Annotated in this window: 56 protein-coding genes, 1 tRNA gene and 1 pseudogene (1 of these 58 running past the window's edge); 39 read left to right on the top strand and 19 right to left on the bottom strand. The window is 65.6% G+C overall.

All coding sequences use genetic code 11. The annotated features are described in order from the left end of the window. The 5 genes in view from FHP89_RS20705 to FHP89_RS20685 are tightly spaced (at most 20 nt apart) and all read left to right on the top strand, a layout consistent with a single transcriptional unit that may run on beyond the window. Positions 1–881, top strand: the 3' portion of a protein-coding gene (locus FHP89_RS20705) for a M16 family metallopeptidase (protein WP_144177844.1). It extends 451 nt beyond the left edge of the window; 881 of the gene's 1,332 nt are visible here — the last part of the coding sequence; its start codon lies beyond the left edge, outside the window; it ends in the stop codon at positions 879–881. A gap of 20 nt (positions 882–901) precedes the next feature. Then, positions 902–2,233 (top strand): M16 family metallopeptidase, encoded by a 1,332-nt coding sequence (locus FHP89_RS20700; RefSeq protein ID WP_260851697.1) that lies wholly within the window; start codon positions 902–904, stop codon positions 2,231–2,233. After that, positions 2,230–2,769, top strand: a complete 540-nt coding sequence (rsmD, locus tag FHP89_RS20695; protein ID WP_144177814.1) for a 16S rRNA (guanine(966)-N(2))-methyltransferase RsmD — start codon at positions 2,230–2,232, stop codon at positions 2,767–2,769. The genes FHP89_RS20700 and rsmD overlap by 4 nt, the downstream gene beginning before the upstream one ends. Further along, positions 2,766–3,257 (top strand): pantetheine-phosphate adenylyltransferase, encoded by a 492-nt coding sequence (gene coaD, locus FHP89_RS20690; RefSeq protein WP_144177812.1) that lies wholly within the window; start codon positions 2,766–2,768, stop codon positions 3,255–3,257. Before rsmD ends, coaD begins: the two co-directional genes overlap by 4 nt. Positions 3,258–3,272: 15 nt before the next feature. Further along, on the top strand, positions 3,273–3,524 hold the full coding sequence (locus tag FHP89_RS20685) for a YfhL family 4Fe-4S dicluster ferredoxin (RefSeq protein ID WP_144177810.1): 252 nt from the start codon (positions 3,273–3,275) through the stop codon (positions 3,522–3,524). Positions 3,525–3,598: 74 nt separating this feature from the next. On the opposite strand, the gene FHP89_RS20680 is transcribed toward FHP89_RS20685, so the two are convergent. Continuing rightward, positions 3,599–5,554 (bottom strand): dynamin family protein, encoded by a 1,956-nt coding sequence (locus FHP89_RS20680; RefSeq protein ID WP_144177808.1) that lies wholly within the window; start codon positions 5,552–5,554, stop codon positions 3,599–3,601. A gap of 140 nt (positions 5,555–5,694) precedes the next feature. Continuing rightward, positions 5,695–6,507, bottom strand: a complete 813-nt coding sequence (gene mutM, locus FHP89_RS20675; protein WP_144177806.1) for a bifunctional DNA-formamidopyrimidine glycosylase/DNA-(apurinic or apyrimidinic site) lyase — start codon at positions 6,505–6,507, stop codon at positions 5,695–5,697. Positions 6,508–6,674: 167 nt separating this feature from the next. On the opposite strand from mutM, the gene FHP89_RS20670 reads away from it, so the two are divergent. The 8 genes from FHP89_RS20670 (at position 6,675) to ychF (ending at position 13,386) form a co-directional block, all read left to right on the top strand. Next, positions 6,675–8,420, top strand: a complete 1,746-nt coding sequence (locus FHP89_RS20670) for a tetratricopeptide repeat protein (RefSeq protein WP_144177804.1) — start codon at positions 6,675–6,677, stop codon at positions 8,418–8,420. Between the two features lie 86 nt (positions 8,421–8,506). Then, positions 8,507–8,983 carry an outer membrane lipoprotein LolB gene (locus FHP89_RS20665; RefSeq protein ID WP_186300300.1) on the top strand — a complete coding sequence of 159 codons (477 nt, stop codon included), beginning with the start codon at positions 8,507–8,509 and terminating at the stop codon, positions 8,981–8,983. After that, positions 8,980–9,819, top strand: coding sequence for a 4-(cytidine 5'-diphospho)-2-C-methyl-D-erythritol kinase (gene ispE, locus FHP89_RS20660; RefSeq protein WP_144177790.1), 840 nt, complete (start codon positions 8,980–8,982; stop codon positions 9,817–9,819). The genes FHP89_RS20665 and ispE overlap by 4 nt, the downstream gene beginning before the upstream one ends. Before the next feature lie 19 nt (positions 9,820–9,838). Next, positions 9,839–9,915: transfer RNA gene (locus FHP89_RS20655), tRNA-Gln, on the top strand. Between the two features lie 83 nt (positions 9,916–9,998). Then, on the top strand, positions 9,999–10,949 hold the full coding sequence (locus FHP89_RS20650; protein ID WP_144177788.1) for a ribose-phosphate pyrophosphokinase: 951 nt from the start codon (positions 9,999–10,001) through the stop codon (positions 10,947–10,949). A 78-nt stretch (positions 10,950–11,027) separates the two neighbouring features. After that, positions 11,028–11,666 (top strand): 50S ribosomal protein L25/general stress protein Ctc, encoded by a 639-nt coding sequence (locus FHP89_RS20645; protein ID WP_144177786.1) that lies wholly within the window; start codon positions 11,028–11,030, stop codon positions 11,664–11,666. A 32-nt stretch (positions 11,667–11,698) separates the two neighbouring features. Beyond that, positions 11,699–12,298, top strand: a complete 600-nt coding sequence (gene pth, locus FHP89_RS20640) for an aminoacyl-tRNA hydrolase (RefSeq protein ID WP_144177784.1) — start codon at positions 11,699–11,701, stop codon at positions 12,296–12,298. Then, a complete protein-coding gene (gene ychF, locus FHP89_RS20635; RefSeq protein WP_144177783.1) occupies positions 12,295–13,386 on the top strand; it encodes a redox-regulated ATPase YchF in 1,092 nt (363 codons plus the stop codon). The genes pth and ychF overlap by 4 nt, the downstream gene beginning before the upstream one ends. A 97-nt stretch (positions 13,387–13,483) precedes the next feature. Here the strand turns inward: ychF and FHP89_RS20630 are convergent, their stop codons facing one another. Further along, positions 13,484–15,436, bottom strand: a complete 1,953-nt coding sequence (locus FHP89_RS20630) for a sensor domain-containing diguanylate cyclase (protein WP_144177781.1) — start codon at positions 15,434–15,436, stop codon at positions 13,484–13,486. A 130-nt stretch (positions 15,437–15,566) separates the two neighbouring features. On the opposite strand from FHP89_RS20630, the gene gluQRS reads away from it, so the two are divergent. After that, positions 15,567–16,490: a tRNA glutamyl-Q(34) synthetase GluQRS gene (gene gluQRS, locus FHP89_RS20625; protein ID WP_144177779.1), complete on the top strand. Its 924-nt coding sequence runs from the start codon at positions 15,567–15,569 to the stop codon at positions 16,488–16,490. Next, a complete protein-coding gene (locus FHP89_RS20620; RefSeq protein ID WP_391526010.1) occupies positions 16,465–16,971 on the top strand; it encodes a CoA-binding protein in 507 nt (168 codons plus the stop codon). The genes gluQRS and FHP89_RS20620 overlap by 26 nt, the downstream gene beginning before the upstream one ends. An 8-nt stretch (positions 16,972–16,979) precedes the next feature. Here FHP89_RS20620 and clsB read toward each other — a convergent pair whose 3' ends face one another. Together clsB and FHP89_RS20610 are read right to left on the bottom strand one after the other, a co-directional pair. Further along, positions 16,980–18,170 carry a cardiolipin synthase ClsB gene (gene clsB, locus FHP89_RS20615; protein WP_144177763.1) on the bottom strand — a complete coding sequence of 397 codons (1,191 nt, stop codon included), beginning with the start codon at positions 18,168–18,170 and terminating at the stop codon, positions 16,980–16,982. Continuing rightward, a complete protein-coding gene (locus FHP89_RS20610) occupies positions 18,167–18,916 on the bottom strand; it encodes an endonuclease/exonuclease/phosphatase family protein (protein WP_144177755.1) in 750 nt (249 codons plus the stop codon). Before FHP89_RS20610 ends, clsB begins: the two co-directional genes overlap by 4 nt. 97 nt (positions 18,917–19,013) lie before the next feature. Between FHP89_RS20610 and FHP89_RS20605 the strand changes: the two genes are divergently transcribed. From FHP89_RS20605 to FHP89_RS20595, 3 genes are all read left to right on the top strand, one after another. Continuing rightward, positions 19,014–20,114, top strand: a complete 1,101-nt coding sequence (locus tag FHP89_RS20605; protein ID WP_144177753.1) for a RuBisCO large subunit C-terminal-like domain-containing protein — start codon at positions 19,014–19,016, stop codon at positions 20,112–20,114. Beyond that, complete coding sequence (locus FHP89_RS20600) at positions 20,107–20,556, top strand: cupin domain-containing protein (RefSeq protein WP_144177751.1); 450 nt, start codon at positions 20,107–20,109, stop codon at positions 20,554–20,556. The genes FHP89_RS20605 and FHP89_RS20600 overlap by 8 nt, the downstream gene beginning before the upstream one ends. Before the next feature lie 140 nt (positions 20,557–20,696). Next, on the top strand, positions 20,697–22,373 hold the full coding sequence (locus FHP89_RS20595) for a methyl-accepting chemotaxis protein (protein ID WP_186300299.1): 1,677 nt from the start codon (positions 20,697–20,699) through the stop codon (positions 22,371–22,373). Positions 22,374–22,441: 68 nt separating this feature from the next. Here the strand turns inward: FHP89_RS20595 and nadA are convergent, their stop codons facing one another. Then, positions 22,442–23,542 (bottom strand): quinolinate synthase NadA, encoded by a 1,101-nt coding sequence (nadA, locus tag FHP89_RS20590; protein ID WP_144177747.1) that lies wholly within the window; start codon positions 23,540–23,542, stop codon positions 22,442–22,444. Between the two features lie 54 nt (positions 23,543–23,596). Continuing rightward, positions 23,597–24,049, bottom strand: coding sequence for a rhodanese-like domain-containing protein (locus FHP89_RS20585; RefSeq protein ID WP_144177745.1), 453 nt, complete (start codon positions 24,047–24,049; stop codon positions 23,597–23,599). A 49-nt stretch (positions 24,050–24,098) separates the two neighbouring features. On the opposite strand from FHP89_RS20585, the gene FHP89_RS20580 reads away from it, so the two are divergent. The 13 genes from FHP89_RS20580 to FHP89_RS20520 all read left to right on the top strand — a co-directional run bounded on the left by FHP89_RS20580 (position 24,099) and on the right by FHP89_RS20520 (position 35,932). Then, a complete protein-coding gene (locus tag FHP89_RS20580) occupies positions 24,099–25,277 on the top strand; it encodes a cation diffusion facilitator family transporter (protein WP_186300298.1) in 1,179 nt (392 codons plus the stop codon). Between the two features lie 186 nt (positions 25,278–25,463). After that, positions 25,464–26,873 (top strand): type I glutamate--ammonia ligase, encoded by a 1,410-nt coding sequence (gene glnA / locus FHP89_RS20575; RefSeq protein ID WP_144177743.1) that lies wholly within the window; start codon positions 25,464–25,466, stop codon positions 26,871–26,873. A gap of 135 nt (positions 26,874–27,008) precedes the next feature. Next, positions 27,009–27,488, top strand: a complete 480-nt coding sequence (locus FHP89_RS20570) for a DUF4124 domain-containing protein (RefSeq protein WP_313792185.1) — start codon at positions 27,009–27,011, stop codon at positions 27,486–27,488. A gap of 45 nt (positions 27,489–27,533) precedes the next feature. Then, positions 27,534–28,598, top strand: coding sequence for a nitrogen regulation protein NR(II) (glnL, locus tag FHP89_RS20565; RefSeq protein WP_144177739.1), 1,065 nt, complete (start codon positions 27,534–27,536; stop codon positions 28,596–28,598). A gap of 43 nt (positions 28,599–28,641) precedes the next feature. Then, entirely contained in the window at positions 28,642–30,072 is a 1,431-nt protein-coding gene (ntrC, locus tag FHP89_RS20560) for a nitrogen regulation protein NR(I) (protein ID WP_144177737.1), read from the top strand. An 82-nt stretch (positions 30,073–30,154) separates the two neighbouring features. Further along, positions 30,155–30,976 (top strand): biotin--[acetyl-CoA-carboxylase] ligase, encoded by an 822-nt coding sequence (locus tag FHP89_RS20555; RefSeq protein WP_144177734.1) that lies wholly within the window; start codon positions 30,155–30,157, stop codon positions 30,974–30,976. Continuing rightward, positions 30,973–31,701, top strand: a complete 729-nt coding sequence (locus FHP89_RS20550) for a type III pantothenate kinase (protein ID WP_144177732.1) — start codon at positions 30,973–30,975, stop codon at positions 31,699–31,701. The genes FHP89_RS20555 and FHP89_RS20550 overlap by 4 nt, the downstream gene beginning before the upstream one ends. An 87-nt stretch (positions 31,702–31,788) precedes the next feature. After that, positions 31,789–33,156, top strand: coding sequence for a TrpB-like pyridoxal phosphate-dependent enzyme (locus FHP89_RS20545; protein WP_144177730.1), 1,368 nt, complete (start codon positions 31,789–31,791; stop codon positions 33,154–33,156). 10 nt (positions 33,157–33,166) lie between these two features. After that, entirely contained in the window at positions 33,167–33,910 is a 744-nt protein-coding gene (locus FHP89_RS20540; protein WP_186300297.1) for an SPOR domain-containing protein, read from the top strand. After that, on the top strand, positions 33,907–34,518 hold the full coding sequence (gene coaE, locus FHP89_RS20535; protein WP_186300296.1) for a dephospho-CoA kinase: 612 nt from the start codon (positions 33,907–33,909) through the stop codon (positions 34,516–34,518). The genes FHP89_RS20540 and coaE overlap by 4 nt, the downstream gene beginning before the upstream one ends. 70 nt (positions 34,519–34,588) lie before the next feature. Next, positions 34,589–35,344 carry a cell division protein ZapD gene (gene zapD / locus FHP89_RS20530; RefSeq protein ID WP_144177713.1) on the top strand — a complete coding sequence of 252 codons (756 nt, stop codon included), beginning with the start codon at positions 34,589–34,591 and terminating at the stop codon, positions 35,342–35,344. Between the two features lie 5 nt (positions 35,345–35,349). Continuing rightward, the gene (locus FHP89_RS20525) at positions 35,350–35,553 is read left to right on the top strand and encodes a DNA gyrase inhibitor YacG (RefSeq protein WP_144177708.1); all 204 of its coding nucleotides are present in this window, start codon (positions 35,350–35,352) and stop codon (positions 35,551–35,553) included. Positions 35,554–35,683: 130 nt separating this feature from the next. Continuing rightward, the gene (locus tag FHP89_RS20520) at positions 35,684–35,932 is read left to right on the top strand and encodes a DUF2789 domain-containing protein (protein WP_144177706.1); all 249 of its coding nucleotides are present in this window, start codon (positions 35,684–35,686) and stop codon (positions 35,930–35,932) included. A gap of 48 nt (positions 35,933–35,980) precedes the next feature. Here the strand turns inward: FHP89_RS20520 and FHP89_RS20515 are convergent, their stop codons facing one another. The 3 genes from FHP89_RS20515 to FHP89_RS20505 all read right to left on the bottom strand — a co-directional run bounded on the left by FHP89_RS20515 (position 35,981) and on the right by FHP89_RS20505 (position 38,400). Continuing rightward, positions 35,981–36,274: a GYD domain-containing protein gene (locus FHP89_RS20515; protein WP_144177704.1), complete on the bottom strand. Its 294-nt coding sequence runs from the start codon at positions 36,272–36,274 to the stop codon at positions 35,981–35,983. A gap of 289 nt (positions 36,275–36,563) precedes the next feature. After that, complete coding sequence (locus FHP89_RS20510; RefSeq protein ID WP_144177702.1) at positions 36,564–37,517, bottom strand: Nudix family hydrolase; 954 nt, start codon at positions 37,515–37,517, stop codon at positions 36,564–36,566. 7 nt (positions 37,518–37,524) lie between these two features. Further along, positions 37,525–38,400 carry an ATP-binding protein gene (locus tag FHP89_RS20505; protein WP_144177700.1) on the bottom strand — a complete coding sequence of 292 codons (876 nt, stop codon included), beginning with the start codon at positions 38,398–38,400 and terminating at the stop codon, positions 37,525–37,527. Positions 38,401–38,687: 287 nt separating this feature from the next. On the opposite strand from FHP89_RS20505, the gene mltA reads away from it, so the two are divergent. The 3 genes from mltA (at position 38,688) to FHP89_RS20490 (ending at position 42,247) form a co-directional block, all read left to right on the top strand. Then, complete coding sequence (gene mltA, locus FHP89_RS20500) at positions 38,688–39,848, top strand: murein transglycosylase A (RefSeq protein WP_260851696.1); 1,161 nt, start codon at positions 38,688–38,690, stop codon at positions 39,846–39,848. A gap of 179 nt (positions 39,849–40,027) precedes the next feature. Then, the gene (locus FHP89_RS20495; protein WP_144177696.1) at positions 40,028–41,230 is read left to right on the top strand and encodes an ammonium transporter; all 1,203 of its coding nucleotides are present in this window, start codon (positions 40,028–40,030) and stop codon (positions 41,228–41,230) included. A gap of 204 nt (positions 41,231–41,434) precedes the next feature. Next, positions 41,435–42,247, top strand: a complete 813-nt coding sequence (locus FHP89_RS20490; protein WP_144177694.1) for an alpha/beta hydrolase family protein — start codon at positions 41,435–41,437, stop codon at positions 42,245–42,247. Here FHP89_RS20490 and FHP89_RS20485 read toward each other — a convergent pair. Next, positions 42,211–42,645: a 2,4'-dihydroxyacetophenone dioxygenase family protein gene (locus FHP89_RS20485; protein ID WP_144177692.1), complete on the bottom strand. Its 435-nt coding sequence runs from the start codon at positions 42,643–42,645 to the stop codon at positions 42,211–42,213. The two genes, FHP89_RS20490 and FHP89_RS20485, sit on opposite strands and share 37 nt — an antisense overlap. A 163-nt stretch (positions 42,646–42,808) precedes the next feature. Here FHP89_RS20485 and FHP89_RS20480 point away from each other — a divergent pair, with 163 nt between their 5' ends. From FHP89_RS20480 to FHP89_RS20465, 4 genes are read left to right on the top strand one after another with little or no spacing between them, the layout of a single operon-like run. Next, complete coding sequence (locus FHP89_RS20480; protein WP_144177690.1) at positions 42,809–43,750, top strand: chromate resistance protein ChrB domain-containing protein; 942 nt, start codon at positions 42,809–42,811, stop codon at positions 43,748–43,750. A gap of 5 nt (positions 43,751–43,755) precedes the next feature. Further along, positions 43,756–45,108, top strand: coding sequence for a chromate efflux transporter (gene chrA, locus FHP89_RS20475; RefSeq protein ID WP_144177840.1), 1,353 nt, complete (start codon positions 43,756–43,758; stop codon positions 45,106–45,108). Positions 45,109–45,117: 9 nt separating this feature from the next. Next, positions 45,118–45,444 carry a rhodanese-like domain-containing protein gene (locus tag FHP89_RS20470; RefSeq protein ID WP_144177688.1) on the top strand — a complete coding sequence of 109 codons (327 nt, stop codon included), beginning with the start codon at positions 45,118–45,120 and terminating at the stop codon, positions 45,442–45,444. Between the two features lie 53 nt (positions 45,445–45,497). Then, positions 45,498–46,697, top strand: a complete 1,200-nt coding sequence (locus tag FHP89_RS20465) for a winged helix-turn-helix domain-containing protein (RefSeq protein WP_144177686.1) — start codon at positions 45,498–45,500, stop codon at positions 46,695–46,697. Between the two features lie 197 nt (positions 46,698–46,894). Here FHP89_RS20465 and FHP89_RS20460 read toward each other — a convergent pair whose 3' ends face one another. The 5 genes from FHP89_RS20460 to FHP89_RS20440 all read right to left on the bottom strand — a co-directional run bounded on the left by FHP89_RS20460 (position 46,895) and on the right by FHP89_RS20440 (position 51,733). Continuing rightward, positions 46,895–47,365 carry a GNAT family N-acetyltransferase gene (locus tag FHP89_RS20460; protein WP_144177684.1) on the bottom strand — a complete coding sequence of 157 codons (471 nt, stop codon included), beginning with the start codon at positions 47,363–47,365 and terminating at the stop codon, positions 46,895–46,897. A 66-nt stretch (positions 47,366–47,431) separates the two neighbouring features. Then, positions 47,432–48,016, bottom strand: a complete 585-nt coding sequence (locus FHP89_RS20455; protein WP_144177681.1) for a nucleotidyltransferase family protein — start codon at positions 48,014–48,016, stop codon at positions 47,432–47,434. Then, positions 48,013–49,035, bottom strand: coding sequence for an XdhC family protein (locus FHP89_RS20450; RefSeq protein ID WP_144177679.1), 1,023 nt, complete (start codon positions 49,033–49,035; stop codon positions 48,013–48,015). The genes FHP89_RS20455 and FHP89_RS20450 overlap by 4 nt, the downstream gene beginning before the upstream one ends. Positions 49,036–49,040: 5 nt before the next feature. Beyond that, entirely contained in the window at positions 49,041–51,263 is a 2,223-nt protein-coding gene (locus tag FHP89_RS20445) for a xanthine dehydrogenase family protein molybdopterin-binding subunit (protein ID WP_144177677.1), read from the bottom strand. Between the two features lie 11 nt (positions 51,264–51,274). Further along, positions 51,275–51,733 (bottom strand): (2Fe-2S)-binding protein, encoded by a 459-nt coding sequence (locus FHP89_RS20440; RefSeq protein ID WP_144177675.1) that lies wholly within the window; start codon positions 51,731–51,733, stop codon positions 51,275–51,277. Positions 51,734–51,840: 107 nt separating this feature from the next. Between FHP89_RS20440 and FHP89_RS20435 the strand changes: the two genes are divergently transcribed. Next, on the top strand, positions 51,841–52,740 hold the full coding sequence (locus tag FHP89_RS20435; RefSeq protein ID WP_186300295.1) for a LysR family transcriptional regulator: 900 nt from the start codon (positions 51,841–51,843) through the stop codon (positions 52,738–52,740). Here the strand turns inward: FHP89_RS20435 and FHP89_RS20430 are convergent. The 3 genes and pseudogenes from FHP89_RS20430 to FHP89_RS21280 all read right to left on the bottom strand — a co-directional run. Continuing rightward, positions 52,730–53,770 (bottom strand): patatin-like phospholipase family protein, encoded by a 1,041-nt coding sequence (locus FHP89_RS20430; protein ID WP_144177671.1) that lies wholly within the window; start codon positions 53,768–53,770, stop codon positions 52,730–52,732. The genes FHP89_RS20435 and FHP89_RS20430 overlap by 11 nt on opposite strands. 238 nt (positions 53,771–54,008) lie before the next feature. Continuing rightward, entirely contained in the window at positions 54,009–54,545 is a 537-nt protein-coding gene (locus FHP89_RS20425; protein ID WP_144177669.1) for an REP-associated tyrosine transposase, read from the bottom strand. A 96-nt stretch (positions 54,546–54,641) separates the two neighbouring features. Beyond that, positions 54,642–54,779 (bottom strand): annotated as a pseudogene (locus tag FHP89_RS21280) (IS3-like element ISKpn18 family transposase); the annotation flags it as partial.

The following is a 54,779-nucleotide window of genomic DNA, read 5'->3' as shown; positions in this document are numbered from 1 at the left end:
ATGAGGAATTGATGGCCACGGCGTTTCACGCGCACCCGTATCAGCGGCCGGTGATCGGCTGGATGACTGACCTCGACCGGATGACGCCGGAGGATGCGCGTCGCTGGTATCGCGACTGGTATGCCCCCAACAACGCGACCCTGGTCGTGGTCGGCGATGTCGATCACGAGGTCGTCTTCCGTCAGGCGGCCAGTACCTATGGTCAGGTGCCGGCGGCGCAGTTGCCCTCGCGTCCGGTGGTCGAAGAGCCGCCGCAGCGCGGTGTTCGGCGAAGTGTGGTGCGCGCGCCGGCCGAGTTGCCCTATGTGGCGATCGCCTGGCCGACGCCGACATTGCGTGATCCGGCCAAGGATGCCGACGTGTACGCCCTGCAGGTGCTCGCTGCGGTGCTCGATGGCTACGATGGGGCGCGTCTGTCTCGCACGTTGGTGCGCGACAAACAGGTCGCTCAAACGGCCGGCGCGGGCTACGACGGCATTGCGCGCGGCCCCTCCCTGTTCTATCTGGACGGTGCGCCGGCGCCGGGCAAGACGCTGGCCGAGGTCGAAGCGGCGCTGATCGGCGAGCTGACGCGGATTCAGACCGAAGGCGTGGCCGAGCACGAGCTGGCTCGCGTCAAGACGCAGGCGGTAGCGAGCCGGGTGTATCAGCGCGACTCCTTGATGGGGCAGGCGATGGAGATTGGCGGCCTGGCGGCGGTCGGCTTGTCATGGAAGGACGAGGCGACCTTGCTTGAAGGCATTCGCAAGGTCAGCGCCGAGGATGTGAAGTCGGTCGCCCAAAAGTATTTCCCGAAAGATCAGATGACGGTGGTGGCGCTCGAGCCCTTGCCGATTGCGGCGGAGATGGCGCGACGCCCCTCCGTCAAGACGCGTCATTGAGGGCCCTGAACATGCGCGCGATGACTCGTATTTTATTTTCCGCCTGCCTGGCGCTCTCCACGAGCGTGGCCTTTGCCGGCGTCGATATTCAGCAATGGGTGGCGTCGACCGGCGCTCGGGTGGCGTTTGTCGAAACCCATGCGCTGCCGATTGTCGACATCCAGGTCGACTTTGCCGCCGGCAGCGCTTACGCCCCGGCCGACAAGAGCGGTCTGGCCGGACTCGCTGCCAGCCTGCTTGACGCGGGCACCCGGCAGCGCGATGAGAATGCGTTGGCCGATCGCTTCGCGGATCTGGGTGCGCGCTTTGGCGCAGGCGCCGAGACCGATCGCGCCAGCGTGACACTGCGGACCTTGTCAAACGCGACCGAGCGCGTGGCCGCGATCGATCTGCTGGCCGAGGTGATCCAGCAGCCGGCCTACCCGCAGGCCGTGTTTGAGCGTGAGCGGGCACGGGCCATTGCCGGGCTGAAAGAGGCGCAGACGCAGCCGGGCTATCTGGTGGAGCGTGCGTTTGGCGTGGCGGTGTATGGCGACCACCCCTATGGTCGCGCCACCAGCGAAGCCAGTCTGAACGGCCTGACCCGAGACGATGTGGTGGCGTTTCATCGCCAGCACTACACGGCCGCTGCGGCGCATGTGAGCATTGTGGGCGATCTGAGCCGCGCCGAGGCCGAGGCGATTGCGGTGCGGCTGACCGAGGGGCTCGCCAAGGGCGAAGCGCCGGCGGCCTTGCCGGCGCCCCCGCTGCGCGAGCGCGCGGTGGTTCGGGTGGCGCATCCGGCCGCACAGTCCCATGTGTTGATCGGCATGCCGGGCTTGACCCGGGACGACCCGGATTACTACGCGCTGGTCGCTGGCAACTATGTGCTCGGTGGCGGCGGATTTGTGTCCCGACTGATGAAAGAGGTCCGTGAAAAACGCGGGTATGCCTACAGCGTGTACAGCTATTTCGAGCCGCAGCGCGTGGCCGGGCCGTTTCGGATCGGTCTGCAAACCCGCGGTCAGCAGGCCGACGATGCGATTGCCGTGGTGCGCGATACCCTGCAGCAGTTCATCGCCGAGGGCCCGACCCAAGAAGAGCTGGACGCGGCCAAAGGCAATATCGTCAATGGTTTTGGCCTGCGTCTGGATTCCAACGCCAAGCTGCTCGGCTATGTCGGCGTGATCGGTTTTTACGGTTTGCCGGCCGATTGGCTGGTGCAGTACCCGCGTGCGGTGTCGGAGCTGACCGTCGAGCAAGTGCGCGATGCCTTCCAGCGGCGTGTGCTGCCTGAGCATCTGGTGACCGTGATCGTTGGCGGCGAGGGCGATACCACCGCGGCGGCATCCGGCGCTGCACCTGCCCGGTGAGCCGCCTGCGCATTGTCGGTGGGCAGTGGCGCTCGCGTCAGCTGTCGGTTGCGCAGGTACCTGGCCTGCGGCCGACACCCGACCGCGTGCGCGAAACCGTGTTCAACTGGCTGGGCCAGGATCTGACCGGCTGGCGCTGCCTCGATCTGTTTGCCGGCACCGGTGCCATGGGGCTGGAAGCGGCATCCCGCGGGGCCGCGCAGGTGGATCTGGTAGAGCTTGATCCGCGCGCTTTTGCGGTATTGCAGCAGCATGTGAAGGCGCTGAACGCAACGCAAGTAGGTGTGTTTCGCGGCGATGCGGTAAAATTTGCGGCGTCCGTACGTCAAGCCTACGATCTGGTGTTTCTGGATCCGCCCTATCACAAGGGTTGGCTGACGCGCGTCGAGCCGATGATTTCCCATCTGCTGCGACCGGATGGCTGGATTTATGTCGAGGCAGAGACGCCGGTTGAGTCGCTGGCCGATTGCGATGTCGAACGATCAGGAAAGGTCGGGCAAGTGTGCTACCAGTTGATGCGGAGACGAGCGGAATGATAGATGGGACGGTGATCTACCCGGGGACCTTCGATCCGCTCACGCGCGGGCATGAAGATCTGGTTCGACGTGCGTCGCTGTTGTTTCGCAAGGTGGTGGTGGCAGTGGCCGCCAGCGCGGGAAAGGGGCCGATCTTTTCGCTCGAAGAGCGGGTCGGGCTCGCTCAAGACGTGCTGGGTCGCTACGACAATGTCGAGGTCGTTGGTTTTGATGGTTTGTTGATGGATTTCGTGCGGGCACGTGACGCACGCGTTATTCTTCGCGGCCTGCGGGCGGTCTCGGACTTCGAGTACGAATTTCAGATGGCGGGCATGAACCGCAAGCTCTTTCCGGATGTCGAAACCGTGTTCATGACACCGGATGAAGAGCACATGTTTATTTCCGCCACCATGGTGCGCGAGATTGCGCGCCTTGGGGGCGATGTCAGTCAGTTTGTTCAACCAAGCGTCTTGGAACAGCTTCGGTTGAAGCTTGAACGGAAGCCATAAGGAGAGGATTGAGTCATGGCCCTGATTATTACCGACGAATGCATCAACTGCGACGTGTGTGAGCCGGAGTGCCCGAACAACGCGATTTACCAAGGGGACGAGATCTATGAGATCGACCCCGATAAGTGCACCGAGTGCGTGGGCCACTTCGATGAGCCGCAGTGCCAGCAGGTGTGTCCGGTCGACTGTATCCCGCTGGATCCGGACCGTCCGGAGACCCACGATCAGCTGATGGAAAAATTCGTCAAGCTCACCAGCAAGAGCTGATCGGGCCGGCGCGTCCGGTCAAAAAAAAAGCGAGGCGCGCCGCCTCGCTTTTTTCCGTTCACGCCGCGCTGTGGTCAAGCCGCTTTGGCGTTGGTGTCTTGCGCTGGTGCGCCGCCGCCCAGCGCCTTTCGCACGTCAGAGGCGACGGCATCCAGGTCGGTGCGCAGCTTGATAAGCACGTCTTCGTGTTGCTGCAGTTCGACAATGCGGTCTTCGAGCGTGTCGGTGGCCTGGTGAATGCGCTTGACGCTCTCGAGGCGGCGCTTGAGCTGCAACTGGTATTCGCGCACCTGGGTTTCGAGCGGCGACATGACGGCGCGCAGCCAGTGTTCGACATCGCGGTTGGCCAGCTCAAAGGTGCGCCTCGCCTGAACGGCGATGGTTTCGAAAAACTTCTGCGTCAGCGTGTGTTTTTCGGTGGTGAGCAGCGTCAGCGGCGTGTTGAGTTGATGGTTGAAGGCTTGTTCGAGTCGGTCGATTTCCCGCTCGTAGCGCGAGGTCGAGAAGGCCGACGGCGGCGCGAGCTTGAGCCCGTGCTCGACCGAGAAGCGCTTGTACATCGCGTTGAGCATGCCGGAGATTTCTTCGACTTCATCTGAGGACTTGCGCAGGTTGCTGCGCAGATGCTTGAAGAAGTCGACCATCGCGTCGCGTAGTCCGCGCGAGAAGCTCGAATCGAGCATGGCTTCGCGGGTCCGGCGGGTTTCGTCGCGCAAGGCGTCGAGGCCCAGGTGGCCGAGCAGGTTGTTGGTGAGGTTGGTGAACACGCTACGCACGGCGTAGTACTTTTTCAGGCCGTCTTCGAACTCGGCTTTTTCGGAGCGGATCTTGCGCATCATGTATTCGATGACGCTCTGGTTCTTGCCGCGCAGTTCGGTCAGTTCGTTGAGTTGTTCGCGCACGCCGGTCAGCCGTGAGGCCATCAGGCTGTCGGCGTGCGAGACCAGGTCGTCGGTTTCGGCGAGCGTGGCGTTGCGGACGATTTGCTGCTTGGCCGGCAGGAGTTGGTCGGTCAGCGCGTCTTCGAGTTTTGCGACCTGACTGCGCTCAAGCAGCGCCTTGTCGCCCTGGATGCGCGCCAGCAGCGCTTTTTGCGCCGACATGGGGAAGATGTGTTCGGGCTTGAGTGACAGGTTGCGCGCCACGGCCTGGACCTGACGGTCGAGCTCGGCCTTGATGCGCGCTTCGTCACGCAGGCCGTCCCACAGGCTGTCGATCTTGTTGAGGACGACCAGTCGGCCGTCGCGACGTTGCCCTGCGTTGACATACTCGCGCCAGACGGACAAGTCGCTCTGGGTGACGCCCGTATCGGCGGCCAGGATGAACAGTACGGCGTGCGCATTGGGCAATAACGACAGCGTGAGTTCGGGTTCGGCGCCGATCGCATTCAGGCCCGGGGTATCGAGAATGACCAGGCCCTGCTCGAGCAGCGGGTGACGGAAGTGGATGATGGCGTGGCGCCAGGACGGAATTTCGACCTGCCCGGTGTCGTCCGGCTGCAAGCCGGCCTCGCCTTGTGGGTCGATGGCAAAGCCCAGGGCCTCGGCGTCTTCGGGGCTGACCAGACGGGTTTCTCCAACGCGCGCCATGGCCGCCTGGAGGGCGTGAGCGGAACTGGTGTCGAGCGGGTACTGCGTCCACATGTCGGGGAAGCGCTTGAGTTCGCCGACCGTGGTGTGCTCACGGCGGGACTCGATGGGGAGCAGGCGGATCTGCGGCGTGTCGCCTTCTGACCACTGCAACTCGGTCGGGCACATGGTGGTGCGCCCGGCGCTGGAGGGCAGGACCCGGTCGCCGTAGTCGGAAAAAAACAGGGCGTTGATCAGCTCGGACTTGCCGCGCGAGAACTCCGCCACAAAGGCGACGGTAAGTTTGTCTTCGCCCAGGCGGTCGAGCACGTATTGCAGCCGCAGGTCACCCTGCGCGTCGCCGATTTCGTTCTGGCTGAGCCAGTGGCGAAGTTGTCCGACCGTGCGCGCGGCGTCCGTGCGCCACCGGCTGTATTGAGAAAACTGATCGATAAGTGCCATGTGGGGCCCTGTCTGTCTCGCCGGAATCGGCACATTGGCCGAGCCTATTGCAAGCTATTAGCATAGCGCCCGGCCAAGCGCAGGCCAAACCCGAATTGAGCGTGGTGTGTGGGTGGTCGCCGGCGTGCGACGAACGGTCGTCAGCGCCGCTGGCAGTGGGCGCAGAAGAAGGTCGAGCGCTGTGCCTGGGTGATTTTGATGATCGGCTTTCCACAGCGGCGGCAGGGCTCGCCGTCGCGGCTGTAGACAAAATATTGCTGCTGAAAGTAGCCGGGCTTGCCGTCGCCACCGACGAAGTCGCGCAGGCTGCTGCCGCCGGCGGCGATGGCTGCGGTGAGCGTGTCGCGAACACACTGCGCAAGTCGGGCGCAGCGCGTCGGCCCGAGGCGCGCGGCGGGGGTGAGCGGATGGATGCCGGCGCGAAACAGGCTCTCGGCGGCGTAGATGTTGCCGATGCCGACCACGTTGTGATTGTCCATCAGCCAGGTTTTGATGGGTGTTGTGCGTTTGCGCGTTGCGTGATGCAGCCAGGTGCCGTCAAAGATGTCGTCCAGCGGTTCGATGCCCAGGTGGCGCAACGGGTTGTCGGCGGCGGTGTCGTCCAGCCACAGCAGCATGCCGAACCGCCGCGGATCGCGGTAGCGCAGGCACAGATGGCCAAAATCCAGGTCGATATGGTCGTGCTTTTCCGGCGCCGCGCTGGGCGCGACCAGCCGCAGGCTGCCAGACATGCCGAGGTGCGCGAGGAGCACGCCCGTGTCGAAGCCGAACAGGAGGTACTTCGCGCGCCGCGTGATGTCGCGTAGCGTTTGCCCGGTCAGCTGGCCGGCGAGCGTCGGCGGGACGGGGCGGCGCAGCGTCGGGCATCGCACCGTGACGCGGCGAACGGCATGGCCGACCAGATGCGGCGCCAGGCCGCGTCGGGTGGTTTCGACTTCGGGGAGTTCCGGCATGGTCGTGTCCTGATTGCGATATCGCATTGTAGGCGCTCGCCGCGGCTTGCCCAGACGCCCGAAGCTGCTAACATCCCGCGAACCAGCCGTAAAAAATGCGCTCCAACCCGGAGTGCGCAGCCTTTTAGGCGGCAATGCGCTTCATTCATTGATTTTCAGGATCCACCATGTCTTTGACCTCGACGCTTCGTCGGCCCCTGCTTCGCCTCGCCATGCTCATGGCGGCCGGCTTTGCGCCCAGTGTGGTGTCGGCGCAGGCCGCTGCGACCGAGCCGCTGCCTGAGCCCGTGGCCGCGGACGTGTTGCCGCAGGTGGGGATGCCTGGCCAAGTCCTGTTGCCCCAGGTCTTGTATGGCGTCCTGCTGGCCGAGATCGCGGGCGCCCGCGGCCGCGTCGATGTGGCAGTTCCGGTCTATCTGGAACTGGTGCAGCTCACGCGAGATGTGCGTGTGGCGCAGCGCGCGACCGAGGTGGCGCTCTATGCGCGCCGTCTCGACGCGGCGCAGCAGGCCGCCGCCGTGTGGGTAGAGCTTGACCCCGATTCGACCGATGCCAAGCGGGTGCTGGCCGGCACCATGGGGGGCGGCAACGTCTCGAATGAACAAATTGCCATGCGCCTGGCCGAGGCGCTGGCCACTTCCGGCGCGCGCTTGCCGGGCGACTTGCTCAGCCTGAATCGTGTGCTGTCTCGCATGCCGGACAAGACCGCGGTGCGTCAGATTGTCGAGCGCGTCACCGAGCCCTACCTGGATTACGCCGAAGCCCATTTCGCCCGTGCGCACTCGGCCTTTGCCGCGCGCGATGAGGCGGCCAGCCTGGCGGCGCTCGATGAGGCGATTCGCCTGCGGCCAGCGTGGGATCAGCCGCTGTTGCTCAAGGCGCAGATCCAGCATGGCACCGACCCGGCGCTCGCGGCCAAAACCTTGGCGGCCTATCTCGAACAGAACCCCGACAGCCTCACCGCACGTCGCGCCTACGGGCGGGCGCTGGTCAGCGTCAAAGACTATGTGCAGGCGCGGCAGGCTTTTGAGGCGGTTCTGGTGCAGGAGCCTGACGATCAGTCATCGCGCTATGCGGCGGCCATGATTGCCCTCGAAGTGCAGGATCTGGCCGCGGCCGAGCAGCATCTCGAGCACTTGCAAAGCGACGGCTACCCGGACAAAGACGCCATCCAGATGGCGCTGGGGCAGATACTCGAAGCGCGCGGCGATCAGGCCGGCGCGCTGGCCCATTATGACGCGGTGGCGCAGTCGCCGCGGCGGGAGCGCGCGCAACTTCAGATTGCACGCATGTTGTCGCAGGGCGGCGCCGTGGACGAGGCGCGGGCGCGGCTGCAGGCGCTCGGCAGCAACCCCGACGAGCGATTGAACTACCTTTTGCTTGAAGCGCAAATGCTGCGCGACGCTGGCCAGCTGGATACCGCGCTGCAGGTGACCGATGACGCTCTGCAAGCCGCCCCTGACAATGCCGACCTGCTCTATGAGTCGGCCATGCTGCTGGAGCGCCTCGGGCGTATCGAAGCCATGGAGGGCCGCCTGCGCAAGCTGATCGCGCTCAAGCCCGACTATGCACATGCCTACAACGCGCTGGGGTACTCGCTCGCCGATCGCAGTCTGCGGCTGGATGAGGCGGAGCAATTGATTCGCAAGGCGGTTGAACTGTCGCCGGGGGATCCGTTCATTCTGGACAGCCTGGGCTGGGTCCGCTTCCGTCAGGGGCATCTGGCCGACGCCCGGTCGATTCTCGAAAAAGCCTACACGCTCCGGGCCGACCCCGAAATTGCCGCGCATCTAGGTGAAGTGCTGTGGTCGCTTGGTGACCAGAAAACGGCCCGCGAAACCTGGCAGGCTGCGGCCGCCAAGCATCCTGATAGCAGCGCTCTTAAGGCGGTCATGCGCCGATTTGGCTTGTGATTCGCGTCATCCTGGGGGGCATTGCGGCGTTGATGATCGCCGGATGCGCCACGATCACAGAACCGACCTTGCCGACGCCCGCATCCATGTTGTCGCGGCCCGTGCTGGCAAGCTTCAATGTGACCGGTCGCCTCGCCGCCCAGCGTGGCGAAGAGGCCGTGCACGGCCGCTTCTCGTGGCGACACGCCGCCGGGCAGGACCACTGGCAGTTCTTTTCGCCGCTAGGGCAGATGGTGGCCGAGCTTGAGTCTTCGGGCGGCGTGGCCGTGCTGCAGATGGCGGACGGCGGTCGGCATGTCGCCCCGCTGAACGAACTGCTCGCGCGCATGCTTGGCGCCGATGTGCCGGTGGCGCTTTTGCCACGCTGGCTGCAGGCGGGCGTCACGCAGGTGGACGATGTTCGTGAGCGCGATCCGCTCGGGCGGCCGCAACGGGTTGTCGAGCAGGGCTGGGAGGTGCGTTATCGCACCTATGCCGGTGACAATTTCAACGCCGCGCCGCGCCTGGTGGAGGTGAGCCGCGGTGATGTGAGTTTGAAATTGCTGGTCGAACAGTGGCAATGAGCGACACCCTGAGCGCGCTGGCGCCCGCCAAACTCAACCTGTTTTTGCATGTCGTCGGTCGCCGGCCCGATGGCTACCATTTGCTGCAGACGGCCTTTCGTCTGCTCGATTGGGGCGACCAGCTGCAGTTTCGTCGTCGCGACGATGGCCAGATTCTGCGAATGACCGATGTGCCCGGCGTGCCAGCCGAGCAGGATCTGGTGGTGCGCGCGGCGCGGCGACTGCAGGCGGCGGCGGAGGTGTCCGCCGGGGTCGAGATCCATGTCGACAAAGTGTTGCCAATGGGCGGGGGGCTGGGCGGCGGCAGTTCCGATGCCGCGACCACCTTGTTGGCACTCAACCGGTTGTGGCGGCTTGACTGGCCGCGCGCGCGGCTGCAAGCGCTGGGGCTTGAACTGGGCGCCGATGTGCCGTTTTTCATCTTTGGGCGCGATGCGTTTGCCGAAGGAGTTGGCGAGACTTTGACGCCCATGTGCTTGCCGCCGTCCTGGTATGTGGTGATCGCGCCGGGCGCGTCGGTGCCGACCGCTGAAATCTTTTGCGCGAAGGAGTTGACGCGTTCGACGGAAATCATCAAAATGCCGGACTTCGCGATACACACCACTCGCAATGATTTGCAGCCGGTAGTGTGTCATCGGTACCCGCAGGTCGCTGATGCGATCGACTGGTTGAATCACCACGCAGCGGCGCGGATGACCGGTTCGGGCGCTTGTGTTTTTGCCTCCATGGAGAGTGAAGCACAGGCCCGACAGGTTGTTGCGCAGTGCCCCGAACGGTGGCAAGCGTGGGCGGTGAGTAGCCTTCAAAGGCACCCACTGTACGACTGGGCGGTGTGATCGGCGCGAAACGATTAATTGGGGAGTCGCCAAGTTGGTTAAGGCACCGGATTTTGATTCCGGCATTCGAGGGTTCGAATCCTTCCTCCCCAGCCAGCATTGACGTCGGGCAGGCATGATGCCTGCCCGACGTGTTTTTGCGACCACGATCTGAATCTGATTGTCATCGGAGAAGCAGTATGGCTCACGGCAGCCTGATGGTCTTTACCGGCAACGCCAACCCGAAACTTGCCTCGGATGTGGTTCGTCGGCTGGGTATGGCGCTCGGCTCGGCGACGGTCGGCCGGTTTTCCGATGGCGAGGTCAATGTCGAACTGTTGGAGAACGTGCGCGGCAAGGACGTGTTCGTCCTGCAGCCGACTTGCGTGCCGACCAACGACAATCTGATGGAGATGGTGATCCTGGTCGATGCGCTCAAGCGCGCGTCGGCGGGGCGTATCACCGCCGCCATCCCGTATTTCGGCTATGCCCGTCAGGACCGCCGCCCCCGTTCGGCCCGCGTGCCCATCACCGCCAAGGTGGTGGCCAACATGCTGCAGGCCGTCGGTGTGCAGCGCTTGCTGACCATGGACTTGCACGCCGACCAGATCCAGGGGTTCTTCGACATCGCGGTGGACAACATCTACGCGGCGCCGGTGCTGCTGGCCGACCTGGACAAGCAAAAGTATTCCGACCTGATGGTGGTGTCGCCTGATGTGGGCGGTGTGGTGCGCGCGCGTGCATTTGCCAAGCGCATGGAATGCGACCTGGCCATCATCGACAAGCGCCGTCCCAAAGCCAACGTGTCGGAAGTCATGAACATCATCGGTGAGGTCAAGGACCGCACCTGCGTGATCATGGACGACATCGTCGATACCGCCGGCACCTTGTGCAAGGCGGCTGGTGCGCTCAAGGAAAACGGCGCCAAGCGGGTGCTGGCTTACTGTACCCACGCGGTGCTGTCGGGTGCCGCGATTTCGCGGATCAACGATTCCGAACTCGACGAACTGGTGGTCACCGACACCATCCCGCTGCGCGATGATGCGCGCGCCTGTAGCCGCATTCGTCAGGTATCGGTGGCCTCGCTGCTGGCCGATACCATGCTGCGTATCAGCAATGAGGAGTCTGTGAGCTCCTTGTTTATGGATTGATTTTTCCCTGACGGCGTTGTCGTCAGGTTTTTTTGGCCCGTCTGGTCGCGGATGGGCCTGTCTTTAAGTGGAGTTGTCATGGATATCACTATCAAAGCCGCCAAGCGCGTCGAGCAGGGATCGAGTGCGAGCCGCCGCCTGCGTCGTGCTGGTCAGGTGCCGGCCATTCTTTTTGGTGCGGATCAGGACGCCGTGAGCGTCACCCTGGACCACAACCAGATGTATCACCTGCTGCACAAAGAAGCCTTCCACGCGTCGATCCTGAGCATCGATGTCGATGGCACGGTCGAGCGCGCAGTGCTGCGTGATGCCCAGTGGCACCCGTACAAGCAGCTCGTGCTGCACATGGACTTCATGCGCATCAAGACCGGCGTGGCCATCACCATGAAGGTGCCTTTGCACTTCACCAACGAAGAAGCTGCACCGGGCCTGAAGCTCCAGAACGGCATCGCCTCGCACATCCTGACCGACGTGGAAGTGTCCACCCTGCCGCGTAATCTGCCGGAGTTCATCGAAGTCGACCTGACCGGCATGAATCTCGGCGATTCGATCACCATCGCTCAGTTGAAGCTGCCCGAAGGTGTTGAGGTGATCGATCACGGTCACCCGGATCAGGTCGTTGTCACCATCCTGTCGCCGCAGGTCAAGGAAGCTGACACCGAAGAAGCGGAAGGCGGCGAAGCTGAGGTTGGCGGCGGGGACGCGGCCGAAGAGTGAAGCCCTCGGGCGTGACAGGATTGGATTGACGCATGAGTTCAAAGCCTCCGCGCCTGATCGTCGGCCTCGGGAATCCCGGGGCCGAATATACCGAAACCCGGCACAACGCCGGGTTTTGGTTTTGTGAGCGCCTGGCCGATATGATGGGCGTCCGCTTTACGCGGGAAAGCCGGTTTCATGGCCAGGTGGGGAAAGGGCCGGAGGGGGTGTGGCTGTTGATGCCCGACACCTTCATGAATCGATCCGGTCAGTCGGTCGGGGCCGTGGCCCGTTTCTATCGGATTGCGCCGGACGAGATTCTGGTCATCCACGACGAACTCGATATCCCCCCCGGACAGGCACGACTCAAATTCGGCGGTGGCCTGGGCGGGCACAACGGGCTCAAGGACATCACCAGCCATTGCGGGACGCAGGATTTCTGGCGTTTGCGCCTCGGGATCGGACATCCGGGCGATCGCAACGCCGTGGTCAGCTATGTGCTGAAGCCCCCGCGCAAGGAAGAACACGAGGCCATCGACACCGCCATGGAGCGGGCGCTGTCGGCCTGGCCGGATATTGCACGTGGCGCTTTTGAAGTGGCCACACAGAAGATCAATGCGCGCCCCGCGCGCGGCAAGGAAGCGACACCATGAGTTTGAAGTGCGGCATTGTCGGACTGCCCAATGTGGGCAAGTCCACCCTCTTCAACGCGCTGACCAAATCGGGCATCGCTGCGGAAAACTACCCCTTCTGCACCATCGAGCCGAACGTCGGCATCGTTGAAGTGCCCGATCCGCGCCTGGACGCCTTGTCGGGCATCGTCAAGCCGCAGCGCGTGCAGCCGGCGATTGTCGAGTTTGTGGATATCGCCGGGCTGGTGGCGGGTGCGTCGAAGGGCGAAGGCCTGGGCAACCAGTTTCTGGCCAATATTCGCGAGACCGACGCCATTGTGAACGTGGTCCGCTGCTTCGATGACGAGAACGTGGTGCACGTGTCCGGCCGGGTGGACCCGATCGCTGACATGGAAACCATCGTCACCGAGTTGGCGCTGGCCGACATGTCGGCTGTCGAAAAAGCGCTGCATCGCGAGAGCAAGAAAGCGCGCGCAGGCGACAAGGACGCCAAAAAGCTGGTGGAAGTGCTAGAGCGTCTGCTGCCGCACCTGAATGAGGGGCGCACGGTGCGCACCATGGGGCTGTCGGCCGACGAGATCGACCTGATTCGCCCGCTGTGCCTGCTGACGATCAAGCCGGCCATGTATGTCGCCAACGTGCTCGAAGATGGCTTTGAGAACAACCCGCACCTTGATCGCCTGAAAGCACTCGCCGAAGGCGAGGGCGCGCCGGTGGTGGCGGTTTGTGCCAAGATCGAGCAAGAACTGGCCGACCTGGACGATGAAGACCGCCTGGCCTTCCTGGAAGACCTCGGCCTTGAAGAGCCGGGGCTGAACCGGCTGATCCGCGCCGGCTACCGCTTGCTTGGTCTGCAGACCTACTTCACTGCGGGAGTGAAGGAAGTGCGGGCATGGACCATCCATGTCGGCGATACCGCGCCCCAGGCGGCCGGCGTCATTCACACTGACTTCGAGCGCGGCTTCATCCGCGCCCAGACCATTGCCTACGAAGATTTCATTGCCTGCGGTGGCGAGCAGGGCGCCAAGGAGGCGGGCAAGATGCGCGCTGAAGGCAAGGACTACGTGGTGCAGGATGGCGACGTCCTGAATTTCCTGTTCAACGTTTGATGTTCAGCGCGCCGTTCCGGTGCTACCCGATAAAAAGCCCCGACCGTCGGGGCTTTTTGTTATCTGCTCGGGGTCCGATGCCGGTGCCGGCCTTCACCTAGTTTGCCGTTCTGGCAGGACGTGCCGCGGGCCGGGTACTTGCGCCAGTGCGCGGTGTGGGTGCTGCCGCGTTGTGGACCACGTGGCGACTGCCGCCTTGTCGTTTGGCCTCATACATGGCACCGTCGGCCCGCGCCAGCAGCATTCGTGAATTGGTGCCGTCGTCCGGGTAGATGGCCACCCCGACGCTGCCGCCGAGCAGATACTGCCGATCACCGGCCTCAATCGGTTGTGCCAGCGCCTCGGTGATTTTTTCGGCCACCATGCGGGCGGCTGCGACGTCTTCGATGTCGGGCAGGATGGCAACGAATTCGTCGCCGCCCAGCCGCGCGACGGTGTCGCTGGCGCGAATGGCCCCCTGAAGCCGTCGCGCGACCGCCACCAGCACCACATCGCCGATGGCGTGGCCGGCGGTGTCGTTGATGATCTTGAAGTTGTCGAGGTCGATAACCATCACCGCCAGGCGCTGGTCGCGGCGTGAGGCCTGGGCGATGGCCAGGTGCAGGCGATCGTCGAGCAGCCGACGGTTGGGTAGCCCGGTGAGCGTGTCGTGATAGGCCAGGTGCCGGAACTGCTCCGAGCCACGCATCTGTTCGGTCACTTCGGAGCCGATGCCGTGGTAGCCCGCGAAATTACCCTGGGTGTCGAAGGTGGGGTTGCCACTCATCGAGAACCAGCGCACGTCTTGTGCGTCCTGGCTGCCATGCCAGATGAAGTCGCGGAACGGTTCGTGGCGCTCGATCTGTTGCTGAAGCGCGGACCAGCGCTCGGCGCTGACGCCGGAAATATGATGCAGCGCGCCGAGGGTCCGGCCGTAAGCGGCGGGCCCTAGCTGGGCCCGCTCCAGGCCTGGGCCGCTGACATGGGTGAAGCGCAGCTTGTCATCCCACTCCCAGTACCAGTCCGAGGTGAGCGTGATGAGTTGGCGATAGCGTGCTTCGGATTCGTGGAGTGTGGCCTCGGAGCGCAAGCGCGAGGTCAGATCCTGGCCAAGCCAGACCACGCCTTTGTCGAGGTGTTCGGCGTCGACCGCCTCGGCAGTAAACTCGACCCATAGCAATTCGCCGCTGGATCGGCGCAGGCGAATTTTTGTGCGAAAGGTGAGACCACTGGCCAGGGCATTGCGCGCCCGGTCGGCGTTGCGATGCCATTCCGCGGGGTCGGCCAGCCATTGCCACAAGGGGCGGCCACTGAGCCGGTCTTCGGACTCCCCGACCATGTTGGCGAAGCGGCGATTGCATTTGATCAGGCGCTCGCCGCGGGTGAACAGGATGGCTTCGCTGGCGCTGTCGAGAATGACGCGTTGCTCTTCGGCGAGGGTGTCGCTGCTGAGTCGCTGCGCGACGGTCGAGGTGAGTGTCAGGTGGAACAGTTCGTGGAGCGCGCCAAGCATCGCGGCGAAGACGCCCGTGGCGATGGCGGCTTGAGGCAGCGCCATGGGCGGGTCGGCGGCCAGTGTGGCGATGAGCGGGCCGATTCCCGGAATGATGAAGGCGAAAAAGACCAGTCGGCTGGGGGCGCAGATGCCCGTGCCGCCGAGCGCGACGATGCCCAGCAGCATGATGACCAGCGTCTGTGCGCCACTATTGGGGGTGTCGTTACCGAGTAGCGGGAGGGCGCCCCACAACGCGCCGACGAAGAAGGCGTTGGCCGCGAAACACCATTCGAGCCGGCGCAGCGATTCGCCAAGCTGAGGCCAGGTGGCGCTGGCGCGAACCAGGCGGGCCGAAGTGAAGATGCCGATGATCATGGCAGCGCCCCAGGCGAGCAGCAGCAAGGGGTCGGTCGCGGGCCACAGCCATACCAGGGTGCCAAAGGTGCCGGCGAGCAGGGCGAGGATGCCGGCCCGGACGTTGACCGCCAGCAGACGCAGGGATTCGGCGTGCGCGCGCCGCGCTAAATCCTGTGCGCGTGCATGTTTGTGTCTGTGCTGGCGAAGTGATGCTTCCATGCAGACCACCCGAATCCAAAGGGAGTGCAACGGCTGATTATCGACGTATCGGGCTCGTCTGTGTATTGACCATAGGTGATAGGTTGTTTGTCAGGTGCTCGCTCCGCTGCCTTGGTTTAGGATGTCGGCCATGATGAATCCCCCGTCGCCGCTACCGGTCGGCCGGTTTGCGCCCTCACCGAGCGGTCCCTTGCATTTTGGTTCGGTGGTGGCCGCGGTTGGCAGTTATTTGTCCGCGCGCGGGGCAGGGGGGCGTTGGTTGTTGCGCATTGAGGATGTGGATGCGCCGCGCTCGATGCCTGATGCGGCCGAGCGCATTATCGCCACGCTCGCGCGTTTGGGCTTCGAGTGGGACGGCCCCATCGTGTGGCAGCATGCGCGGCTCGAGGCGTATGCCGACGCGCTGCAGTCGCTGCGTGATCAGGGGCGGGTGTATGGCTGTGCCTGTACGCGCAAGATGCTGGCCGACGCGCCGCGCGCGGCAGACGGCTCGGCCCGCTACCCAGGCACCTGTCGTGCGGGTCTACTGCCGGGGCAGTCGGCGCGGGCGTGGCGTTTTCGCGTATCGCCGGGTGTGGTGCGTTTTGATGACGACGTGCAAGGGCCGATGGCCGAAGACGTGCTGGCCGATGTGGGTGATTTTGTGCTGCTGCGCGCCGATGGTCTGTTTGCCTACCAACTGGCGGTGGTGCTCGATGATGCGGCGGCGGGCGTGACCGAGGTGGTGCGCGGCATCGATCTGCTGCCCTCTACCGCAAGACAGATTGCGCTCCAGCAGGCGCTGGCGTTGCCGACGCCACGCTATGCGCATCTGCCGGTGGTGGTGGACGCCGCGGGGCAGAAGCTGTCGAAGCAGTCGCTCGCGCGGGCGGTCGATGAGTTGCCCGATACACAGGTGCTGTTCGATGCGCTGGTGTGCCTGGGGCAGTCGCCACCTGTGGATTTGCGCGGCGCGCCGCTTGCGCAAATCTGGGCGTGGGCGCAGGCTCACTGGTCGATGAATGCCGTACCTCGCCGCCCCGCGGTCAATGCAAGGAGTGACTATGATCGATGACGCCGATGGCCTGCGCCGCGTGTTGGCGCAAACACGGACGATTGCGGTGGTCGGCTTGTCGGCCAAATGGAATCGCCCCAGCTTTTTCGCCGCGCAATACATGCAGCAGCGCGGCTACACCATCATTCCGGTCAACCCGGCCTACGACACGGTGCTGGGGCAGACCTGCTATCCGAGCCTGCGGGACATCCCGGGCCCGGTGGACATGGTCGATTGCTTCCGCAAGCCCGAAGAACTGCTGCCGATTGTGGATGATGCGATCGCCATCGGCGCGCGCAGTCTGTGGCTGCAACTCGGGGTGATCAATCACGAGGCCGTGGCACGCGCCGAAGCGGCGGGCCTTGAGGTGGTGATGGATCGTTGCGTGAAGATCGAATACGCCCGGCTGTTCGGTGGTCTGGGCTGGTTCGGGGTCAATACCGGGGTGATTTCAAGCAAGCGCCCCGTGCCGCCGCCGCGCGGCGATACCGACCGGCGCTAGCCGGTGGATCAGCGCTCCGCCGTGTAGCGGTCGCCGCCGTAGCCCGACAGCCCCACCGCAAAGCGCACCAGGGCGTAGGCGATCCAGTGCAGGCCGCGTTTGAACAGCGATTTGTGGCGCCAAAGGCTGGGCTCCAGTTCGGTCGCGCCGGTGCTTATCGCGTGATCCAGGCGCTCGCGAAGCCGTTGAGCAAAGCCGTCGTCACGCACGATGACGTTGCCTTCCCGCGCCAGCAACAGGCTGAACGGGTCGAAGTTGCTGGAGCCTACGGTAGCCCAGTGGCCGTCGATGACCGCGACCTTGGCGTGCAGGAAACTGCGGTGATATTCAAAAATCCGGACGCCGTGGCGTAGCAGGGCAGGGTAGAGGGCTTTGGTGGCGTAATGCTGCAGCGCATATTCGACGCGGCCTTGCAGCAGGATGATGACGCGCACGCCCCGATCCGCCGCGCCGGTCAGTGCCTTGCGCACCCGACGGCCGGGCAGGAAATAGGCGTTGGCGATCACGATCTCGTCGGTGGCGTTGGCAATGGCGTCGAGATAGGCGGTTTCGATGTCGCGCCGGTGGCGCAGGTTGTCGCGAATGACAAAGGCGGCGCTGATGTTGCCGGCGGCATCGGTGCGCGGCTCGAGCGTGTCCTTGAGGCGCAGGCGCTGGCGAAAGCTGGCCCAGGCGACAAGCTCCCACAGGCGGCGGGCGCTGTCGTGTATCGGCTGCAGCAGCGGGCCTTCGATCCGGATTGCGTAGTCGTGGCGCGGGTGGTCGGGCAGCGCGGTGTTGTGATCGTCGATGATGTTGATGCCGCCCACAAACGCGATTCGCCCGTCGATGGTCGCCAGCTTGCGGTGCAGGCGTCGCAGGCGGTGGCGACGCAGCAGCAGCCGGCCGACCTCGCGCCGATACACCAGCATGCGCACGCCTTTATCGACCAGCAGGTTCATATGGCTGGCGACAAAGTCGCGGCTGCCAAAACCATCGACCAGCAGACTGACCACCACACCGCGCTCGGCGGCCCGCACCAGGGCGTCGGTGATCAATTCACCGATGCGGTCGTGGCGGAAGATGTAGGTCTCCAGAAACACTTCCTTGCGTGCGTGGTCGATGGCCGAGGCCAGGGCCGGAAAAAATTCGGCACCGGTCTCGAGCAGCGTGATGGCGTTGCCTTCGCTGAAGTACGGCCACAGGTCCCGCGGAATCATGCCGGCCAGGCCAGATCGGCGGTGAGCGCCGCGTGGTCAGAGATGCGCGACCAGGGCTGGCCGAAGTGCACCTGGCTGGCGCTGACCTCGAGCCCGCGCACATAGATGCGATCGAGTCGGAACAGCGGCAGGCGGCTCGGAAAGCTGCGCGCCGGTGCGCCGCTCGCGCCAGCAAAGGCTTCGCGCACGCCGAGTCGCTCGACCAGCAGATCTTCGGCATGATTGCGCCAGTCGTTGAAATCGCCCGCGATCAGCAGCGGTGCGTCATTGCCGGCGAGCGCTTCCATGCGCCGGGCGAGGGCGTCCATCTGCCGGCGCCGGCTGCCGGCCATCAGGCCCAGATGCACGCACACGCAGTGAATGGTCGGCAGCTCCGGCCCCGGCGAAATTTCGCAGTGCAGCAGGCCGCGGCGTTCGAAGCGGTGGTCCGATACATCCTGGTTGTGGCTGCTCAGAATCGGGTAGCGGCTGAGGATCGCGTTGCCATGATGGCCGTGGTCGTAGATCGCGTTGCCGCCGTAGGCGCTGGCCGGCCAGATGTCGCGCGCGAGGAATTCATGCTGCGGCTCGACCGGCCAGTCCGGGTGGCGCGTGGCGTGGCGAAAGTGCAGGCCCTGCACCTCTTGCAGAAAGACGATGTCGACTTCCAGCTGGCGCAACCGGTCGCGCAACTCGTGAATCACCATGCGGCGATTAAACTGCGAGAAGCCTTTGTGGATGTTGTAGGTGCAAATGCGCAAGTTCATGGCAGTCGGAGGCTCCCGGCCAAAGACGGCATAATCCGGGGGGTGGTCGATGCAGCACCGATCGAAGACTCAGAATGAAAAGGTATACCAGACTCCCATGAAATGGATGCATGTCACTTACCGGATTGCGGCCTCGGCCGACGATATTGATGCGCGCGCCGAGGCGCTGGCCCGTGAGCAAAGCGTGGAGTGTCCGGCCGCTGCCGTGCGCGACGTGCGGGTGCGCGAGGCGGTGATGGGCAAGGTGATTGCGATCGGGCCCGATGGGCCGGATCACTTCCGGGCGTGTATTGCGCTGGCGCTGGAGACGGTGGGCGATGATGCCGGCCAGTTGCTCAACATGTTGTTCGGCAATGCCTCGCTGCAGCCCGATGTGAGCGTGCTCGACGTGGCCTGGCCGGACGGCCTGCCCGATTTGCCGGGGCCGCGTTTTGGTGTGGCCGGTGTGCGCGAGCGCCTCGGCGTGCCGCGCGGGGCGATCACCTGCACCGCGCTCAAACCGGTCGGCAGCTCGGTGGCGGCGCTGGCCGCGCTGGCCGGTCAGCAGGCGCGGGCGGGCTTTCATCTGATCAAGGACGACCACGGGCTGGCCGACCCGGTCAGCGCGCCCTTTGCCGAGCGCGTGCCGGCGATTCAGGCGGCGGTGGACGCGGCCAATCGTGACACCGGCGGGCGCTGTGTGTATGCGCCGAACCTGTCGGGCGGGCCGCGCGCCGTGCAGCGCCAGCTCGCGATCTGCCGGTCGGCCGGCGTGGGAGCGGTGATGCTGTGCCCGCTGGTGCTGGGCGTGTCGCAGGTGGTTGAACTGGTGCGCGATGAACTTGATGTGCCGGTGTTGGCCCACCCCGCGCTGGGCGGCGGCCTGCGCATCGATCCGGCCTTGCTGTTTGGTACGCTGTTTCGCTTGATCGGGGCCGATATGGTGATCTTCCCCAACCACGGCGGGCGCTTCAGCTATGACGTGGCAAGCTGCCAGCAAATCGCCGCCGCCCTGTCCATGCCACTTGGCAAGCATGCGCCGGCCTTGCCGGTACCGGCCGGGGGCATGACGCCCGAGCGCGTGGGGGAGATGTGCGCCAGCTATGGCGAGGACGTGGTCTTGCTGGTCGGCGGCGCCTTGCTGGCGGCCGAGGACCCGGCACGGGCGATGCGGGGCTTTGTCGAGGCCGTGGCGGCCGAAGGAGTGAGGCATGGATGAGCAGCCGATTCGACGGGCACTGCCCGGCTACCGTTGGGACGCGGTCGATGTGCTGGCCTACAAGACCGAGGGCACCGCACCTTTCAAGGACGTGACCCGTCAGCGTTTGTTTCAGGCGGACGACCTGGGGTGTGAGTTGCGCTATTTCGAGGTCGCGGCGGAGGGGCACTCCACCCTCGAGCGCCACCAACACGCGCATGCGGTGATGGTGTTGCGGGGGCGGGGCGCCTGCCTGGTGGGCGAGCGCGTTCAGTCGATCGGCCCGCATGACCTGGTGCATATCCCGGCCTGGACCTGGCACCAGTTTCGCGCCAACGGTACCGAGCCGCTCGGGTTTTTGTGCATGGTTAACGCCGAGCGTGACCGCCCGCAACTGCCCACGGCGGAGGATCTGGCGGCGCTCAAACAAGACCCGAGGCGCGCGGCCTTCATCCGCAGTTGACCGCTGTCAATTTTTCGACACAAAGTTGGCCCGAATAGGGTGAGTGCCATCAAGTCGGCGGCTCTGGCGTCGTAGGGAAGCCATCGTTCTTAAGGCCCTGTCCTGGGGCATCGGGTGGCGTCATGCAATGGTTCAATCGAATGGGACTGGCTCGCCAGTTTCTGCTTCCGGTGGTCGTCAGTGGGTTGGTGGTGATGGCGGCGGTCATGCTGTTGTTGAACCAGATGCGCAGCGACACCGCGACCGCGGCCGGCATCAATACCGCGTCGGCCGTGGCCGACCAGATCATTTCGCTGCGTGCGTTCTACACCAAGGAAATCGTGCCCCGCGCCCGCACCGCCGGCGCCACGCTGAACTACGATTTTCTCGATCACAACAATGTGTTGCCGCTGCCGGCGACCCTGGTCAAAACCCTGGGTGAGAGCATCGCGCGGGATCACGAGGGCATGCAGGTGCGGCTCTACAGTCGCTTCCCGTTTCCGCATCGCGCCAAGACGGAGCGCTATGACGCGTTTGAGCAGGCGGCGCTGGATGCGCTGGACAAGAATCCCAAAACACCGTTCAGCCGCGTTGAAACCATCAATGGTCGGCTGTCGCTGCGCTATGCCGTGGGCGACCTGATGGCCGAGGGCTGCGTGGGCTGCCACAACAGCCACCCGGAAACCCCGAAGAACGACTGGAAGGTGGGTGATCTGCGCGGCGTGATCGGTGTGACGGTGCCCATCGACGGCATCGCCAACGAGATCAACGGTGGTGTCGGTCAGGTCATGGCGCTGATTCTTGGCGGCGGCCTGCTGGTCGCGGTGCTGGCCTGGTTCGTGGCGCGACGGGTGTCGATGAGTGCTGCAGCGCTCAGCGATGCGGCGCATCAGGTGCAGGTCAATTGTGACCTGCGGGTACGGGCGCCCGAGGGTACCGGCGAGCTGGCGCGGATATCGGACAGTTTCAATCATCTGCTCGACTCGCTGAACGAGATCATTCGCGGCGTGCGCAGCAATGCCGAAGCGGTGGATGGCTCCGCACAGCGCTTGAGTACGGCGGCCGAGCAAGTGCATGCGGCGTCGACGGCGCAAGCCGATGCGGCGGCCGAAACCGCGGCGGCGATGGAGGAAATGTCGGTCAGCGTCAGCACCGTGGCCGACCATGCCAGCGACGTAACGGGGCTGGCGGGCGACAATCTGTCTCAGGCCAGGCAGGGGCAGAAGACGCTGGCGGAGCTGTCATCGGAGTTGGTGCGTACCGAAGCGGCGGTGCATGCGATTGCCGAGTCGGTGACCGAGTTCGTGGCCCGCACGCGCAGCATCGAGAACATGACCGGGCAGGTGACCGAAATCGCTGAGCAGACCAATCTGCTCGCGCTGAATGCCGCCATCGAAGCCGCTCGGGCCGGTGAGCAGGGCCGTGGTTTTGCGGTGGTGGCCGATGAAGTGCGCAAGCTGGCCGAGAAATCGGCCAAGGCCGCGCACGAGATTGATCGCGTGACTGCCTCGCTGGCGGATCAGTCCAAGTCGGTGGAGAGCGCGGTGGCCCAGGGCACGGCCGCGCTGGATGCCGGCAAGGTGCATCTGGACAGCATGAACGGCATCATGGCGGCGACCGGCGAATCGGCTACCCGGGCAGCACAGGGGATGACCGAGATTTCGGGGTCGGTGAAAGAGCAGACCTGCGCGAGCCATACCATTGCGCAGCACGTGGAGCAGATCGCACGCGCGACCGACGAAAATGCGGCGGCTGTGGCGCGCACGGCTGAAGCGGCTGAATCGCTGCGTCAGCTATCGACCGATCTGAAAGCCTCGGTGGACCGCTTCCAGGTCTAAGGTCTAAGCCCAGCCGACAACAAAAACGGCGCCGATTCAGGCGCCGTTGTTGTTGGTGTAACGCGGGCTCAGGACACCGAGAGCATGCGCTCCAGCGCGACCTTGGCCATCTCGGCCTCGTGCGGCGGTACCGAGATGCGATTGACCACCTTGCCTGCGACCAGGTTTTCCAGCGTCCAGGCCAGGTGCTGCGGGTCGATGCGCTGCATGGTCGAGCACATGCACACGGTCGGCGCCATGAATTCGACGATGGTGCCGCGGGCCTTTTCTTCTTCGGCCAGGCGATTGACCAGATTCAGCTCGGTGCCCACCAGCCAGCGCGAGCCATCGGGGCCGGCCTTGATGGTCTTGATGATGTATTCGGTCGAGCCGACGTAATCGGAGTTCTTGCATACCTCGAGGTTGCTCTCGGGGTGGGAGATGACGAACCCGTCCGGGTGCTGCATGCGCCAGCGGCGGATGTGGCTCTCCTGGAACATCTGGTGCACCGAGCAGTGGCCTTTCCACAGCAGGATGCGGGCCTTCTTGATCTGCTCGGGGGTGAGGCCGCCGTATTCCTGGTCCGGGTCCCAGACCAGCATTTCGTCGAGCGGGATGTCCTGCTTGTAGCCCGTCCAGCGGCCGAGGTGCTGGTCGGGGAAGAACAGCACCTTCTCGCGCTGCTTGAACGACCAGTCGAGGATGGTCGGTGCGTTGGTCGAGGTGCACACGATGCCGCCGTGCTCGCCGCAGAAGGCCTTCAGGTCGGCGGCCGAGTTGATGTAGGTGACCGGTGTGATGAGCTCGTCCGGATTGCCGAGCACCTCGGTCAGCTCGCGCCAGCAGCGCTCGACCTTGGCCAGATTGGCCATGTCGGCCATCGAACAGCCCGCGGCGAGGTCGGGCAGGATCGCGATCTGCTGGTCGCTGGACAGGATGTCAGCCACCTCGGCCATGAAGTGCACGCCGCAGAACACGATGTACTCGGCACTGGTCTCGGAGGCCAGCTTGGCCAGTTTGAGCGAGTCGCCGGTGAGGTCGGCGTATTGATAGACGTCGGCGCGCTGGTAGTGATGACACAGCAGCACGGCCTTGTCGCCCAGCTTGGCGCGGGCCGCGCGGATGCGCGCGTGGGCGTCCTCGTCCTTGAGGGCGTTGAAGCGGTCGAAATTGATGGTAGCGACTTCCATGTCCTTCCTTGTGGTCAGGTACGCGTATCAGACAGTGTGCGGGGGAATCGGTTCTCAGCCCTGCTGCCAGGGCAGGCCGGCCTTGCGCCAGCCGCCGATGGCATTGCGGCGGCCGCGGGCATCCTTGTCACCTTCGAAGCCTTCGAGCACGTTGTAGCTGTTCGAGTAGCCGGCCTCGGTGGCCACCGTTGCCGCCTTGCTTGAGCGTTGGCCGCTGCGGCAGATGAACAGCACCACCGCCTCCGGATCGATCTGGCGTTTCAGCTCGGTCAGGAAGTGCGGATTGGGCTGGTTGCCGGGATAGCTCATCCACTCGATTTCGGCCGCGTCGGGAATCCGCCCGACCCAGTCCCACTCGGCGCGGGTGCGCACATCGACCAGACGTGCGCCGGGGGCGGCTTGCCACACCTGGTGCGCTTCGGTCGGCGTGAGGGCGCCGGCGTAGGGAAGGTTCAGGTCGCGGGCACGTTGTTGCGCCAGCGAAAGAATATCGGTGAGTGTGCCCATGGCGGCGATCCGGCTAGAATGGCGGACTCGCAAGTATACCCGTTCAGCCATGACTGGCGAAGCCAAGCCCACCCCCATGCCGATTGACGACGTCCAGCGCTCGCGCCAGACCCAGCAGGTCACGCTCGTCGCCATGGCGACCAACCTGACGCTGACCGTGTTCCAGCTGATTGTCGGCCTTTTTTCCAACGCCTTCAGTCTGGTGGCCGATGCCATGCACACACTGTCGGATCTGCTGACCGACGGCCTGGTGCTGCTGGCCGCGCGAAAAGGCGCGGACCCGGCCGACGCCAACCATCCCTACGGCCACGATCGCATCGAGACCGTGGTGTCGATGTTCCTCGGGCTGGTGCTGGTGGTGGTCGGTTGCGGTTTTTTGTGGAGCGCCGGTGTTCGCATTCAGGGCGCCGATGCCTTGCCGCCGCTGCATCCCGTCGCGTTGTGGATGGCGCTGGCCACCCTGGCGGCCAAAGAAGCCTTGTTCCGATATACGCTGGCGGCCAGTCGCCGGCTCGATTCGCGCATGCTCGAGGCCAACGCCTGGCATGCCCGCACCGACGCGGCCTCCTCGCTGGTGGTGGCGATCGGCATCGGCGGCGGCTTGCTCGGTTACCGGTTTGTCGAGCCGCTGGCCGCCGCGCTGGTCGGCTTCATGATTTTGCGCATGGGCGTCATGCTGGCCGCGGCCGCGATTCGCGAGCTGGTGGATACGGCGGTGTCGGAAGAGGTGGTGAACAAGATTCGTGACACCATCGCCGCCACCCCCGGCGCGCGCGGCGTGCACGATCTGCGCACCCGGCGCATGGCGCATCGTATTTTGTGCGATGCGCACGTGCTGGTGGATCCGCGCATCAGTGTGTCCGAGGGGCACGCCATTGCCGAGGCGGTGCGCCTGCGGGTGTGCCGGCAGCACGCCAATGTGCAGGATGTGCTGGTGCACATCGACGCCGAGGACGATCTCGATGTCCCGGTGATCCCCGTCGGGCCGATGCCCGATCGTCAGACGCTGGCCGGCTGGCTGCCGGGACTGCTGGGCGATGACACGCCCGCACCGAAGCGCATGCTGGTCCACCATCTCGGTGGCCGGGTTGAGCTTGAACTGTTTTTTCCGCTGGACTGGCTTTCCGCCGACGGGCGGGTCGCGCAGCTGAATGCCCGCCTGAAGGCGCACTTGCCCACTCACCCGGAGATTCGGGCTGTGCGCTTGCATGGGCTGGTTGCACACTAATGGTGCGGCGCAGGAATTTATGCACCATTTGGGTGCGCTGACGTTCCGGCTTGGCCCCGAATTGGGGCGAAAAGGGTCGTCGTTTCGTGGGGTAAGTCGTGGCATGATATCTGCTAAGAAAAACCCCGTTGATTTGCCAGTCATGGCAGGTTTTGTCTAATTCGTCTCACCACGCTAGGAGTGACCATGAGTCCTGAGAATGTCATGAAGATGATCGAAGACAACGAAGCGCGCTTCGTTGACTTCCGTTTCACCGATACCCGCGGCAAGGAGCAGCACGTGACCGTGCCGGTGTCCGCCTTTGAGCTCGATCACTTCGAGCATGGTCACCCCTTCGATGGTTCGTCCATCGCCGGTTGGAAAGGCATCCAGGCTTCCGACATGATCCTCATGCCGGAAGCGTCCTCTGCCTACATCGACCCGTTCTACGACGAAACCACGCTGGTGCTGGCTTGCGACGTGATCGAGCCGTCCGACGGCAAGGGCTACGACCGCGACCCGCGTTCGATCGCCAAGCGCGCCGAGGCCTATCTGAAGAGCTCCGGCATTGGTGACACCGCTTACTTCGGTCCGGAACCCGAGTTCTTCATTTTTGACGCAGTGGAATGGTCAGTCGACATGTCCGGCGTCTACAGCAAGATCGTCTCCGAAGAAGCTGCCTGGTCGACCGCCGACAAGTTCGAAGGCGGCAACACCGGCCACCGTCCGCGCGTCAAGGGCGGTTACTTCCCCGTCCCGCCGGTCGATAGCCTGAACGACATCCGTGCCGCCATGTGCCTGGCCCTCGAAGCCTGCGGCGTGCCGGTCGAAGTGCATCACCACGAAGTGGCCAACGCAGGTCAGTGCGAAATCGGTACCAAGTTCAGCACTCTGACCCAGCGCGCTGACTGGACCCAGCTGCTCAAGTACATCGTGCACAACGTGGCCCATCAGTACGGCAAGACCGCTACCTTCATGCCCAAGCCCATCGTTGGTGACAACGGTTCCGGCATGCATGTGCACCAGTCGATCTGGAAAGATGGTCAGAACCTGTTCGCCGGCAACGGCTACGCCGGTCTGTCCGACATGGCTCTGTATTACATCGGCGGCATCATCAAGCACGCGCGCGCGCTGAACGCCATCACCAACCCGGCGACCAACTCCTACAAGCGTCTTGTGCCGCACTACGAAGCACCGACCAAGCTGGCTTACTCGGCCCGCAACCGTTCGGCGTCGATCCGCATTCCGTACGTCGCCAACCCGAAGGGCCGCCGTATCGAAGCCCGTTTCCCGGATCCCATGGCCAACCCGTACCTGTGCTTCGCCGCGCTGCTGATGGCCGGCCTGGACGGTATCCAGAACAAGATCCACCCGGGCGACGCCGCCGACAAGAACCTGTACGACCTGCCGCCGGAAGAGGATGCACTGATCCCGACCGTGTGTACCAGCCTCGATCAGGCACTGGAATACCTCGACAAGGATCGCGAGTTCCTGACCCGTGGCGGTGTGTTCTCCAATGACTTCATCGATGCCTACATCGCACTGAAGTCGGAAGAAGTGGATCGTCTGCGTATCACCACGCACCCGGTCGAATTCGATCTGTACTACAGCCTGTAAGCCGAATTTCGGTTGATGCGTTGTAAAAGGACGGAGCATTGCTCCGTCCTTTTTTCTTTTTGGGGGCCGGAGGCGAAGCAAACCGCCGCGCGGGTTGCTACACTGGGCCATCCAACAAATCGTACGGACATGCCAATGAAATGTGTTCTTGTGCTTGCCGCTGCGCTGATCAGCCCGCTGGCGCTGGCCGATGTCTATAAATGCGTCGAGACCGATCCGGCCACCGGTCAGAAGCGGGTGACCTACACCAATTCGCGCGACGCCAAAGACTGTGAGCGTCTGAGCCGGGATCTGCCGGTGTCCTCGGTGCCTGGCACCTCGACCGGCAAGGCGTCGGCCGCGTCACCGTCGAGCGGGAGCTTCCCCAAAGTGTCGTCCGACGATCAGCGCGCACGCGATGCCGATCGCCGCAAGCTGCTCGAAACCGAACTGGCGACCGAAGAGGCGTCACTCGAAGCGGCCCGCAAGGCGCTGGACGAAGCCGACGCGGTGCGTTACGGCAACGAACGCAACTATCAGAAAAAGCTCGACCGCCTCCAGCCGTTCCAGGACGCGGTGGCGCAACATGAGCGCAACATCGAAGCCTTGAAAAAAGAACTTTCCAATCTGCGTTGATCGCGCCGCAGGAAGTGGCGCGTTAATTGCTCTGACTTCCTGCATATGACTCAAGACGCCACCCGAAACAATCAGTTTGCCGGTCTCGACCTGTTGTCGACCGCCGTGGTGCTGGTCGATGAAAAGCTCATCGTTCGCTACCTCAATGCAGGGTCCGAAAACCTGTTCGGCGTCAGCGCCCGTCGTCATGCCGGTCGCTCGCTGGGCGCCTTGCTGGGCGAGCCGCCCGGCCTGGCGCCAGCGCTCTACAACGCCCTCAACAACAACTGGAGCTACACCGGCAAGGATCTGCGCATCGTGCCGCCCGGTCGCGAGTGCGCGATCGAGGTCGACTGCACGGTCAGTCCGGTCGAGGCGCCGGGGATCCGTTTGCTGCTGGAATTCCGGCCGATCGAAGCGCAGCTGCGTGTCACGCGCGAAGAGGTGCTGCTGCAGCAACAGCAGGCCAACCGCGAGCTGATCCGCAATCTGGCGCATGAAATCAAGAATCCACTGGGCGGCATTCGCGGCTCTGCTCAGTTGCTCGAAGGCGAGCTGGACGATCCGCAGCTCAAGGAATACACCCAGGTCATCATCGCCGAGGCCGATCGGCTGCAGGCGCTGATGAAGCGGCTGCTCGGCACGCACGCGGTCATGCGCCCGGCGCCGCTCAATTTCCATGATGTTCTCGAACGCGTGCGGCGGTTGATCCTGGCTGAATTTCCCGGTGTGATCGTGCGGCGCGATTACGACACCAGCCTGCCCGACCTGACCGGGGATCGTGAGCAACTCATTCAAACCGTCCTCAATATCGTGCGCAATGCCGCGCAAGCCGTGGAGGGCGATGGCGAGATCATTTTGCGCACCCGCGCAGCCCGCCAGGTCACGCTCGCCAAGCGCCGGCACAAACTGGCACTCGAATTGCAAGTGATCGACAACGGCCCGGGGATTCCTGAAGAAATTCGTGACCAGATCTTCTATCCCCTGGTATCGGGCCGGGACGGAGGGAGCGGACTGGGGCTGTCGTTGGCGCAAGGCTTTGTTGAGCAGCACCACGGCATGATTGAAGTCGATAGCGTCCCCGGACGTACTTGTTTCACCTTGCTGTTGCCGATTGCGGACCGTCACTGACCCGCGATCGTGCAGCTCGCACCAAAATAGTGCATACATAGATATGGAAACCGTCTGGATCGTTGATGATGATCGCTCCATCCGCTGGGTGCTTGAAAAAGCCCTGGCGCGGGAGAACATCACCCACCGTAGTTTCGAATCCGCGGTGGAGGCGGGCGAAGCGCTCGAAGCGCTCAGCCGGCCACCCAAGGTGCTGGTGTCCGACATCCGCATGCCGGGCGAATCGGGTCTGAGCCTGCTCGAAAAAGCCAAGGCCCGCTTTCCGGATCTGCCGGTCATCATCATGACCGCGTATTCCGACCTCGATAGCGCGGTGTCGGCCTTCCAGGGCGGCGCCTTCGAGTATTTGCCCAAGCCCTTCGATCTCGAACAGGCCCTGAGCCTGGTGCGGCGAGCGGTCGAACAGGGCGAAGAGCAGGTGGTCGATACCGATGAATCGGTGCTCACCCCCGAAATCCTCGGCCAGGCGCCATCGATGCAGGAGGTGTTCCGCGCCATCGGCCGGCTGGCCCAGTCGCATGCCACGGTGCTCATCAACGGTGAGTCGGGCTCCGGCAAGGAGCTGGTGGCCCGCGCCTTGCACCGGCACAGCCCGCGCCGCGACGCGCCCTTCATCGCCATCAACACCGCCGCCATTCCGCGCGATCTGCTCGAGTCCGAGCTCTTTGGTCATGAGCGCGGCGCCTTTACCGGTGCGGCCACGCAGCGTCGGGGCCGTTTCGAGCAGGCCGACGGCGGCACCCTGTTTCTGGACGAGATCGGCGACATGCCGGCCGAGTTGCAAACCCGGCTGCTGCGCGTGCTCTCCGATGGCAACTTCTACCGCGTCGGCGGCCATCAGCCGATTCGCGCCAATGTGCGGGTAATTGCCGCCACCCACCAGGATCTGGATGAACGGGTCAAGGACGGCCTGTTCCGCGAAGACCTCTATCACCGGCTCAACGTCATCCGCCTGCGCTTGCCGCCGCTGCGCGAGCGTCGCGAAGACATCCCTTTGCTGGTGCAGCACTTCCTCAAGAAGAGCGCGCGCGAGCTTGATGTCGAGACCAAGCGCATCTCCAGCGCTGCGCTTCAGCATCTGCAAACTCAGGTCTTCCCCGGCAACGTCCGACAGCTCGAAAACCTGTGCCATTGGCTGACGGTGATGGCGCCCGGCCAACTGGTGGAAGTGGCGGATCTGCCGGTCGAGTTCCGCGAAGCGGCGGCGCATGAAGTGGGCGGCGGTGACTGGTGCAGCGCGCTCGGACGCGAAGCGGATCGCTTGCTGGCGGCGGTGCCGGGCGAGGTCTTCGAGCAGCTCACCCGGGCCTTTGAACGCACCCTGATCGAGCGCGCGCTGGAGACCACCGGCGGACGCCGGATCGAAGCCGCCCAGTTGCTCGGCATCGGTCGCAACACCATCACGCGCAAGATCCAGGAGCTCGGCCTCGACGGCCCGCGCGAGGACACACACGCCGCCTCATCGGCCGACTGAGTCGGGCCATTCATGCCGCAGCCGCCGCCCGCCGTGCCCGGTGGGCTGTCGGCGGCCGGCGATTGGGACATAATGCAGTTTTATGACTGCCGCCTCCCGACCCGTGCCCGCTACTGCGCCTTCTCCGCTCGATCTCGATACGCTGCGTACCCACCTGGGGCCAGACGCCGACGCCTTTGCGTTCGATCTGCGCGCCGAGTGCGACTCCACCAATTCCGTGCTGATCCAACGCGCGCCCGCCGACGACGGTCGGGTGCCGGTGGTGGCCTGCGAACTGCAGACCGCCGGCCGTGGTCGCCGGGGCCGCCAGTGGCAGGCCTGGCCGGGCGCGAGCCTGACCTTTTCAGCGATGTGGCGCTTCCCCGTCGGCGCGCCAGTGCCGGCCGGGCTCTCGCTGGTGGCCGGGATCGCCGTGGCGACGGTGCTGGAAAACGCTGGCGTGGCCGGTGTCGAGCTCAAATGGCCCAACGACATCCAGGTGCACGGGCGCAAGCTCGGCGGCATTCTGGTCGAGCTGGCCTCGGCGCGGCAGGTGGCCGCGGTGGTCGGTATCGGGCTGAACCTGTCCTTGCCGGGCGAGGCGAGTATTCCCGGGCGCAGCGATGTCACCGCGCTCGATCAGGTGATTGATGATCTGCCCAGCCGCGAAGCGCTGCTGGCCGACTTGTTGCGCGTGCAACGCAGTCTGTTCGAGACCTATGCCAACAGCGGATTCGGCGCGTTTCAGGGCGCCTGGAATCAGCGCAACGCCTATGCCGACCTGCCGGTGCGGCTGATCGGTGAAACCGACAGCCTCGAAGGCATCTGCCTCGGCGTCGATGTCGACGGCGCCTTGCGCCTGCAGACCGACACCGGCGTGCGCCGCGTACTGGCCGGCGACGTGAGCTTGCGAGCCGCCGGATGATGCTGCTGCTGGACGTGGGCAACACCCGCCTCAAATGGGGCTTGCGCGAGGCCGATCAATGGCTGGCGCAGGGCGCTTTCGCGCATGACGAAGCCTGGGCTTTCGACGCCGTGCTGCCGCCGCCGGGCCGGATCGACGGCGTGTTTGGCGCCTCGGTGGTGTCGCCTGCCTTGCGCCACCGGGTGGCCGAATCGCTCGCGCCGTGGGGCCATGCCCCCCAGTGGCTGACGCCCACGCGCGAGGCCTGCGGCGTGCGCAACAGCTATGCAAACCCCGCCCAGCTGGGGGCCGACCGCTGGGCTGCGCTGATCGGCGCGCAAGACCATGGCGCGGCGCCGTGTCTGGTGGTGACCGCCGGCACCGCCACCACGATTGACGTGCTCGACGCCGAGGGCGTGTTTCGCGGCGGGTTGATTGCCCCCGGGGTCGACCTCATGCGTCGCGCGCTGGCCGGCAACACCGCGCAGTTGCCGCTGGCCGACGGCCGGGTGATTGATCTGCCGACCTGCACGGCCGACGCGATCACCATGGGCTGCCTGCATGCCCAGGCCGGCGCCATCGAGCGCATGTATCGTCACGTGGCCGATTTGGCTGGGGCCAGCTGCCTGCTCAATGGCGGGGCGGCGGCCCAGATTGCACCGCTGCTGGGCGTGCCGTTGCGGATCATCGACAACCTTGTGCTCGATGGCGTGGCCGTGGCGCAGCGTCACGGGTGCTTTCGATGAAACGCCAGACGGGCTAAGATGCCCGCCGGATACGGACGACGTCGGGCCAGCCCGGCGCCAATACAAAAACATAATGGAGAACCGCCGATGAGCGAGCCGACACGCATTTTGATGACCGAAGAGGACATCCCGACCCACTGGTACAACATCGCGGCCGACATGCCGAATGCGCCGCTGCCGCCGCTGGGGCCAGACGGCTCGCCCGCCACACCGGAGCAGATGAGCGCGATCTTCCCGGATGCGATCATCGAGCAGGAGATGAGCTCGCAGCGCTGGATCGAGATCCCCGACGAAGTGCGCGAGATCTACAAGATCTGGCGCCCGACGCCGCTGGTGCGTGCGGTGCGTCTTGAAAAAGCGCTGGGCACGCCGGCCAAGATCTTCTTCAAGTACGAGGGCGTGTCGCCGGCCGGTTCGCACAAACCCAACTCCGCGGTGCCGCAGGCCTATTACAACAAGCAGGCCGGCATCAAGCGGCTGACCACCGAGACCGGCGCCGGCCAGTGGGGCTCGTCCATCGCCTTTGCCGGCGGTATGTTCGGCATTGATGTGCGGGTGTTCATGGTGAACGTGAGCTATCAGCAAAAGCCCTTCCGCCGCTCGATGATGCAGACCTGGGGTGCCGAAGTCTTCGCCAGCCCGTCCAACGAAACCCAGACCGGCCGCGCCATTCTGGAGAAAGACCCGGAGAACCAGGGCTCGCTCGGTATCGCCATTTCTGAAGCGGTCGAAGAGGCCGCCGGCCGCGCCGACACCAAGTACACCCTCGGCTCGGTGCTCAACCATGTGCTGCTGCACCAGACCGTGATCGGCCAGGAGTCCAAGAAGCAGCTTGAAAAAATCGGCCTCTACCCGGATGTGGTCATCGGCCCTTGTGGCGGCGGCTCCAGCTTTGGCGGCATCGCCTTCCCCTTCCTGTGCGACCAGATCGCGGGCGAGAAGCGCGCCGAAAAACTGCGTTGCGTGGCCGTCGAGCCGGCCTCCTGCCCGACGCTCACCAAGGGCGCCTACGCCTACGACTACGGCGACGCCTCGGGTTTTACGCCGTTGATGAAGATGTACACGCTGGGCCACGACTTCATGCCGCCGGGCATCCACGCCGGCGGTCTGCGCTATCACGGCGATTCGCCGCTGGTCTCGCAGCTCTACCACGAGAAGCTGGTCGAAGCCGTGGCCGTGCCGCAGCTGGCCACCTTTGAAGCCGGCGTGCTGTTTGCCCGCCATGAAGGCATCATCCCGGCGCCCGAATCCTGCCACGGCATCCGCGCCGCCATCGACGAAGCGCTGGTATGCAAAGAGACCGGCGAGCCCAAGGTGATACTGTTCAACCTGACGGGCCATGGTCACTTTGACATGGCGTCCTACGACCGCTACTTCTCCGGCCAGCTCGAAAACTACGAGTACCCGGCCGAAGCGGTGGCCGCGTCGCTGGCGCATCTGCCCAAAGTCGGTTAAGGAGCCAAGCGTGCCGATCCTGCGTTTTCTGATCATTCTGCTGGTGCTGGTCAACGCGATTGCGCTGGCGGCCTGGCAAGGCTGGTTTGGTCAGGACGGCACGCGCAGCGAGCCTGAGCGAGTGACCAATCAGCTCAAGCCCGAGCAGATTCAGGTACTTGATGACGCCGCGGTTGCGGCCTTGCAGGCCGAGGCGCGTTCGGCTGCGGCGCCCGCGCCCGCGCCGGTCGTCGTGCCGCCGCCCGAGCCGGCACCGCCGCCGGCGCCCGTCGTCGAAGCGCCACCGCCGGTGGTCAGCGTACCGAAAGCCTGCGTGGCCTTTGCCGGTCTGGACGACGAAGCGGCGGATCGGCTCACGCGGCAGGCGCTGCGCGAGCCGGACTTCACCGCGCGCGACAAAGCCACCACCGATGTCACCTCCTGGTGGGTGCACATCCCCGCGCATCCCACCAAAGACGCGGCCGAGCGCCGCGCCAGCGAGATCCGCGCCAAGGGCTGGAACGATTTGTTTGTGGTGGGCGAGAACGGCGCCCGGCCATTGACCATCTCACTGGGTTTGTTCAAGTCGGAAGCGTCGGCCAAAGAACAGGTGCGCCGCATTCAGGCCAAGGGTGTGCGTGGCGTGGTCATCGAAGAGCGGGGCGATACCACCCATCGCATCGAAATCAGCGGGCCGGCCGAAGCACTGATCGAGCGCGCGGCTGAATGGGCCGGTGCCTATGCTGGTGCCACCCGCGAGGATTGCTTGCCGTGAGCGCGACGCGCTGGATCGTCGGGCTGACCGGCGGTATTGGTAGCGGTAAAAGCGCGGCATCGGATCGCTTTGGCGAGTGCGGCGCGGCGATTGTGGATACCGACCTCATCGCCCGTCAGCTCACCGCCCCCGGCGGCGCGGCAGTGCCGGCCATTCGTGACGCCTTTGGCGATGCCCTCATCTCGGCCGATGGCGCGCTCGACCGTGACGCCATGCGCGCGCGGGTGTTTGCCCACCCGGCCGAGCGCCAGCGCCTCGAAGCGATCCTGCACCCCATGATCCGCGCCGAGTCCGACCGTCAATGCGCCGAGGCCGACGCGCCCTATGTGGTGCTGGTGGTGCCGTTGCTGATCGAGTCCGGCACCTACCGTCAGCGTTGCCAGCGGATCGCCGTGGTCGATTGCGAGGAGGCGGTGCAGGTGGCGCGTGTCATGCGCCGTTCGGGGCTGCCCCCCGCGCAAGTCGAAGCCATCATGGCGGCGCAGCTGCCGCGGGCCGATCGGCTCGCTGCCGCCGACGACGTGATCGACAACAGCGGCGATCTCGACCACCTCCATCGGCAGGTCGATGCCTTGCATCAGCGCTATCTCGCGCTCGCCAGCGCCTGAGGCCGGCGTAAGCGCTGTGCTATCATCGCGCGGATTATCAGGAGGTTGGCAAACCCATCAGGCGCATGCGGTGATTACTTTCGAATACCCACTCAACGAACGCATCCGCACCCTGCTCCGGCTGGAAGATCTGTTTGCCCGTATCGCGCACACGCTGCGCGGTGAATCGCCTATTGACCACCACGTCACGCTGACCGCCATCTTCGAAATGCTCGAAGTGGCCAGCCGCTCCGAGTTCAAGGTCGATCTGCTGCAGGAGCTCGAGCGCCAGCGCCAGTCGCTGCTCGCCTTCCGCGACAACCCCGATATTTCCGAAGAAGCGCTCAGCGGCGCCCTGTACGAAATCGAGCAGGCCACGGCCGGCTTGTTGTCGGTGTCTGGCAAGATCGGCCACTACCTGCGTGAAAACGACTGGCTCATGGGCATCCGCAGCCGCGCCGCGATTCCCGGCGGCGCCTGCCAGTTCGACCTGCCAGCGTATTACCACTGGCAAAACCGCGACGTCGAAGCGCGCCGGCGCGACCTCGAAGGCTGGATTCGCCCGATGCTGCCGATCCGCGACGGTCTGGCGATTGTGCTACGCCTGCTGCGCGCCAGTGGCCGACCCGAAATGCAGACCGCCTGCCGCGGCAACTACCAGCTGACCATGGGCGGCCGCCCGATCCAGATGGTGCGTGTCCGCGTCCAGCTGGGCGCCCAGGCTGTGCCCGAAATCAGCGCCAACAAATACGTGCTCAACGTGCGCTTCATGCGCCCCGACACCATCAGCCGACCCCGCCAGTGCGAGAACGACGTCGAGTTCGAACTCACGCTGTGCAATCTCTGAGTCCGATGACCCGCGATACCGCCCCCCGCATCGTCAAATGCCCCCACTGCGCCAAGCCTGTCGAATGGCGCACCGACAACAAATTCCGCCCTTTCTGTTCCGAGCGCTGCCGCCAGATCGACATGGGCGCGTGGGCTTCCGAGAGCTACCGCATTCCGGCCGCCAAGCCGCCGGATGGCATGTCGGACAGCTTCGAAGACGATCAGTAACGTCGCATCGCCGGCCAAGCCGGCGTAGAGTCGACCTGACACACCCGCGCCCTGGGCCGATGCTCAGGTCTTGAGCGGAAGCTTTGCGTGCGCGTGGTGTATGTCAATTCGATTTCGGAAGGAGAACCGTATGGAAACCCCAGTCCATCCTCTGTCCGCCTTGTTTGCCCAGCTTGGCTTACCCAACGACGCCGCCAGTATCGACACTTTTGTGGCGTGTCACGCGCCACTGGCCGGGCATATTCCACTCGCGGCAGCGCCGTTCTGGAGTCCGTCCCAGGCGGCTTTTCTGCGTGAGGAGATCGCCGAAGACGCCGACTGGGCCGAGGTTGTCGACACGCTGAATGCGCGTCTGCGGCAAGGCGCCTGGGATAGCTGACACTGCTGAGCGGACGGACACCGCCCGCTCAAGCCTGGGATCAGCGCGTCAGCCGAGCCGGCTGGTAATGCCAGCCAGTTCGGTGCGCGAGAACGCGCGCAGGGTTTGTAGGCGCACATTGCCGCCCGAGGCCGTGGCCAGGGCAAATGCCGTGGCCGACTCATCGTCTGGCGCATCGATGGTGGCGATCAGGTCGTACTGACCCATCGTCCAGTACAGCTGTGTCATCGTCGCGCCAAACTTCGCGGCCAACTCCTTGACGGCGTCGGCCCGTTCCGCCGAGTTCTTGATGGCGCGGATCCCTTGATCGGTGAAAGTGCATAGTGCGATATAGGTCGCCATGCTGCGTGCCCTCCAATGTCGGCCAGCGCGTGCTCGTCACCCGGTGTGGCCGTGTGGGGCCGGGCGGCGCGAATGCCGCTGGTCGCGACGGCGCGGCATGCGTGCAAGGCGAACAGCGTGAATGCCGGCGCCATGTAAACCACCATAGATGCGAATGGCGGGAGGCGCCGGTTTATCTTGGACGCTGGCGGGTATGGGCCGGGCAGTCGCTGGTGACAGCGGTCAAGCCGGATGGCGCGCTCTGCCGTGCGAGGGCGCGGACCTGTTGAAGCTCAGGTGAGTCTGGCGCTCAGGCCCAACTCCCCCGAATCCCCGCGACACCATGCGCACCGGCCGCACGCGCCGCGCCCATGTGCTCAAGGCTGACCCCGCCGATGGCGAATACCGGCATGGGTAGCCATCGGGCGAGGGCGGTGAAGCCGGCCCAGCCGAGCGAGGGGCTGTTGGGGTGGCTGGGGGTGGCGTTGACATGGCCGAGCACGGCGTAGTCGAGGCCGAGTTTGGCGCAGTGTTCGAGCTCGGCGCGGGTGTGACAGGAGGCGCCGACCCACTCGAAATCGGGGCGAGTGCCGCAGGCCATGAGCTGACGGGCGGGCAGGTGCAGGCCGTGGGCGTCGGTGCGTCGGGCGAGGTCGGCGTCGCCGTTGACCAGCGCCAGCGCGCCGGCGGCGTGGCAGCGCTGGACGATGCTGTGGGCGAGGCGCTCGCGCGGGCGGGTGTCGAGCGTGGTGTCGCGGATCTGCACCAGCTTGAGGCCACGGGCCAGGGCGCGGTCGAGCGCGGCGAGTTGGGCATCGACGCCCATGTGGGCGGCGTCGGTGATGCCCATCTCGCGCGGCAGGCGCAGCGCCTTGAGGATGGGGCCGTTGGCCGGCAGCATGGGCGCGACGCTGAAGCGCTCGGGGTGGTCCCAGGCGAGCGCGGCGTGTACATGGTCGTTGATGTCACCGGACCACTCGGGCACTTCAAAGAAGTGCAGGCGGACGTTGGCGTGTTCGTAGTCGTGCTCGCGCATCAGCCAGGGCCAGCAGGTGTCGACGGTGATGCCGAGTTCTTCGTCGAGCTCACGGATCAGCGCGGCGCGCGGTTCTTCGCCGGGCTCCACCTTGCCGCCGGGAAACTCCCAGTAGCCGGGGTAGAAGGTGCCTGGCGCGCGCTGGCCGAGCAGCACGCTGCCATCGGGTTGGGTGATGACGGCGGCGGCGACGTCGACGCGTTTTTTGGGGGCGGTGGTGCCGGTCATGCGCGTCTCACTTGGCGTGCCGGCCGGCGTAGTCGCGGGCAAACTGCCAGGCCACCCGACCACTGCGCGAGCCGCGCATCAGCGCCCACTGCAGGGCCTCAGTGCGGGCTTTGTCGATCCTGGCCTTGGCCACGCCGAACTCGCGCAGCCAGTGGCACACGATATCGAGGTAGGCGTCCTGATTGAAAGGGTAGAAAGACAACCACAGCCCGAAACGCTCGGACAGCGAGATTTTCTCTTCGACCGCTTCGCCGGGGTGGATCTCGCCGTCGACGTTGTGTGCTTCGCGATTTTCGGCGTGGTACTCAGGCATCAGGTGGCGACGGTTGGAGGTGGCGTAGATGATGACGTTGTCGGGCACCGCGGCGAGCGAGCCGTCGAGTACGCTCTTGAGTGCCTTGTAGGCCGGCTCGGCGTCTTCGAAGGACAGATCGTCGCAGAACAGCACGAAGCGCTCGGGTCGGGTGCGCACCAGTTCGACGATCTCGGGCAGGTCCATCAGATCCTGCTTGTCGACCTCGATCAGGCGCAGGCCCTTGTCGGCGTAGCGCGCCAGCATGGCTTTGACCAGCGAGGACTTGCCGGTGCCGCGCGCCCCCGTGAGCAGCGCATTGTTGGCTCGGCGCCCTTTGACGAACTGGCGGGTGTTGGCGTCGAGGCGCGCGATCTGGTCGGCCACGTCCTGCAGGTCTTCGACCCGGATCAGATGCGGATGGGGGATCGCCTCAAGCCGCGCCTGTGCGCCGCGGCGCAGCCAGCGGAACGCGATCGCGCTGTCCCAGTCGGGGGCGGCGGGCGGCGCGGGCAGCCAGGCATCGAGCCGGTCCAGGGTTTTTTCGAGGCGCGCAAAAAAGGCGGCCAGCTCAGGAGATGTCGGAGTCATCAGATGTGTTCTTCTTTCGTGGCCAGGTGGCCCAGACAATGACGAGTAACAATGCCAGCGCAACGCCGGCTTCCAGCAGGATCACCCACATGGCAGGCTCCGGTGGCAGGTTGGGGAAGGGCGGTCACGGCTATACTGCCGGCTTCGCTCGACCGAGTGTAACTGATCTGTCCGCCATGTTCCTTCGTCTGTCCGTCTGGCCTCGTGTGGCTGGATTATGTGTGTTGTTGTCTGCCTGTGCTACCGAGCGCGTGGCCGACTGTCCGCCTTGCGCGCAGGTGCCGCCGGTGACGCAAAGCACCCCCGTGCCGGTGCCGGCACCGGCGCCCGCACCCGTGGCGCCCAAGCCGCAAGCCGTGACGCCGCCGTCAGCACCGGTGGCCAGCCCGGCGGTGGCCCCCGGCCGGCTGGTGGCTGCCCGCTGGGCCGACTTGCCGGGCTGGAATGCGGATGCCATGGAAGCCGCCTGGCCGGCCTGGCAGCGCTCCTGCCGCGTGCTGCGCAAGGACGCCGCGTGGGCTGGCGTGTGCGCGCAGGCCGATGCGCTCGGCGACGCGCCCGCGCGCGCCGTGGTGCGCCAGTTTTTCGATCGCAATTTCCGCCCCTGGCAGGTGCGCAACGCCGACAACAGCACCGGCGGGCTGGTCACCGGTTATTACGAGCCGCTGATTCGCGGCAGCCTCGAGCGCAGCGCGCAAAATGCCTGGCCGATTCACGGCGTGCCGCAAGACATGGTCTCGGTCGAACTGGCCAGCGTCTACCCGGAACTCAAGCCGATGCGCCTGCGCGGCCGCATCGAGGGCAACCGGCTGGTGCCCTACTGGACGCGACGCGAAGTCACCGCACAGGGCGATGCCTTCCCGGCGCCGGTGCTGGCGTGGGCGGACGACCCGATCGCGCTGTTCTTTCTGCAGGTGCAAGGCTCGGGCCGTGTTGAGCTGCCCGACGGCAGCTACTTGCGCATCGGCTATGCCGACCAGAACGGCCACCCTTACAAGTCCATCGGCAAGTGGCTGGTCGAGCAGGGCGCGCTCAAGTTGTCGGAGGCCTCCATGCAGGGCATTCAACGCTGGGCACGCGCCAATCCGGCACGCCTGCGTGAGCTGCTCGATCAGAACCCCAGCTATGTCTTCTTCCGGACGCTGCCCGACAACAACGACGGTCCGATCGGGGCGCTGGGCGTGCCGCTGGTGGCCGAGCGCAGCATTGCGGTTGATCGCCAGACCGTGCCGCTCGGCGCGCCCGTGTTTCTCGACACCACACGCCCCAACACCAACCAGCCCCTGCGGCATCTGGTGATGGCGCAAGACACCGGCAGCGCCATCCGTGGTGGCGTGCGGGCCGACTTCTTCTGGGGCTTTGGCGATGCCGCCGGCGCCGAGGCTGGGCGCATGAAACAGAACGGTGCCATGTGGGTGTTGCTGCCCAAGGGCCTCGCACCGAGATGACGCATTTGTTGGCATGCATGCACGCTGATGGGGCCTGGCGGGCGGCCTGATGCACTGAATTGGTGCTGCTGGAATGCGCTGTCTTGGGGCGTTATTCTGTAAGTAACTGATTTTGCTTAAAAGCTAGACTGGCACGTGATCTGCTAAATGCTCCCCTATTGTGCAAAAGGAGCATTTCCATGGAGCAGTTCAAGACATCCAGTGACGTCCTGTTCGTGTTGTTGGGCGCCATCATGGTGCTTGCCATGCATGCCGGCTTCGCGTTTCTCGAAGTGGGTACCGTGCGGCGTAAAAACCAGGTCAACGCGCTGGTCAAGATTCTGGTCGATTTCAGCGTCTCCACCATCGCCTACTTCTTCATTGGCTACGCCGTCGCCTATGGCGTCAGCTTCTTCCAGGGGGCCGATGTGCTGGCCGCGCGCAGCGGCTACGACCTGGTCAAGTTCTTCTTCTTGCTGACTTTCGCCGCCGCCATCCCGGCCATCATCTCGGGCGGCATCGCCGAGCGGGCACGTTTTTACCCGCAGCTGGTGGCGACCGCGCTGCTGGTCGGTCTGGTCTATCCCTTCTTCGAAGGCCTGATCTGGAACAGCAACTACGGCTTCCAGGCCTGGCTTGAATCCAGCTTTGGCGCCACCTTCCACGACTTTGCCGGCAGCGTCGTGGTGCATGCGGTCGGCGGCTGGATCGCGCTGGCGGCGGTGCTGCTGCTCGGCGCCCGTCATGGTCGCTACAACAAGGCCGGTGCCATCTCCGCGCACCCGCCCTCTAGCATTCCCTTCCTCGCGCTGGGCGCGTGGATCCTCACCGTGGGCTGGTTCGGCTTTAACGTGATGAGCGCGCAAACGGTCGAAGGCATCAGCGGGCTGGTGGCGGTCAACTCCCTCATGGCCATGGTTGGCGGCACGATTGCAGCCTTGGTGGTAGGCAAGAATGACCCGGGCTTTGTGCACAACGGCCCGCTCGCTGGCCTGGTGGCCGTGTGTGCCGGCTCCGATCTCATGCACCCGATTGGTGCATTGGCGGTTGGCGCGATTGCCGGTGCGATGTTTGTCTATATGTTCACCCTCACCCAGAACCGCTGGAAGATCGACGACGTGCTCGGTGTCTGGCCGCTGCACGGCCTGTGCGGCGCCTGGGGCGGCATCGCGGCCGGCATTTTCGGCTCGACCGCGCTGGGCGGCATGGGCGGTGTCAGCTTCATGAGCCAGCTCGTTGGTACGCTGGCCGGCGTGGTCTTCGCGTTCGTTGGGGGCTACGTGGTGTACGCCGCAATCAAGGCCGTGTCTGGCCTGCGCCTGGATGCCGAAGAAGAATACGAAGGCGCCGACCTCACCATCCACAAGATCTCGGCCACGCCGGATCGGGATGCGAGCTGGTAAGCCGGTCGCGCGCTTGAAAAGGAAACGGCCTCATCGAGGCCGTTTTTCTTTGGCCGCATATGAGTTACCGTGGAGTTGCCACGCGAGGGCCTTGCCAATCGGCTGTAATCATCCGGGGGGCTGCGCCGTCTCTTGAGGGTATCGCGCGTTCGCTCGGCGTATTGACCCGCCAGCGTGGCGTGCGGCCATTGACCGGAGCCGCTCATGCAAAGCCAGAAAATCAGCTTCCCCGGCGCCTTTGGCACCGACCTCGCCGCTCGGCTGGATCTGCCCGACACGCCACCGCGCGCCTACGCGCTGTTTGCCCACTGCTTTACCTGCACCAAAGACATCTTTGCCGCCGCGCGCATTGCAGAGGGACTCACCGCGCAAGGCATTGCCGTGCTGCGTTTCGACTTCACCGGCCTGGGCGCCAGCGATGGCGACTTTGCCAACACCAACTTCTCGTCCAACGTGCAGGATCTGGTCGGCGCGGCCGCCTACATGAAGCAGTCGCTGGCCGAGCCCGCCATCGTCATCGGCCATTCACTCGGCGGTGCGGCGGTGCTCGCGGCGGCCGCGCAAATTGAGGGCGCGCGGGCGATCTGCACCATCGGCGCACCCGCCGATCCGGCGCATGTGGCGCATCACTTTGAAAGCGCGCGGGACGAAATCGAGCGCGAAGGCGAGGCGGTCGTACGGCTGGTTGGCCGGCCCTTCCGCATTCGCCGGCAGTTTCTCGATGACATCGAAGCCGCCAAACTCGAACGCGCCGTGGCCGGGTTGCGTAAAGCCTTGCTGGTGTTTCACTCGCCGCAAGACGCTATCGTCGGCATCGACAACGCTGCCCGAATTTATGGCTGGGCCAAGCATCCCAAGAGTTTCGTCAGTCTGGACAGCGCCGACCATCTGCTCAGCCAGCGCGCCGACGCCATCTACGTGGCGGAGGTGATCGCGGCCTGGGCGCAGCGGTATCTGGCCAGCGGTGACTATGCCTTGGGCTATTCGGCCACCGGCGCCTCATCCCACTTAGCTTGAACTCCCATCCAGTCGAGCACCATGGCGGTGTTGCCCTCGGCGTCCAGATATTGCAGTGGGCCGTGGTTGATGAACAGGTATTCGCAGGGCTCCGGGAAATAGGTTTGTTCGTGGATGATGCCGTTCGGCTCGTAGCCGTAGTCGCCGGCACTCGCCGTGATGCCGCCGCGTTCGGCGCCGCCCCGGATCTCGATCTTTCCCTTTAAAACAAAGTACTCGGCTGCGCCGATGTGTTTGTGCGATGGCACCGACGCCCCGGCCACGGTGCGAAATAGCGCGACCCAGGTGCCGGTGACAGGGCAGGTTCTCAGGAGCTTGAAGTGATAGCCCTCGCGCAGGACCTTCCATGGCAGATCGGTTGGTGCGACATGGAAGTCGCCAATCGGTGTCGGGGTCATGGGGTGTGCTCCTTGTGACTTTTGGGAAGGCGGCGAAGGCGAGGCGCCAGAGTGGCGATCGTCCTTGGTCTCGATCTGTCACTTCAGACTAGGCCAGTCTGAGCGGTCTGTTGTCAGAAAATAAATATTGAAGTAAACGCTACATGGTTGTAGTGTTTGTTTCATGAATCAATGGCTCGCACTCATCCTCAGTCTGCCCACCGAGAACGCCACCGTCCGGATGCGGGCCTGGCGTGGCTTGAAACAGTCTGGCGCGGCGGTGTTGCGCGACGGCGTCTACCTCATGCCCAAGCGCGACGCCTGCGCCGCTACGCTCGACGCCATCGCCACCGAGGTGCGCGAGGGCGGCGGCATGGCGCATGTGTTGCGCGTGGAAGATGTTGCTGGCGCCGAGTTTGCCCACCTGTTTGATCGGCGAGACGACTACGCCGCCTTGCTGGGCGAGGTGGCGACGCTGCGCGAGGGCTTGTCGGCCGACACGGTGGCGGCGGCGATCAAGCAGGTGCGCAAGTTGCGCAAGGCGTTTGCCGCGCTGGCGGCCATCGATTTCTTCCCCGGCGAAGCGCAGCGGCAGGTGGACGCCGCCTTGCAATCGCTAGAGCTCGACACCGCGCGGGTATTGTCGCCCGATGAGCCCCTCGCCGTTTCCGGCCGGGTCGAGTCGCTCAACATCGCCGAATTTCAGGGCCGACGCTGGGCGACGCGTCAGCGGCCGTGGGTCGATCGGCTCGCCTGTGCATGGTTGATCCGGCGCTTTATCGACCCCGCCGCGACCCTGCTGTGGCTGGCCGCACCTGCCGACTGCCCCGACGACGCGCTCGGCTTCGACTTCGATGGCGCGCGTTTCAGCCACATGGGCGGGCAGGTGAGCTTTGAGGTGCTGATGACCAGTTTTGGTCTTGCGCAGCCGGCTCTGAAGCGCCTGGCGCTGGTGGTGCACTACCTCGACGTCGGCGGCGTGCAGCCGCCCGAAGCGACCGGCGTGGAAAGCATTCTGGCGGGGCTGCGCGACAGCATCGCCGACGACGATGCGCTGCTCGCTGCGGCCGGCGGCGTGTTCGACGCCTTGCTCACCCGTTTCGAATCGGGCGCGTCCGCGTCATGAGCCAGATGACCTCCCCGGCCGAGCAAGACACCGCCGATGCCCCCGCCGCGGTGCGCTTTCGTGACGCCGTGCTGTTCTGGCTCAAGCTCGGTTTCATCAGCTTTGGCGGGCCGGCCGGGCAGATTTCGATCATGCACCAGGAGCTGGTCGAGCGCCGCCGCTGGCTGTCGGAGCGGCGCTTTCTGCATGCGCTCAACTATTGCATGGTGCTGCCCGGCCCCGAGGCGCAGCAGCTCGCCACCTACATCGGCTGGCTCATGCACCGGACCTGGGGCGGGGTGGTGGCCGGCGCGCTGTTTGTGCTGCCCTCGCTGCTGATTCTCATCGGGCTGTCGTGGGTGTACATCGCCTTTGGCGACGTACCGCTGGTGGCCGGGCTGTTTTACGGCATCAAGCCGGCGGTGACGGCCATCGTGCTGCAGGCAGCGCACCGCATTGGCTCGCGCGCGCTCAAGAACAATGTGCTGTGGGCGATCGCCGGGGCGTCCTTCGTCGCCATCTTTGCGCTCAATGTGCCGTTCCCGGCGATTGTGCTGGGCGCGGCGGTGATCGGTGTTATCGGTGGTCGTGTCGCACCGCTGGTGTTTGCGGCCGGCGGCGGGCATGGCAAAGCCGGAGCCGACTATGGCCGCGCGCTCATCGATGACGACACGCCGCCGCCCGCGCATGCGCGATTCAGCTGGTCACGTCTTGCGGCGGTGGCGGGCACCGGCGCGGTGCTGTGGCTGGTGCCGATGGGCCTGCTCATCGCCGGCCTCGGCTGGGACCACACGCTCACGCAGATGGCCTGGTTCTTCACCAAGGCCGCGCTGCTCACCTTTGGCGGCGCCTATGCCGTGTTGCCTTATGTGTATCAGGGCGCGGTGGGCCATTACGGCTGGCTCACCCCCACGCAGATGATCGACGGCCTCGCGCTGGGTGAAACTACGCCGGGTCCGCTGATCATGGTCGTCGCGTTTGTCGGCTTCGTGGGCGGCTATGTCAAAGCCGTGTTCGGGCCGGAGTCGCTGTTTCTTGCTGGTGCGGTGGCGGCGTGTCTGGTGACCTGGTTCACCTTCTTGCCGTCCTTCTTGTTCATCCTCGCGGGTGGGCCGCTGGTCGAATCCACTCATGGTGAGATTCGCCTCACCGCGCCGCTCACCGCCATCACTGCCGCTGTGGTGGGCGTGGTGCTCAACCTGGCGCTGTTCTTTGGCTACCACGTGCTGTGGCCCGAAGGTCTCGCCGGCCATTTCGACGGCGTCGCCGCGCTGATCGCCCTCGGTGCGGCGGTCGCCTTGCTGCGCTTCAAGGCCGGGGTGATTCCGGTCATCGCGGCTTGCGCGGTGGTCGGCCTCGCGCTGTCACTGTTCCAATAGGAGATCGCCATGAGCCACATCACCCCCGCAGAACTGGCGCTTTGGCAACGCGGTGGTCTTGCGCACACGCTCATCGACGTGCGCCGCGCCGCCGCGCGGCAAAACGACGGCACCGAGATTGCCGGCGGTCGCTGGCAAGACCCGGCGCTGTGGCTGGACTGGAAGGACGCCGTTCTGAGCGATGGTCTCGTCGTGCTCTATTGCGCACACGGACATGAGCTCAGCCAGGGGCTGGCCGAGGCGTTGCGCGCGATGGGCGTCGACGCGCGGCATCTGGCGGGCGGTATCGCCGCCTGGAAAACGTCGGGGGAGGCCGTGGCGGTGCTGGCGGGGTAAGCTGTTGCTGCCAGGGGCGTGCGCCCGCAACCGCCGATTTACCCGCCAACACCATGACTGAGTCCCTCTCGATTGACCAGGCCAGAAAGCTGGTCCTGCTGTCCCAGCGGCTGCCGCCGGGCAAGCCGGTGGGCTCGCCGATGGCCGCGACCCTGTCGGCCATCGAGCACCTCGGGTACATCCAGATCGACACCATTTCGGCCGTTCAGCGCGCCCATCACCACACGCTGTGGAATCGCAATCCGGGCTACGTTCCGTCGCACCTCGAGCAACTGGTGGCCGACAAGCAGGTCTTTGAATACTGGTCGCATGCCGCGGCCTATCTGCCCATGCGCGACTACCGGTTCAGCCTGCCACGCAAGCACGCGACGGCCAGCGGCGCGCAGCGTCACTGGTACGAACGTGATAAGCCGCTGATGCAAACCGTGCTGCAACGCATCGCCGCCGAAGGGCCGTTGATGGCGAAGGACTTCGAGCACACCGGCAGCACGCTCGGCGAGTGGAAGAGCAAGCCGGCCAAGCGTGCGCTGGAATACCTGTTCATGCAGGGTGAGCTGATGATTTCGGGTCGGGTCAATTTTCACAAGGTTTACGATTTGACCGAGCGGGTGTTGCCCGAGGGCGTCGACACCCGTCTGCCGACGCCAGACGAACACGCGCGGTTCCTGATCACGCGCTATCTGCAGGCCAACGGGCTGGGGCAGGCGGCGGAAGTCTGCTATCTGCAGAAGAACACCAAGCCGCGTGTGGCCGCCGTGTTGCGGGACATGGTGGCGAGCGGGGCAGTGGTCCCGATCAGTGTCGGCGCGCATCGCTACCATGCGCTACCGGCGTCGCTGGCCTTGTTGAACAAGCCCCTGCGGCGCAGCCGGCTCCACATCCTCTCGCCTTTCGACAACCTCCTCATCCAGCGAAAGCGCATGCAGGCGCTGTTTGATTTCGACTACTTGCTGGAGTGCTACGTGCCGGCGGCAAAGCGCCAGCATGGCTATTTCTCGCTGCCCATTCTGTGGGGCGGCGCACTGGTTGCGCGGATGGACTGCAAGGCCGAGCGACACGCCTCGGTGCTTCATGTGCACCACCTCGTGCTCGAACCCCGGCTGACCAGAATCGAAGAATTCGCGCAGGCCTTGTCCAAAGCGCTCGCCGCGTTCATGGCGTTCAATGGGTGTCGCACGGCCTGCCTGCACCGATGCACGCCCGCCAGCGCGAGCCCGGCGATGGAGGCGGTGATGACCTGTTGTCGGGCGTGAGCGCCGCGGTGTGCGCGGTTCAGCGCACGGCGCGTTCCCTGCGCGTGGCCCAGCCGAGGGTTTCCTTGTAGCGGCGACCGGCTTCGTTTAATCGAGGCGGTGTTTGTGGCGCTGACGATCGCCCGCTTTGTCCCGCTCACCACCATCGGTTTCCCCGGATGTGAGCATGCGCGTCTGCTTACCGGTCGGTGTTTCGATCAGCCCGGCGCCCGCAGCCGGTAGCGGCAAAACACCGCCCCGTCGATCCGCACCGAGCCGTCGGGTTCAAACCCCAAGCGGCGCAAGCCGCTGGCGTGGCCGCGGCTCGGCGGGAGCAGGGCGGTGACCGACTCAAGCCCCATGTCGTCAAAGGCCAGCCGGATGAAATGCTGGAAGATGGGGCGGCCATAGCCCCAGTAGGCAGGCGACAGCACCAGCGCAAAATCCGCGTCGCCCTGTTCGCACTGAAAGCCGCCCCACCCGGCGAACGCGTCGTCGATGAGCAGACCCCACGGGCCATAACCGTGTGTGGTCCACTGCGCTTCCTTGGCCTGGACCCATTGCCCGCAGCGCGCCTCGTCGAACACCGCGCCGGCCAGTGGCATATGGCGCAGGACGCCCGGGGTGTTGTGTAGCGCGACGAGGTCGGACACGCTGACCTCGCTCAGCCGGACCCGCTTCAAATTCATGACGCTCCTCTCGATCCGCTGGTGGCTGTGCCCGGTCAGGTCGTTAACGTGGCCCGCCACAGAAGGTCAGACTGTACCGCGATCGACCAGGTCGTCCCGCGTGTCGACATCGCGCAGCACGCCTGCGTCATCCCAATCGAACAGGCTTACAGCGGTCGCGCCCACGATTGCGCGGGCGCCGCGGTCGCCGTCGAGTGCTATCAGCTGTTCGCGCCACGCCTTGCCGAAGCCGACCGGGTGGCCGCGCCGGCCGGCGTGCCGGGGGGCGGTGACGGTGCTCGGGGTGGTGAGGCGGGCGGCCACGGCGCGGATGGCGGCGGTGGGGAGCCAGGGCATGTCGGCGAGGGTGACAACCCAGCCATCGGCGTCGGCGCTGGCGGCCACAGCGGCGGCGAGGGCGTGACCCATGCCGGCCTCGGCGGCGCGCGCTTCGAGCACGCGGCAGCCGGCTTCGCGCAGCCAGTGGGCGCGCGCCGGCTGGCCGGGGCGGATCACGGCGAGGCTGTCGGGCAGGGCGGCGGCCAGCGCGCGGGCGCTGTGCCATAGCACCGGGCGGCCGTCGGCGAGTGGGGCGAGGAGCTTGTCCTGTTGGCCTTCGGGGTCGAAGCGCCGGCCGAAGCCAGCGGCGAGCAGGATGCCTTGCGGGCTCATCCGCTGCGGCAGGCCGATAGCGTGTCCGCGGCCACGTCCAGCGCGGCCTTGGCTTCGGCCACCGGCAGCACGCGCTCGGGCGCCACACCGTTCTTGACGGCCACCAGTTCGGCCGCGATCGACACCGCGATCTCGGCCGGTGTGCGGCTGCCGATGTAGAGCCCGGCCGGACCGCGCAGGGCGGCCACCTGCGCTTCGTCGAGATCGAATTCGCGCAGCCGTTCGCGGCGCACCGCGTTGTTGCGGCGCGAGCCGAGGGCGGCCACATAGAAGGCCGGCGTGCGCAGCGCTTCCATCAGCGCGAGGTCGTCGAGCTTGGGGTCGTGCGTCAGGGCGATGACGGCCATGCGGGCATCGGGGCGCAGGGCGATGACGAGGTCGTCGGGCATCTCGCGGCTGAGTGTGGTGCCGGGCACGGCCCATTCCTCCCGCCACTCGTCGCGCGGGTCGCACACCGTGACGGCGAAGTCGAGCGCCAGCGCCATGCGCGCGAGAATCGCCGAGAGCTGGCCGGCGCCGATCAGCAGCAGCCGGTAGCGCGGCCCGAACACGCTTACCAGCGTGCGCCCGTCGAAGCTGGGGCCCTGCTCGGGGTGCGCGGCGGCGAGTTGCGCCGCGCCGCTGGCGAGGCTTAGCCGGCGTTCGACCAGCTCGCCGGCGGCGAGGCGGGCGAGCAGCGTATCGAGCGGGGCGGGCCGGTCCAGCGGTTCGAGCACCAGTTCCATGGTGCCGCCGCAGGGCAGGCCGAAGCGGCGCGCTTCCTCGGCGCCGACGCCGTAGCTGACCACTTGCGGCCGGGTTGGCAGGCCGTCGGCGGCGAGGCGGCGGATGAGGTCGTCCTCGATGCAGCCGCCGGACACCGAGCCCACCGCGCGGCCGTCGTCGCGCAGGGCCAGCAGGGCGCCGGGCGGGCGCGGCGAGGAGCCCCAGGTGCGCACCACCGTGGCGAGCATCACCCGCCGGCCGTCGGCGAGCCAGTCGCGCGCGCGGGTGAGTACGTCCAGATCGAGGCTGTCCATGAGGCTCAGGCCTTGAGCTGGTCGCCGATCGGCAGGCGGCGGATGCGCTTGCCGCTGGCGGCGAACAGGGCGTTGGCCAGCGCGGGGGCCAGCGGCGGCACGCCGGGCTCGCCCACGCCGGTGGGTTTTTCGGCCGAGGGGACGATATGCACCTCCACCGCCGGCATCTGGTCGATGCGCAGCACCGGGTAGTCGTGGAAGTTGGACTGCACCACCTGGCCGTCCTCGAGCGTGATCTCGCCGGTCAGCGCCGCGGCCAGCGCGAAGCCGATGCCGCCTTCCATCTGCGCGCGGATCACGTCCGGATTGACCGCCACGCCGCAATCGAGCGCACACACCACGCGGTCGAGCTTGAACGCGCCGTCGGCAGCGACGCTCACCTCGGCCACCTGGGCGACGATGGTGTTGAAGGATTCGTGCAGCGCTACACCGCGCCCGCGCCGCACGCCGTCACGCCCGGCCAGCGGGGCCGACCAGCCGGCCTTGTCGGCGACCAGGCGCAGCACCGCGGCATGGCGCGGGTGGGCGTCGAGCAGCGCGAGGCGGTAGTCGACCGGGTCGGCGCCCGCCGCCGTGGCCAGCTCGTCGAGGAAGGCCTCGGTGGCGAAGCCGGTGTGCGTTGAGCCGACCGAGCGCCACCATTGCACCGGCACCTTCACCTCGGCATTGGTGGTGTGCAGCTCGACCTGCAGATTCGGCACGCGGTAGGGCAGGTTGGCCGCGCCCTCGACCGAGGTGGCGTCGATGCCGTCCTTGACCAGCATCGGCTCGAAGGGCGTGCCGGCGATGATGGACTGGCCGACGATGCGCTGCGACCAGGCCAGCGGCCGGCCGGCGTCGTCGAGCGCGGCGCGCAGGCGGTGCAGGTAGAGCGGGCGGTAGTGGCCGGCGCGCATGTCATCCTCGCGCATCCACACCAGCTTGACCGGCGCCCGGCCGCCGATGGCCTTGACGATGTGGCCGGCCTCGAGCAAGTAGTCCGAGTCGGGCGCCGCGCGGCGGCCGAAGCTGCCGCCGGCGAAGAGCATGTTGAGCTTGACCTGCTCGGGCTTGAGGCCGAGCAGGGCGGCCAGGGCGTGCTGGTCGGGCGTCTGGAGCTGCTCGCCGTTCCACACCTCGCAGCCATTGGCGTCGAGGCGGATGACGCAGTTCATCGGCTCCATGGCGGCATGGGCGAGGTAGGGGAAGACGAACTCCGCCTCGAAGACACGGCCGGCCGTGCCCAGCGCGGCCTCGGTGTCGCCGTCCTGGCGTGCGGGCAGGCCGGGCGTGGCGGCCAGCGTGCGGTAGCGCTCGACCAGCGCGGCGCTGCTGCCGCGCCAGGCGGCGGTGTTGTCCCATTCGATCTTCAGTGCGTCGCGGCCTTGCTTGGCGCGCCAGGTGTCGCGGGCGAGCACGGCCACGCCGGAGGGGATGCGCACCACGTCGACCACCCCGGGCAGCTTGCGCGCGGCGCTGTCGTCGATCGACTTGACCGTGGCGCCGAAGCGCGGCGGGTGCGCCACCACGGCCACCAGCATGCCGGGCAGCTGCATGTCCTGGGTGAATGTCGCCTGCCCGGTGGTCTTGGCCAGGCTGTCCTTGCGTGGCGCGTGGCGGCCGATGAGGCGGAAGTCCTTCGGATCCTTGAGCGTCGGCGATTCGGGCACTGGCTGGCGGGCGGCGGCCTCGGCCAGCGCACCGAAACGGGCCTGGCGATGTGTCTTCGGATGACTCACCACGCCTTCGCGCACCACGATCTCGCCGGCCGGCACCTGCCATTCGGCCGCCGCGGCCGATACCAGCATGCTGCGCGCCGCCGCACCGGCCTGGCGCAGTTGCATGAAGGAGTTGGCAATCGCGGTGCTGCCGCCGGTGCCCTGGGCCTTGCCCCAGAACAGGTTGTTGTAGCGGGCGCCGTCGGCCGGCGCGCCTTCGACTACCACGCGCGCCCAGTCGGCGTCGAGCTCTTCGGCCACCAGCGTGGCCAGCCCGGTGTGGCTGCCCTGGCCCATCTCGAGGTGCTTGGCGATCACGGTCACGGTGTCGTCGGCGCCGATGCGCACGAAGGCGTTGGGGGCGAAGCTGGCGGCCGCCACCGGGCCATCGCCGGCGATGCCCGGCCCGGCGCCGGCGGCCAGCAGTTGGGCAGGCACGGTGGGCAGGAGCACGCCGAGGGTGAGGCCGGTGCCTTGTTTGAGAAAGTCGCGGCGCGAGAGGTTTTCGATGCGGGTATGTCGGGTCGTCATGATCGCGTTCCTCAGGCCAGCGTGCGGGCCGCTTCGTGAATGGCGGCGCGGATGCGCACATAGGTGGCGCAGCGGCACACGTTGCCGGCCATGGCGGCGTCGATGTCGGCATCGGTGGGCTTGGGGTTGCTGTGCAGCAGGGCGGTGGCCGACATGATCTGGCCGGACTGGCAGTAGCCACACTGCACCACGTCGAGTTTCTGCCAGGCCTGTTGCACGGCGGCACCGACGCGGTCGGCGCCGACGGTCTCGATGGTGGTGACGGTCTTGCCGGCGATGTCCGACAGCGGCGTCGAACAGGACCGCACCGGGGTGCCGTCGACATGCATGGTGCACGCGCCGCACAGGCCCATGCCGCAGCCGAACTTGCTGCCGGTCAGCGCGAAGCCGTCGCGCACCGCCCACAGCAAGGGGGTGTCGCCGGGCAAGTCGGTGCTGACCGGCTTGCCGTTGAGGGTGAAGCGAATCATGGGTTCTCTCCTGGGGTTGGGGGGGCAGCCTCTGCGGGCCATCATTGGTGCACCATAGGATGATTAGGTATTAAGATCGACCGCCTAATGTAAAACGGTCTATTAAGATGAGCTTAAAACTGAATCCGACCCTGCTGCCCGCACTAGTCGCTTTCGAGTGCGTGGCGCGCCATGCCAGCTTCAGCCGTGCGGCCGAGGAACTGGGCGTGTCGGCCTCGGCGCTGTCGCAATCGGTGCGCTCGCTCGAGCGACGCCTCAATGTGCGCTTGCTGGCGCGCACCACGCGCCGGGTGGGGCTGACGGAGGAAGGCGCGGCCATGCTCGACGGGGTGCGCGAGGGGCTGGCGCAGCTCGGTGGCGCGCTCGATACCGTCGAACACAGCCGCAGCCAGCCGGCGGGCATGGTACGGATCACACTGCCGCGCATGGCTTTTGCGCGTTTCTTCCTGCCGCGGCTGGCAGAATTTTCGGCGCGCTATCCGGAGGTGGGGGTGGAGTTCGCGCTCGACGACCATCTGGTGGACCTGGTGGCGGAGGGCTTCGATGTTGGCGTGCGCATGGGCGAGCAGATCGCCGCCGATATGGTGGCGCTACCGCTGGGGCGGGTGACACGGCTGGTCACGGTTGCTGCGCCAGCCTATTTCGCGCAGCGCCCGGTGCCCGACAGCCCCGATGCCCTCGCCGGTCATGAGTGCTCGCGCTACCGCTATGCCACCAGCGGCCGGCTGTCGCGCTGGCTGTTCCAGCGCGACGGACAACCGCTGGAAGTGGATGTGAGCGGTCGCTACATCATCAATGATCTCGCCGCCGAGATCGACCTGGCGCGCAGCGGCCAGGCCCTGGTGCAGACGGTCGAATCGATGGTGGCCGAGGATCTGCGCAGTGGCCGGCTGGTGCCGGTGCTCGACGCCTATGCGCTGCCGCTCGGCTCGCTCTATCTGTATTTCCCCAGCCGGGTGAACATGCCGCCGCGGCTGCGGGTGTTCATCGACCACTTCAAGGCCTAGCACCGAACAAGCCGGCCACCTCAACCGACGAGCGATCGCCAACATGGTGGCCCGACGCCGCATGCCACTGCGCCGCGCGTTCGCGGCCCAGGTCGCGCAGCAGTTCAAGAAACGACCCGCTGGCCGACAGCTTGGATTCGGACGACAGCTGGCTCATCACCTCTGAGGCTTCAATCAGGTGGAAGTGAGTCGACAGCAGGCGACGCTCCAGCCGGCCGCGCGACCACCACGGCTGCTGTTCGGCAAACTCGCGGGCATGCGCAAACATGCGCATCTCGCGCAGAAAGTTCGCACTGAAGCCCAGCTCCATGCTGCGCGTGCGGATCTCATCGGCGCTGCGCGGCGTCTTGCTGTGGCGCATGGGGTTGATCAGCACCAGCAGGATGTCGCGGCTCTTGCCCGTGTAGAACAACGGGAACACCGCTGGATTGGCCGCGAAACCGCCGTCCCAGTAGTGCTCGCCATCGATCTCGATGCTGTGATGCACCGACGGCAGGCAGGCCGAGGCGAGCAGGGCGTCAGCGGTCAGTTCCCGCTCACGAAACAGCCGCAGACGGCCCGTGTTGGCCTCGGTGGCAGCAATGAACAAGCGCAGCGGGCTCTCGCGCCGCAGGCGTTCGAAGTCAATCTGCTTCGTCACCACGTCGCGCAAGGGGTTGTGGTCAAACGGGTTGAGTTCGTAGGGCGAAAAGAAACTCGCCCACATCATCATCATTTTCATCGCCGGCGCCAGGGTGCCGCTGTCGCCATCGAGCGTGCGCACCGTGACATCAAAAGGCACGCTGCTGGCCACCGCCTTCCAGAAAGCCGCCAGCGCCTCACGCGCCCCGTCGGGCCCGCCCGCCATCAGCCCCTGCGCCAGCACCGCCGCGTTCATCGCGCCCGCGCTGGTTCCGCTCACCGCGTCGAAATCGAGCTGGCCGGCTTCGAGTAGGTAATCGAGCACGCCCCAGGTAAACGCCCCGTGCGCGCCACCGCCCTGCAAGGCCAGGCTGATGTTCTTTCGATTGGAGAAGGGTTTGATCCGCATATCGACCTCCTTTCCGTCAGTTCGCCCGGCACGGATGCGTGCGCAGGCGTCAGGAAGTGGGTGAATGAACGGTATACACACTACAGGTAAACGATGTTGCGATGCAGCATTGCTGCGACTGGCTTTGTATCAGGGTGCGACGAAGGCGGTGGCGGGGGATGGTGTGACGGCGGCCGGAAGCGGCTTCGCGTGTAGGGCGGAAAAGCAAAGCGCCTTCCGCCATCCCACACCACAGCAATCATTCACCCCTTTCACCATGCCCAACAACAACCGCACCAGCACCACCCCAATCGCCCGGATAAACACCCCGCGCGACACAGCGATGAAACGATGAGTGCGGCCAATCGCCTACCGCTTCGACGAGCCCGTGTTTGAGCGGATTGATATGAACGTAATCCACATGCGCAGCGTAATCGGCTTCATCGCGGATCGTATGCTCCCAGAACCGACGCTGCCAGATGCCTCGCTCGCCCTTCGCAATGCGCCTCGGTGATCGCCATTCCGTTTTCGGCAGCGCCTTGGCAAAGGCAATCTTGATCGCCCGCCAGCGGCCGGAGTAATCGCTATCGCCCGGCGGCAGCGTCCACACCGCGTGCATGTGGTCAGGCAGCACCACCCACGCGTCGATGTGAAACGGACGGCGCGAGCGAACCTTTCGAACGGCATTGCGCAGCAAGTCCATGTGTACCACCAGCGCATCGCTGTCGCGGTCGAGCAGGTTGACCGTGAAGAAGTAGCACCCGCCCGGGATGCGGTTTCGGCGGTAGTCGGGCATTCAAAGCGTAGTTCGTTGTGGTTTTCGCGGTGGTGGTGGCGGATACGGCGGTGGTGGTGGCGGAAGGCGCTTCGCTTTTCCGCCCTACGCGGGCTGGCGAAGCTGGCGGTTCTCCGATTCGAGTTGGCGAATGCGCTGCTGCTCCGGCGTCAGCGCCTTGCCGATTCCGGGCTGCCCCGACTGCTCAGTACCGACCTGCTCGACCCATCGCCTGACGGCTGACTCCACCAAGTC

Source organism: Denitromonas ohlonensis (assembly GCF_007625205.1).
GTDB classification, from domain to species: Bacteria; Pseudomonadota; Gammaproteobacteria; order Burkholderiales; family Rhodocyclaceae; genus Nitrogeniibacter; species Nitrogeniibacter ohlonensis.
This window is presented reverse-complemented; position numbering and strand designations above follow the sequence as displayed.

Bases quoted from the DNA above. Each gene is read 5' to 3' on its own strand.
- gluQRS (WP_144177779.1), top strand. From the start codon at position 15,567: ATGATGAATCCCCCGTCGCCGCTACCGGTCGGCCGGTTTGCGCCCTCA.
- nadA (WP_144177747.1), bottom strand. From the start codon at position 23,542: ATGGAAGTCGCTACCATCAATTTCGACCGCTTCAACGCCCTCAAGGAC.
- FHP89_RS20555 (WP_144177734.1), top strand. From the start codon at position 30,155: ATGACTGCCGCCTCCCGACCCGTGCCCGCTACTGCGCCTTCTCCGCTC.
- FHP89_RS20510 (WP_144177702.1), bottom strand. From the start codon at position 37,517: ATGACCGGCACCACCGCCCCCAAAAAACGCGTCGACGTCGCCGCCGCC.
- FHP89_RS20650 (WP_144177788.1), top strand. From the start codon at position 9,999: ATGGCTCACGGCAGCCTGATGGTCTTTACCGGCAACGCCAACCCGAAA.
- FHP89_RS20470 (WP_144177688.1), top strand. From the start codon at position 45,118: ATGAGCCACATCACCCCCGCAGAACTGGCGCTTTGGCAACGCGGTGGT.
- FHP89_RS20435 (WP_186300295.1), top strand. From the start codon at position 51,841: ATGAGCTTAAAACTGAATCCGACCCTGCTGCCCGCACTAGTCGCTTTC.
- FHP89_RS20430 (WP_144177671.1), bottom strand. From the start codon at position 53,770: ATGCGGATCAAACCCTTCTCCAATCGAAAGAACATCAGCCTGGCCTTG.
- FHP89_RS20445 (WP_144177677.1), bottom strand. From the start codon at position 51,263: ATGACGACCCGACATACCCGCATCGAAAACCTCTCGCGCCGCGACTTT.
- FHP89_RS20605 (WP_144177753.1), top strand. From the start codon at position 19,014: ATGAAATGGATGCATGTCACTTACCGGATTGCGGCCTCGGCCGACGAT.
- FHP89_RS20700 (WP_260851697.1), top strand. From the start codon at position 902: ATGACTCGTATTTTATTTTCCGCCTGCCTGGCGCTCTCCACGAGCGTG.
- FHP89_RS20665 (WP_186300300.1), top strand. From the start codon at position 8,507: ATGTTGTCGCGGCCCGTGCTGGCAAGCTTCAATGTGACCGGTCGCCTC.
- FHP89_RS20585 (WP_144177745.1), bottom strand. From the start codon at position 24,049: ATGGGCACACTCACCGATATTCTTTCGCTGGCGCAACAACGTGCCCGC.
- ychF (WP_144177783.1), top strand. From the start codon at position 12,295: ATGAGTTTGAAGTGCGGCATTGTCGGACTGCCCAATGTGGGCAAGTCC.
- FHP89_RS20480 (WP_144177690.1), top strand. From the start codon at position 42,809: ATGAATCAATGGCTCGCACTCATCCTCAGTCTGCCCACCGAGAACGCC.
- FHP89_RS20520 (WP_144177706.1), top strand. From the start codon at position 35,684: ATGGAAACCCCAGTCCATCCTCTGTCCGCCTTGTTTGCCCAGCTTGGC.
- FHP89_RS20610 (WP_144177755.1), bottom strand. From the start codon at position 18,916: ATGAACTTGCGCATTTGCACCTACAACATCCACAAAGGCTTCTCGCAG.
- FHP89_RS20425 (WP_144177669.1), bottom strand. From the start codon at position 54,545: ATGCCCGACTACCGCCGAAACCGCATCCCGGGCGGGTGCTACTTCTTC.
- glnL (WP_144177739.1), top strand. From the start codon at position 27,534: ATGACTCAAGACGCCACCCGAAACAATCAGTTTGCCGGTCTCGACCTG.
- FHP89_RS20680 (WP_144177808.1), bottom strand. From the start codon at position 5,554: ATGGCACTTATCGATCAGTTTTCTCAATACAGCCGGTGGCGCACGGAC.
- FHP89_RS20545 (WP_144177730.1), top strand. From the start codon at position 31,789: ATGAGCGAGCCGACACGCATTTTGATGACCGAAGAGGACATCCCGACC.
- coaD (WP_144177812.1), top strand. From the start codon at position 2,766: ATGATAGATGGGACGGTGATCTACCCGGGGACCTTCGATCCGCTCACG.
- FHP89_RS20645 (WP_144177786.1), top strand. From the start codon at position 11,028: ATGGATATCACTATCAAAGCCGCCAAGCGCGTCGAGCAGGGATCGAGT.
- FHP89_RS20440 (WP_144177675.1), bottom strand. From the start codon at position 51,733: ATGATTCGCTTCACCCTCAACGGCAAGCCGGTCAGCACCGACTTGCCC.
- chrA (WP_144177840.1), top strand. From the start codon at position 43,756: ATGACCTCCCCGGCCGAGCAAGACACCGCCGATGCCCCCGCCGCGGTG.
- FHP89_RS20595 (WP_186300299.1), top strand. From the start codon at position 20,697: ATGGGACTGGCTCGCCAGTTTCTGCTTCCGGTGGTCGTCAGTGGGTTG.
- pth (WP_144177784.1), top strand. From the start codon at position 11,699: ATGAGTTCAAAGCCTCCGCGCCTGATCGTCGGCCTCGGGAATCCCGGG.
- FHP89_RS20600 (WP_144177751.1), top strand. From the start codon at position 20,107: ATGGATGAGCAGCCGATTCGACGGGCACTGCCCGGCTACCGTTGGGAC.
- FHP89_RS20620 (WP_391526010.1), top strand. From the start codon at position 16,465: ATGCAAGGAGTGACTATGATCGATGACGCCGATGGCCTGCGCCGCGTG.
- FHP89_RS20670 (WP_144177804.1), top strand. From the start codon at position 6,675: ATGTCTTTGACCTCGACGCTTCGTCGGCCCCTGCTTCGCCTCGCCATG.
- ispE (WP_144177790.1), top strand. From the start codon at position 8,980: ATGAGCGACACCCTGAGCGCGCTGGCGCCCGCCAAACTCAACCTGTTT.
- FHP89_RS20550 (WP_144177732.1), top strand. From the start codon at position 30,973: ATGATGCTGCTGCTGGACGTGGGCAACACCCGCCTCAAATGGGGCTTG.
- FHP89_RS20505 (WP_144177700.1), bottom strand. From the start codon at position 38,400: ATGACTCCGACATCTCCTGAGCTGGCCGCCTTTTTTGCGCGCCTCGAA.
- FHP89_RS20465 (WP_144177686.1), top strand. From the start codon at position 45,498: ATGACTGAGTCCCTCTCGATTGACCAGGCCAGAAAGCTGGTCCTGCTG.
- glnA (WP_144177743.1), top strand. From the start codon at position 25,464: ATGAGTCCTGAGAATGTCATGAAGATGATCGAAGACAACGAAGCGCGC.
- FHP89_RS20685 (WP_144177810.1), top strand. From the start codon at position 3,273: ATGGCCCTGATTATTACCGACGAATGCATCAACTGCGACGTGTGTGAG.
- clsB (WP_144177763.1), bottom strand. From the start codon at position 18,170: ATGATTCCGCGGGACCTGTGGCCGTACTTCAGCGAAGGCAACGCCATC.
- FHP89_RS20515 (WP_144177704.1), bottom strand. From the start codon at position 36,274: ATGGCGACCTATATCGCACTATGCACTTTCACCGATCAAGGGATCCGC.
- FHP89_RS20580 (WP_186300298.1), top strand. From the start codon at position 24,099: ATGACTGGCGAAGCCAAGCCCACCCCCATGCCGATTGACGACGTCCAG.
- FHP89_RS20490 (WP_144177694.1), top strand. From the start codon at position 41,435: ATGCAAAGCCAGAAAATCAGCTTCCCCGGCGCCTTTGGCACCGACCTC.
- FHP89_RS20525 (WP_144177708.1), top strand. From the start codon at position 35,350: ATGACCCGCGATACCGCCCCCCGCATCGTCAAATGCCCCCACTGCGCC.
- FHP89_RS20460 (WP_144177684.1), bottom strand. From the start codon at position 47,365: ATGAATTTGAAGCGGGTCCGGCTGAGCGAGGTCAGCGTGTCCGACCTC.
- FHP89_RS20495 (WP_144177696.1), top strand. From the start codon at position 40,028: ATGGAGCAGTTCAAGACATCCAGTGACGTCCTGTTCGTGTTGTTGGGC.
- FHP89_RS20450 (WP_144177679.1), bottom strand. From the start codon at position 49,035: ATGGACAGCCTCGATCTGGACGTACTCACCCGCGCGCGCGACTGGCTC.
- FHP89_RS20570 (WP_313792185.1), top strand. From the start codon at position 27,009: ATGAAATGTGTTCTTGTGCTTGCCGCTGCGCTGATCAGCCCGCTGGCG.
- FHP89_RS20455 (WP_144177681.1), bottom strand. From the start codon at position 48,016: ATGAGCCCGCAAGGCATCCTGCTCGCCGCTGGCTTCGGCCGGCGCTTC.
- ntrC (WP_144177737.1), top strand. From the start codon at position 28,642: ATGGAAACCGTCTGGATCGTTGATGATGATCGCTCCATCCGCTGGGTG.
- FHP89_RS20630 (WP_144177781.1), bottom strand. From the start codon at position 15,436: ATGGAAGCATCACTTCGCCAGCACAGACACAAACATGCACGCGCACAG.
- mutM (WP_144177806.1), bottom strand. From the start codon at position 6,507: ATGCCGGAACTCCCCGAAGTCGAAACCACCCGACGCGGCCTGGCGCCG.
- FHP89_RS20485 (WP_144177692.1), bottom strand. From the start codon at position 42,645: ATGACCCCGACACCGATTGGCGACTTCCATGTCGCACCAACCGATCTG.